The 57,671-nt window shown below is 70.8% G+C and carries 42 protein-coding genes (1 of these 42 running past the window's edge); 15 read left to right on the top strand and 27 right to left on the bottom strand.

Annotation, left to right across the window (positions count from 1 at the left end; translation table 11 throughout):
* The 16 genes from VMS22_16550 to VMS22_16475 all read right to left on the bottom strand — a co-directional run.
* Positions 1–348, bottom strand: the start of a protein-coding gene (locus tag VMS22_16550; protein HXJ35644.1) for a glycosyltransferase family 2 protein. It extends 747 nt beyond the left edge of the window; the window shows 348 of its 1,095 coding nt (coding positions 1–348); the start codon lies at positions 346–348; its stop codon lies off the left edge, out of view.
* 1 nt (position 349) lies between these two features.
* Positions 350–2,326, bottom strand: a complete 1,977-nt coding sequence (locus VMS22_16545) for a sulfatase (protein ID HXJ35643.1) — start codon at positions 2,324–2,326, stop codon at positions 350–352.
* Between the two features lie 10 nt (positions 2,327–2,336).
* Complete coding sequence (locus VMS22_16540; GenBank protein ID HXJ35642.1) at positions 2,337–4,223, bottom strand: sugar transferase; 1,887 nt, start codon at positions 4,221–4,223, stop codon at positions 2,337–2,339.
* Between the two features lie 21 nt (positions 4,224–4,244).
* Positions 4,245–6,176: an asparagine synthase (glutamine-hydrolyzing) gene (asnB, locus tag VMS22_16535; GenBank protein HXJ35641.1), complete on the bottom strand. Its 1,932-nt coding sequence runs from the start codon at positions 6,174–6,176 to the stop codon at positions 4,245–4,247.
* Between the two features lie 4 nt (positions 6,177–6,180).
* Positions 6,181–7,200 carry a polysaccharide deacetylase family protein gene (locus tag VMS22_16530; protein ID HXJ35640.1) on the bottom strand — a complete coding sequence of 340 codons (1,020 nt, stop codon included), beginning with the start codon at positions 7,198–7,200 and terminating at the stop codon, positions 6,181–6,183.
* Complete coding sequence (locus VMS22_16525; protein ID HXJ35639.1) at positions 7,182–8,321, bottom strand: glycosyltransferase family 2 protein; 1,140 nt, start codon at positions 8,319–8,321, stop codon at positions 7,182–7,184. The genes VMS22_16530 and VMS22_16525 overlap by 19 nt, the downstream gene beginning before the upstream one ends.
* Entirely contained in the window at positions 8,321–9,109 is a 789-nt protein-coding gene (locus VMS22_16520; protein HXJ35638.1) for a polysaccharide deacetylase family protein, read from the bottom strand. Before VMS22_16520 ends, VMS22_16525 begins: the two co-directional genes overlap by 1 nt.
* A complete protein-coding gene (locus tag VMS22_16515; GenBank protein HXJ35637.1) occupies positions 9,106–10,791 on the bottom strand; it encodes an alkaline phosphatase family protein in 1,686 nt (561 codons plus the stop codon). The genes VMS22_16520 and VMS22_16515 overlap by 4 nt, the downstream gene beginning before the upstream one ends.
* Before the next feature lie 100 nt (positions 10,792–10,891).
* The gene (locus tag VMS22_16510) at positions 10,892–12,019 is read right to left on the bottom strand and encodes a glycosyltransferase (GenBank protein HXJ35636.1); all 1,128 of its coding nucleotides are present in this window, start codon (positions 12,017–12,019) and stop codon (positions 10,892–10,894) included.
* Complete coding sequence (locus tag VMS22_16505) at positions 12,016–13,488, bottom strand: O-antigen ligase family protein (GenBank protein HXJ35635.1); 1,473 nt, start codon at positions 13,486–13,488, stop codon at positions 12,016–12,018. Before VMS22_16505 ends, VMS22_16510 begins: the two co-directional genes overlap by 4 nt.
* Positions 13,489–13,530: 42 nt before the next feature.
* Positions 13,531–14,379, bottom strand: coding sequence for a CpsD/CapB family tyrosine-protein kinase (locus VMS22_16500; protein ID HXJ35634.1), 849 nt, complete (start codon positions 14,377–14,379; stop codon positions 13,531–13,533).
* Positions 14,380–14,398: 19 nt separating this feature from the next.
* Complete coding sequence (locus VMS22_16495; protein ID HXJ35633.1) at positions 14,399–15,892, bottom strand: hypothetical protein; 1,494 nt, start codon at positions 15,890–15,892, stop codon at positions 14,399–14,401.
* Positions 15,893–15,902: 10 nt separating this feature from the next.
* Positions 15,903–16,682: a polysaccharide biosynthesis/export family protein gene (locus VMS22_16490; GenBank protein ID HXJ35632.1), complete on the bottom strand. Its 780-nt coding sequence runs from the start codon at positions 16,680–16,682 to the stop codon at positions 15,903–15,905.
* A gap of 530 nt (positions 16,683–17,212) precedes the next feature.
* Entirely contained in the window at positions 17,213–18,637 is a 1,425-nt protein-coding gene (locus VMS22_16485) for a sigma-54 dependent transcriptional regulator (GenBank protein ID HXJ35631.1), read from the bottom strand.
* A 15-nt stretch (positions 18,638–18,652) separates the two neighbouring features.
* The gene (locus VMS22_16480; protein HXJ35630.1) at positions 18,653–19,402 is read right to left on the bottom strand and encodes a hypothetical protein; all 750 of its coding nucleotides are present in this window, start codon (positions 19,400–19,402) and stop codon (positions 18,653–18,655) included.
* Positions 19,403–19,542: 140 nt separating this feature from the next.
* Positions 19,543–19,842 (bottom strand): hypothetical protein, encoded by a 300-nt coding sequence (locus VMS22_16475; protein HXJ35629.1) that lies wholly within the window; start codon positions 19,840–19,842, stop codon positions 19,543–19,545.
* Positions 19,843–20,100: 258 nt separating this feature from the next.
* Between VMS22_16475 and VMS22_16470 the strand changes: the two genes are divergently transcribed.
* The gene (locus tag VMS22_16470) at positions 20,101–20,382 is read left to right on the top strand and encodes an HU family DNA-binding protein (GenBank protein HXJ35628.1); all 282 of its coding nucleotides are present in this window, start codon (positions 20,101–20,103) and stop codon (positions 20,380–20,382) included.
* Between the two features lie 85 nt (positions 20,383–20,467).
* Positions 20,468–21,040 carry a hypothetical protein gene (locus VMS22_16465; protein ID HXJ35627.1) on the top strand — a complete coding sequence of 191 codons (573 nt, stop codon included), beginning with the start codon at positions 20,468–20,470 and terminating at the stop codon, positions 21,038–21,040.
* Between the two features lie 71 nt (positions 21,041–21,111).
* Here the strand turns inward: VMS22_16465 and VMS22_16460 are convergent, their stop codons facing one another.
* Positions 21,112–22,542, bottom strand: coding sequence for a right-handed parallel beta-helix repeat-containing protein (locus VMS22_16460; GenBank protein ID HXJ35626.1), 1,431 nt, complete (start codon positions 22,540–22,542; stop codon positions 21,112–21,114).
* A gap of 32 nt (positions 22,543–22,574) precedes the next feature.
* Positions 22,575–27,092: a hypothetical protein gene (locus VMS22_16455; protein ID HXJ35625.1), complete on the bottom strand. Its 4,518-nt coding sequence runs from the start codon at positions 27,090–27,092 to the stop codon at positions 22,575–22,577.
* Positions 27,093–27,592: 500 nt separating this feature from the next.
* Here VMS22_16455 and VMS22_16450 point away from each other — a divergent pair, with 500 nt between their 5' ends.
* From VMS22_16450 to VMS22_16440, 3 genes are read left to right on the top strand one after another with little or no spacing between them, the layout of a single operon-like run.
* Positions 27,593–29,401 carry a hypothetical protein gene (locus tag VMS22_16450; GenBank protein ID HXJ35624.1) on the top strand — a complete coding sequence of 603 codons (1,809 nt, stop codon included), beginning with the start codon at positions 27,593–27,595 and terminating at the stop codon, positions 29,399–29,401.
* A gap of 26 nt (positions 29,402–29,427) precedes the next feature.
* Positions 29,428–30,642 (top strand): thiolase family protein, encoded by a 1,215-nt coding sequence (locus VMS22_16445; GenBank protein ID HXJ35623.1) that lies wholly within the window; start codon positions 29,428–29,430, stop codon positions 30,640–30,642.
* Positions 30,643–30,651: 9 nt separating this feature from the next.
* Entirely contained in the window at positions 30,652–31,308 is a 657-nt protein-coding gene (locus tag VMS22_16440; GenBank protein HXJ35622.1) for a nitroreductase family protein, read from the top strand.
* Between the two features lie 165 nt (positions 31,309–31,473).
* Here the strand turns inward: VMS22_16440 and VMS22_16435 are convergent, their stop codons facing one another.
* Positions 31,474–34,383, bottom strand: coding sequence for a DUF4215 domain-containing protein (locus VMS22_16435; GenBank protein ID HXJ35621.1), 2,910 nt, complete (start codon positions 34,381–34,383; stop codon positions 31,474–31,476).
* 112 nt (positions 34,384–34,495) lie between these two features.
* On the opposite strand from VMS22_16435, the gene VMS22_16430 reads away from it, so the two are divergent.
* On the top strand, positions 34,496–34,906 hold the full coding sequence (locus VMS22_16430; GenBank protein HXJ35620.1) for an OB-fold domain-containing protein: 411 nt from the start codon (positions 34,496–34,498) through the stop codon (positions 34,904–34,906).
* Positions 34,903–36,039, top strand: a complete 1,137-nt coding sequence (locus tag VMS22_16425) for a thiolase family protein (GenBank protein HXJ35619.1) — start codon at positions 34,903–34,905, stop codon at positions 36,037–36,039. The genes VMS22_16430 and VMS22_16425 overlap by 4 nt, the downstream gene beginning before the upstream one ends.
* On the opposite strand, the gene VMS22_16420 is transcribed toward VMS22_16425, so the two are convergent.
* Positions 36,036–37,001 (bottom strand): phosphotriesterase-related protein, encoded by a 966-nt coding sequence (locus tag VMS22_16420; protein ID HXJ35618.1) that lies wholly within the window; start codon positions 36,999–37,001, stop codon positions 36,036–36,038. The two genes, VMS22_16425 and VMS22_16420, sit on opposite strands and share 4 nt — an antisense overlap.
* 79 nt (positions 37,002–37,080) lie before the next feature.
* Between VMS22_16420 and VMS22_16415 the strand changes: the two genes are divergently transcribed.
* Positions 37,081–37,737, top strand: coding sequence for a YdcF family protein (locus tag VMS22_16415; protein HXJ35617.1), 657 nt, complete (start codon positions 37,081–37,083; stop codon positions 37,735–37,737).
* Here the strand turns inward: VMS22_16415 and grxD are convergent.
* The 3 genes from grxD to VMS22_16400 form a co-directional block, all read right to left on the bottom strand.
* Positions 37,734–38,063: a Grx4 family monothiol glutaredoxin gene (gene grxD / locus VMS22_16410; protein HXJ35616.1), complete on the bottom strand. Its 330-nt coding sequence runs from the start codon at positions 38,061–38,063 to the stop codon at positions 37,734–37,736. The genes VMS22_16415 and grxD overlap by 4 nt on opposite strands.
* A 30-nt stretch (positions 38,064–38,093) precedes the next feature.
* Positions 38,094–38,318 (bottom strand): BolA family protein, encoded by a 225-nt coding sequence (locus VMS22_16405; GenBank protein HXJ35615.1) that lies wholly within the window; start codon positions 38,316–38,318, stop codon positions 38,094–38,096.
* A gap of 61 nt (positions 38,319–38,379) precedes the next feature.
* Positions 38,380–38,736 (bottom strand): prepilin-type N-terminal cleavage/methylation domain-containing protein, encoded by a 357-nt coding sequence (locus tag VMS22_16400; GenBank protein HXJ35614.1) that lies wholly within the window; start codon positions 38,734–38,736, stop codon positions 38,380–38,382.
* A gap of 191 nt (positions 38,737–38,927) precedes the next feature.
* Here VMS22_16400 and VMS22_16395 point away from each other — a divergent pair, with 191 nt between their 5' ends.
* The 3 genes from VMS22_16395 to VMS22_16385 all read left to right on the top strand — a co-directional run bounded on the left by VMS22_16395 (position 38,928) and on the right by VMS22_16385 (position 46,732).
* Complete coding sequence (locus VMS22_16395) at positions 38,928–42,788, top strand: hypothetical protein (protein HXJ35613.1); 3,861 nt, start codon at positions 38,928–38,930, stop codon at positions 42,786–42,788.
* 181 nt (positions 42,789–42,969) lie between these two features.
* Positions 42,970–45,552, top strand: coding sequence for a DUF4215 domain-containing protein (locus VMS22_16390; protein ID HXJ35612.1), 2,583 nt, complete (start codon positions 42,970–42,972; stop codon positions 45,550–45,552).
* A 67-nt stretch (positions 45,553–45,619) separates the two neighbouring features.
* A complete protein-coding gene (locus VMS22_16385) occupies positions 45,620–46,732 on the top strand; it encodes an amidohydrolase family protein (protein HXJ35611.1) in 1,113 nt (370 codons plus the stop codon).
* Here VMS22_16385 and VMS22_16380 read toward each other — a convergent pair whose 3' ends face one another.
* Positions 46,733–49,099, bottom strand: coding sequence for a CoA transferase (locus tag VMS22_16380; GenBank protein ID HXJ35610.1), 2,367 nt, complete (start codon positions 49,097–49,099; stop codon positions 46,733–46,735).
* A 122-nt stretch (positions 49,100–49,221) separates the two neighbouring features.
* Here VMS22_16380 and VMS22_16375 point away from each other — a divergent pair, with 122 nt between their 5' ends.
* The 3 genes from VMS22_16375 to VMS22_16365 are packed head-to-tail and all read left to right on the top strand — an operon-like array spanning position 49,222 to position 52,592.
* Positions 49,222–50,376 carry a sensor histidine kinase gene (locus tag VMS22_16375; protein ID HXJ35609.1) on the top strand — a complete coding sequence of 385 codons (1,155 nt, stop codon included), beginning with the start codon at positions 49,222–49,224 and terminating at the stop codon, positions 50,374–50,376.
* Between the two features lie 42 nt (positions 50,377–50,418).
* A complete protein-coding gene (locus VMS22_16370; GenBank protein ID HXJ35608.1) occupies positions 50,419–51,624 on the top strand; it encodes a CoA transferase in 1,206 nt (401 codons plus the stop codon).
* Between the two features lie 2 nt (positions 51,625–51,626).
* On the top strand, positions 51,627–52,592 hold the full coding sequence (locus VMS22_16365; protein ID HXJ35607.1) for a patatin-like phospholipase family protein: 966 nt from the start codon (positions 51,627–51,629) through the stop codon (positions 52,590–52,592).
* A 19-nt stretch (positions 52,593–52,611) separates the two neighbouring features.
* On the opposite strand, the gene VMS22_16360 is transcribed toward VMS22_16365, so the two are convergent.
* The 3 genes from VMS22_16360 to VMS22_16350 form a co-directional block, all read right to left on the bottom strand.
* Positions 52,612–52,839 (bottom strand): hypothetical protein, encoded by a 228-nt coding sequence (locus VMS22_16360; protein ID HXJ35606.1) that lies wholly within the window; start codon positions 52,837–52,839, stop codon positions 52,612–52,614.
* Positions 52,840–52,919: 80 nt separating this feature from the next.
* Positions 52,920–54,269, bottom strand: coding sequence for a histidine--tRNA ligase (gene hisS / locus VMS22_16355; GenBank protein HXJ35605.1), 1,350 nt, complete (start codon positions 54,267–54,269; stop codon positions 52,920–52,922).
* A gap of 27 nt (positions 54,270–54,296) precedes the next feature.
* Positions 54,297–56,576 (bottom strand): heavy metal translocating P-type ATPase, encoded by a 2,280-nt coding sequence (locus tag VMS22_16350; protein ID HXJ35604.1) that lies wholly within the window; start codon positions 56,574–56,576, stop codon positions 54,297–54,299.
* A gap of 49 nt (positions 56,577–56,625) precedes the next feature.
* Between VMS22_16350 and VMS22_16345 the strand changes: the two genes are divergently transcribed.
* Entirely contained in the window at positions 56,626–57,246 is a 621-nt protein-coding gene (locus VMS22_16345; GenBank protein ID HXJ35603.1) for an inorganic pyrophosphatase, read from the top strand.
* The last annotated feature ends 425 nt before the right edge of the window (positions 57,247–57,671 follow it).

Here is a 57,671-nt window from a genome sequence, read left to right as displayed (position 1 = left end):
CACCTCGCCCGTCGCCATGCGTGCGCCCAGGTTGCGCGCCGCGGCGGGGCCGACCCGGCCGGCCGTGGGCACGATCCGAACCGGGAAGGTTCCTGCAATCGTCGACGACTGGTCGGTGGAGCCGTCATCTACCACGATCGCCTCGAAGTCCTGGAAGCGCGACTCGTAGAGCCGCGTCAGGCACTCGGTCAGGGTCGTTTCGGCGTTGTACACCGGGATCACGACGGAGACCTTGGGGGCGGTCGCCGCCGCGCTGCCGCGTTTGCGCGAGAGCCAGCGCGCCATCGAGGTCACGCGGTTCGGGCGTCCCTGGGTCGATGCCTTGGTCTGGTCGGGGTTCGGACGCATCTCAGTTCACCTGCTTGTCCGTCGTGGCGGCCGCCACGGTCGTGCCGAAGGCGGCCTCCATGCGACGCGAGAGCTCGGCCGTGCGCTCGGGTTCTCGTGCCGCCAGATTGTCTGCTTCTTCCGGATCGCGCGCCAGATCAAACAACATGCGGTCGCCGCGCGAGGTCGTGATGAGCTTGTCCGTGCCGTCGTACAGGACGCGGACGGCGCGATCGTACGTCGGGCCGTACGACGAGACGAGGAAGGGGTTGATCCCCTCCTCGGCGAGGATGGCGTGCGTCACGTGGGGCAGTGCCTGGCCCTGGACGCCCGCGATGGTACGCGCCCCGGCCACCTGGACGGCGGTCGGAACGATGTCGACCAGCTGCACCGCCGTGTCGTCCCGGCCGCGCGCGCGTCCCGCACCCGGGAACTTCACGACCAGCGGGACGTGCACCAGGGGCTCGTAGAGCATGCGCCCCATGTGCCCGACGCTGCCGTGCTCGCCCAGGAGCTCGCCATGGTCCGCGGTCACGATGACGAGCGCGTCCTCGTATCGCCCGCGGGACTTGAGCGCCGCCATCAGCTCGCCCAGAGCGGCGTCCATGGCCGCGAGCTGCCCGTCGTACGAGGCGACGATGAAGCCGAGCTCGTCCGGCGCGAACCGGCGCACCTCGTGGGTGTAGAGGTCGCGCTGCGCGAGCGCGGACGCACCCGGCTGCTCCCACGCCCAGCGGTCGTACGGCGCGTCGGCCATCCACGGCTGGTGCGGCTCCATGTAGTTGAGGAACATGAAGACCGGCCGGCCGGCCGGCGCCTGGTCCAGCCACGCGAGGGCGGCCGCGTTGATGTCGCGCGCGTGGCGATACGGCTTGAGACAGAAGCTCGGCGAGAACGCGCGGGCGAGCCGGATGACCGGCGGGTGCACGCGGAGGAGGAGACCCGGCGCGTCCTCGTAGTGTCCAAATCCCTGCGCGATGCCGTAGTCGCGGTAGAGGTACGAGAAGTTCGCGACGAAACCCGCCGTCCGATAGCCGTGATCGCGCAGCGCCTCGGCCAGCGTCGTGCGATCCGCGGCGAGCGGGTAGGCGACGTTGCGCCGCCCGTCGATCGACTCGCCCTCCTGCCAGGTGCCGGCGAGCTGGGCGCCGTGCCGGCTCGGATAGAGCCCCGTCAGCATGGAGGCGTGTCCGGGCAGCGTCCATCCCGCCGGGCTCCGCGCCTGGGTGAACAGGAGCGCGTCGCCCGCGAACGCGGTCAGGTTGGGGGACGTCTCGCGCCCGTAGCCGTACGTCGACAGGTGATCGGCGCGCGTCGTATCGAGCGACACGAGGATCACGTCGGGCGTGCCCGCGGCGGGCGGCACGGCCGTCACGACGTCCTCGACGAACGGCGCGGTCGACAGCGGATGCGCCGTCGCCACCAGCGCCGCGAGCCCGCACGCGAGCTCGAGCCCGGCCCGCACGCCGCGCCGACCGATCGCCATGGCGACGAGCCCGTCGACTGCGATCGGGAGCCACGCGAGCCCGGCGACGACGAGCGGCAGCCACGCGCCCCGGAGCGCCGCGGCATGATGCTCGCTGGCCCACGCGTCGCCGTAGAGGACGCCGAGCGCGCCGAGCGCCGTCACCTGGAGGAAACCGATGGCCCCGACGTCGTCGCGCACCAGGCGCAGCGCGAGCGCGGCCACGGCGGCGAAGAGCGCGACGTATCCGGCCTCGGCGCCGAAGCCGGGCGGCGCGTAGACCCGCAGGAGCCCGTAGATCCCGACCAGGACGAGCGCGACCGCGAGGCGTCGCGCCGCAGGCGCGACGGCGCCGCACACCAGACCGGCGACGGCCGCGACGAGCACGTCGAGCGCCAGGAGCCGGATCGCCACGTCGCCGGCGACGAAGCTGCCGCTCGACCAGGCGAGCGCCGCCTCGACCACCGCCCACACGAGCCCCGCGACCATGCCGAGCGCGACGCCACGCACCGCCCCTGTGAGTCGCGACGTCATGGGATCGCGATCACTCGCCCTGTCCGAAGCGGTAGATGACGTTGAAGCTCGGGCGCCGCCCGCCGGCATGGGTCGCGATCGCGGTCCCGAGCCCGAGCAGACCCCAGAACACGATCTGGATCGTCGGGTTGTAGAACGCGTTGAAGTTGCTCATCGACACCAGGAACCCGACCGCCGACGAGAACGCCGCCCACAGCGTGAGGGCGAGGCGCCGGTCGGTCACGGCCGACATGCCGCGGTACATGCCCGCGAGCGCCGCGCCGACGATCCACATCATGAGCCCCCAGCCGACGAGGCCCGTCCGGAGCATCAGGGTCAGGTGCATGTTCTCGTTGCGCATGCGATGCGTCTCGCCGCCGGGTCCCTCGGGCACGGCGACGACGCTGGCAGCGCCCTTGCCGGGCTCCGTGCCGATGAGGCCGCGCGACGACCAGAGATCGGTCTCGATGGCCGTCGTCGTCACGCCGACGCGGCGCGACCAGTCGGCGCGCAGATCGGACGGCGAGAGCTCGAGCGCGCCCACCAGCACCAGCATGCTGAGGAAGGCCAGCGCCGATCCCACCACGAGCCGGAACGTCCGCCCCGAGAGCCGCCACGTGAAGACGGCTGCCGCGAGCCACAATGCGATCAGCGACGTGCGCGTCTGCGTCAGCACGACGCCGATCACGACCAGGGTCGTGCACACGACCCAGAAGTCGCGCTCCTCGCGCTGCTCGGCGCATACGAGCTCCACCAGCACGAGCGGCAGCCCCAGGACGAGATACGCGGCCAGCACGACCGGGCTTCCGAGCGTCGAGGCGATGCGCGGGATGCGATCGCCGCCCGCCTGCGTCTCGAGCATGAGCTCGAGAATGCCGACGCACGCGACCGCGACGGCGGCGAGCGCCACGACGCGCGTCGCGCGGCGCGCGAAGCCCGCGTCCATGTCGCCGCTGACGACCAGGAAGAAGAGGAGGAAGCCGGACGCGGTGAAGTACGCGAGGTCGCGGAGACGCGGCACGACCTCGCCGGTCGCGAACGCCGTCGCGACGGCGAAGACGACGAACGCCAGCATCGGCCAGTTGGTCGGCGTGCGGTAGAGGTAGAGTCGGTGCGCCGGCATCTGCCGGGCGAGCGCGGCGCCGACCAGCAGCACGCCGATGGCCTCGAACGGTGAGACGTGGAAGCCGCCGAGGTCGACCTGGAACGGCCCGCGGAACAGGGCGGGCAGGAACGACGCGGACAGGAAGACGAGCGCCAGCAGCAGCCCGAGCGTCAGCCAGCGGTTCAGCAGTTTCACGAACGTGCCGAGGACCAGCTTCACGTCGAGTCGCATGCTGCGGTTGCGGATGTAGAGGACGTCGTAGCGGAGCTTGTCGCGCGGGTGCGTGAAGTAGCCGCCCCGTAGCTGGGCCAGACCCGTCATGCCGGGACGGACGATGAAGCGCGCGGCGTAGTTCTCGATCTCGCGCATCGAGGTGGCGAGGAACACGGGCCGGATCGGACGCGGGCCGACGAGATTCATGTCGCCCTTGACGACGTTGATGAGCTGGGGGATCTCGTCGAGCTTCGTGCGCTTCAAGAACCGTCCGACCGGCGTGTAGAGCGGGTCGCCCGGCGTCAGCAGCCGCGCCCCGATCCGCTGCTCGGCGTCGACCAGCAGGGTGCGGAACTTGAGGATGCCGAAGGGCTCCATGTTCCGGCCGATCCGCGTGCCGCGATAGAGGACGGGGCCGCGGCTCGTGAGCTTGGTGGCGAGCGCGACGGCGAGCGAGATGGGGAGCGTGACGAGCAGGCCCACGGCGGCGATCAGCACCTGCCACCAGCGGCTCCAGTTGCCGTCCGGCTCGAGCCCGATCAGATCGGGCCGCCGGATCGGGGGCGCGACTTTGACGTCGACGGCGTCGAGCGCGATCACGGGTGTCTCCGTTTCTTCACGTCATCTCCACGCGCCGGCCGCACGCGCCGCGGCCGGCCCGGTGGCACCGAGCACGTCGTCCATCCACACCGACAGCACGAGCAGCGTCCAGAGTGCCCGGCTGTGGTCGGCGGCGAGCCGCACGTGCTCGTCGATGAGCCGGGTGACGGCCTGCGGCTCGAAGAGGCCCTGCGCACGCACTCGCGCCGGCGAGAGCGTGTCGCGGGTGAAGTCGCGCAGCTCGCCGGCGAGCCAGCCGGGCATCGGCACGTTGAAACCCCGCTTCTTACCGCCCACCACCGACGCCGGCAGCCGCGACGCCATCGCCTTCTTCAAGAGGTACTTGGTCGTGAGGCCGTGCAAGCGCAGGCGTGGCGGAATGCGGCGCGCCAGCTCGACCATGCTGCGATCGAGGAACGGCACGCGCGTCTCGAGCGAGTGCGCCATGCTCATGCGGTCGACCTTCACCAGGATGTCGGCGGCGAGGTAGAGCGCCGTGTCGACGTACTGCAGGCGATCGAGCTCCCCGCCATCGCTCTCGGCATAGAGCGACTCGAACAGGCGCGCCGTCGGCACCAGGCCCTCCGCGCCGCCCGCGTAGAGCCCGCGCTTCATGTCCTCGGTGAGAATCGACTTCCACCACAGGTGGCCCGCCGCGGGAGGCAGGTAGGCGCCGGTCACGAACCGCTTCGCCTTGTAGTCGAAGCTCACCTTGCCGTGCGACACCGGCAGCCGTCGCACGACCGCGGGCACGAGCCCCTGCCCCACGATCCGCGGCAGCCGCGCGTAGGCGGCCGCGATCTTGCGGGCACGGTACGTCTCGTACCCCGCCAGCATCTCGTCGCCGCCCTCGCCGGAGAGGACGACGGTCACGTGACGGCGCGCGAGCTCGGAGACGTGGTAGACGGGGATGGCGGAGGAATCGGCGAACGGCTCGTCGAAGTGGCGCACGAGCGTCGGCAGCAGGTTGATCGCGTCGGGCCGCACGATGAGCTCGTGGTGCTCGGTCCCGTAGCGGGTCGCGACCTCGCGCGCGCCGTCGGTCTCGCTGAAACCCTTCTCCTCGAACCCGATCGTGAAGGTGCGGATCGGGTGGACGCCCAGCTCGTGCATGAGCGCGACGATCGACCCGGAGTCGACGCCGCCCGACAGGAAGACGCCGAGCGGGACGTCGGCCATGAGGTGGCTCTCGACGGCGCCCTTGAGCGTCCGCAGGAGCTCCGCCTCCCATTCGGCTTCGGTCTCGGGCAGCCCGCGCCGGTCGGTCGGAACGTGCCCGTCCAGGCGCCAGTAGCGTTCGATGCGCGGCGCGCCGCGACCCGGCTCGGCGACCAGGATCGCGCCGGGCGGGAGCTGCGCCACGCCCGCGAAGATCGACGCGGGGCCGGGGACGTACCCGAGCGTCAGGTAGTCGTGCAGGGCCTGCGGATCGAGCTCGGGCTCGACGCCCGCCGCGAGCAGGCACTTGGGCTCCGAGCCCCAGAACAGCCTGTCGCCCCGCTGCGCGACGTAGAGCGGCTTGATGCCCATGCGGTCGCGGCCGAGGATCAGGCGGTGTGCGCGCGTGTCCCAGAGGGCGAACGCGAACATGCCGTCCATGTGGCGCGCGAGGTCGGTGCCGTGCTCCTCGTAGAGGTGGGCGATCACCTCGACGTCGGAGCGCGTGCGCAGGTGGTGGCCGCGCGACTCGAGCTCGCGCATGAGCGCCGGCGCGTTGTAGATCTCTCCATTGCAGACGACCTGCACGCTGCCGTCCTCGTTGCCGAGGGGCTGCTTGCCGCCGGCGACGTCGACGATCGCGAGCCGGCGCATCCCGAGCGCGGCCTCGGCGTGCGCGAACTCGCCGAAGGAGTCCGGGCCGCGGTGCACCATGACGTCGCACATGGCGCGCACCCGCTCGGCGCTGGCGCGCTCGCCGGATACGAGTCTCAGCTCACCTGCGATGCCGCACATAGCCCTACGCCGCCAGTCGCTGGCGCTCCATGGCCGCGGCCAGCTCCATGACCGGAGCCAGGCGGGGGCTCACCCCGAGCCGCGGCAGCAAGAATGGATCCGCTCCCGGACGCAGCGCGCCCGGGCGCGACGTCGTCGCCGATGCGAAGCCGAGGTCGCGCAGCACGCTCACCGTCTCCGGGCCGAAGTAGGTGTGCCGTCCACCGCTGTTGGGATAGCAGAAGTGACACACGCGTGTGCCGGTGGCGGCCTCGATGGCATCGCGGGATCCCGCGATCTCGTCACGTGCTACCGCTGCGCCGATGAGCGCGACGTTGCTGTGCGTCACCGTGTGCGCGCCGATCGTCCATCCCGCGGCGGCGAGCTCCCGCACCTGCGCCCAGGTGAGCATCGTTCCGGCGAGCGCGCGCTCGAGATCGACACCGGTCGCGCGCGCCAGCTCGGCGAGGCGCTCCTGGCGCGCCGACGCGTCGAGCGGTACCAGCGCCCGCGTGAGCGCCTTGGCCGCCGCCTCGCGCTCGGCCGAGCTCCCGATCCGCAGCGGCTCCCGCCCCGGCGCGGCGAGCGTCTCACCGCGCGCACCGAGCGCGATCGCGCGCGCGGCAGATACCCAGAACGGCGCCGAGCCGTCGATGGGGGCCGTCGTCAGATACACCGTCGCCGGCAGGCCGAGCGCGCGCAGGATCGGGAGCCCCAGCCGATGGTTGTCGGCGTAGCCGTCGTCGAACGTGATCGCGAGCGCGCGTGGCGGCAGCTTGTCGCCGCGGACCACCGCTTCGACCAGGACGTCGAGGGGCACGACCGTGTAGGCGCGCTTCACGAACGCCATCTGCGCGCGGAACGCGTCCGCCGGCATGCAGATGTCGGGCGCGGCGTAGACGACCGGATCGGCGCCGTCGGTGAGGGCGTGGTAGCGCAGCACGATGCCGCGCACCCGCGCGCGCGCGAGGCGCGCGAGCCGCAGGAGTCCCGAGTGGTAGATCGCCTGCTTCACGACCTGCGCCATCACCGCCCCGTCTCCCACGCGACCTTCTTCTCGCCGCGGACAAGCCACGCGAGCGCGAGCAGCGGTGCCAGGTTCAGCACGCAGAAGTAGAGCGGAATGAAGAGCCCGGGCGGCCGCACGCGCAGCCGCTCCAGCGTGTAGGCGACCAGGCCCGAGCCGTACATGGCGAGCTGGGCCGCGAGCACGAGCTGGAAGAAGGGCCCGCGCGGCGCGAGCGCGACGCTCGCCGCCAGCAGGACCAGGAGGAAGACCGGCACGAGCCAGCGCAGCACGCGATGCGACCACAGCAGGGTCGCGAACCACGGGTGGCGGAGCGGATTCAGCAGGGCCGGCATCGTGAACGCGCCGCGCAGCCCGCGCGTGATGACGCGCGCCCGGCGGTGCAGCTCCTCGCCGAGCGACCGGCTCTCGGCCGCTTCGAACGCGAGCGCTCTCGGCTCGAGCACCGTGCGGTGGCCGCGCTCCGTCACGCGACCCGGCTGGACGAAGTCGCTGATGGCGGCCGCGTCGAGTGGGACGTAGAGCGCACGGCGCATCGCGTACACGCAGCCGGCGACGCCGACGATCGAGTGCACCTGGCTCTCCCACACGCGGAGCTGCCGCTCGAACCCCCAGAAGAGCGCCCGACCCTCGGCCGACGTGTTGCGGGGCTCCTTCTCGTAGTGGAGATCGCCGCCGACGCAGCCGACGGCCGGGTCGGCGAAGTTCGCCACCATTTCCCGGATGGTGGTGGGGGTGTACACCGTCGTGACGTCGGAGAAGACGAGGATGTCGCCCCGGGCCTCGGCGACGGCGGCGTTCTGCGCAACCGTCTTGCCGCCGCGCCCCTCGACCCGCAGGAGCCGGACCCGCGGCGCGAACTCGCGCACGATGTCGTCGGTCCGATCGGTCGAGCCATCCGACGCCACGACGATCTCCAGGCGGTCGGGCGGGTAGTCGGCGGCGACGCACTCCTGGAGCTTGCGGCGGATGTCGCGCTCCTCGTTGTAGGCGCAGATGACGAGCGACACGGTGGGTGCGACCGGCGCGCGGCGGACGGGTTTCCGCCGCAGGAGCGCCATCGCCCACAGGAGGAGCGGATAGCCGACATACACCCACACGATGATGGCGAGCGCGGCGACGAAGAGCGCGAGCGCCATCAGGCCCGCTCCCGGAGCGCCAGCAGCGGCTCACGCAGGCGTTGCCAGCCCTGCAAGCCGAGGCACGCCTTCGCGGCGTTCTTCGCCGCCTCGATCGCCTGCATGCGCCAGAGGGCGCGCGGCGTGGCGTTCACGATCGCCCCGAAGTCGTCGACCAGCATGCCGCGGCGCACCGCCACGCGCGGGATCGCGAGCGCATCGCCGCCCACGTACCACCAGGCGACGCGACTCGTGCAGAAGGCCTTGTACCCGAGCTCCGCGAGGACCCCGCGCAGCGCGGGCGACTCCCACCCGCGCGGCAGGGAAGCGCTGCGGACCGCCACGCCGAGTCGCTCTTCCAGCAAGCGCTTCGACTCGCCGAACTCCCGCTCGACGCCGGCGCGATCGAGCTCGTGCACGAAGGGGTGCGTCAGCGAGTGACTGCCGACCTCCATCCCCGCGGCAACCATCTCGCGGAGCTGCGCCCACGTGGCGTACCCGGGCGTGTCGACGAGCGTCGGTACGACGAAGAACGTCGCGCGCAGCCCGAGCTCGCGCAGGGTGGGAAACGCGATCTCGTAGTCGCTCGCCGCACCGTCGTCGAAGGTGAGGCTGTAGAAGGCGCCGCCGAGCTCCGAGGGGACCTGCCCCACCGGGATCGCGCGGCGTGCCGACGCGCGCGCTTCCACCATGAGGGCGCGAAACTCATCGGGCGTCAGCACGTACGGGCGGTGCGTCGTGGGCACGCGATCGACCCGGTCCGCGGGAACGATGTCGTGGAAGCAGAAGACTGCCGCGCGCGCCCTCATACGTAGCCGAGCCCCTCGAGCATGTCCTGGATGCGTTGCTCGTCATCGGCCGAATAGCGGAACGCGCCGTTCTCGGGAAGCGCATACGGCTCGGCGTTGACGGCGATCGGCTGCGCGCCGACGCGTTCCGGAGCGAGCGCCTCGGTGAGAACGCGCCCGTCCATGTCGGCGTCGATGGGCAGGCCGAGGAGATAGAGGACGGTCGGCGCGACGTCCTCGATCGCCGCGAGCGGGAGGGTTTCGCCCCGGCGCACGTCGGGACCGTACGCGAGCAGGATGCCGTCGCGCGCGTGGTTGCCGGTGCGCTCCTCCGGCCCCTTCCCCGCCGGCATGAGCGCCGTGCGGCCGAGCCCCTCGACCATGCAGACCGTGCGCGCCGTCTCGACCAGCAGGTCGGGACCACCGTCGGCGTGGGGACCCGAGTAGATCTCCTCCCGGCGGTGCACGGCCGTGACGATCGGCTCGCCCGTCTTCGGGTGGCGGTAGGCGAGCAGGCGCTCGCGCAGCTCGGCGATCACACGCTCGTACTCCGCGCCCGGGCTGACGATCCCCTCGGGCTCGCGTCCCTTGAGGTTGACCCAGAGGCCGCTCCCGGGTGCCGATGGGCAGTAGGCGCGCGTCCGGTTCCAGTCGATCCGGCTCGCGATCTTGCTGAAGGACGACAGCGATTGCGGTACCGCGCCCTTGAGCGCCCGCGGCACGAGCTTCGTCACCCAGCTGAGCCCCATGCGCTTCAGGCGTCGTGTGAGGTCCTTCGCGTCGACACCCACCGCGGCGAGCCCCCGTCGCGCCGCACCCTCGCCCTGCATCGCCAGGAAGCCTTCGGAGGCGAGCCAGTTCATGACGCAGAAGTAGGTGTGCAGCGGCGCCGATCCGTGGTCGGAGAGCAGGACGACGTTCGTGCCCGGCGGCAGCGCGTCGAGATAGCGACCGAGCGCGCGGTCGAAGGCGACGTGGAAGTCGCGGATGGTGTGCTCGTACGGTCCCGGTCCCGGATACGCGGGATGGGCGCGGTCCATGTAGCGCCAGAAGAAATGCTGCAGCTTGTCGAGGGTGTGCGACATGACCCAGAAGAGGTCCCAGTCCTCGTGCGCGAGGAGGTAGAGCGCTTCCTCGGTCTGCACGCGCTGCAGGTCGAAGGCGTCGGCGCGGAAGGTGTCGAGGTCGCCCTGGCGCAGGTTCTCCGCGTCGACCTCCATCCGGTAGCGCGGGATCTGCGCCTCGAGCCGCGCCTTCAAGGCCGCCGGCGCGACGAAATCCTCGGTGCCCTTCGGCGTCATGATGCCCGACACCATCACGCCCACCGACTCCTGCGGCGGATACGTGAGCGGCATGCGGAGCACGACGCTGCGACGCCCGTGCTGCGCGACGATGTCCCAGACCCGCGGGCTGCGCAGGTCGCCCGGCGTCACGGGCGCCGGCGAGAGTCCCCCCGCACGGCCACGATAGAAGTTGAAGATGTTGTGCTTGCCCGGATTGCGACCGGTGGCGGCCGAGGTCCATCCCGGGGGCGTCAGCGCGGGCAGCGTCGAGCGCAGCGGCGCGTGCACCCCGGCGTCGATGAGACGTCGCAGCGTCGGCAGCACGCCGGCCTCGACCCAGGGCATCACCAGATCCCACGTCGCCGCGTCGAGCCCGACGACGAACACGCGCTGGCGGCTCACGCCGTTTGCGGAGCTCACGCCGCCCTCCGATTGAGAGCAGGTGCCCGCAGGGCACCTGCGCAGGAGCCCCCGTCCGCGCGGCGCGCGCCGCGCCGCGCTCCGATGGGCGTCGGGCGGCTCACGCCGCCCTCCGGTTCGCCGCCAGGCGTTCGTCGTAGAAGGCCTCGAGGCGCGACACCATGGCGCGGGCGCCCCAGCGGGCGACGACGACCGCCTGCGCGGCCTCGGCGAAGCGTGCGGCGCGCTCGGGCTCGTCCAGCATCGAGGCGATGGCGGCCGCGAGGCCGGCGGGATCGTCGGGCGGCACGAGCGCACCGAGGCGTCCCTGATCGAGCACCTCGCCGTTGCCTCCGACGTCGGTCGCTACGATGGGGCGGCCGGCGGCCATCGCTTCCATGAGCGCGTTCGACATCCCCTCCTCGCGCGACGGGAGGGCGAACACGTCCATCGCCGCGAGCGCCGGGCGCACATCGTCGAGGGTGCCCGTGAACGTGACGTCGCCCGCGACCCCGAGCTCGGATGCCCGTTGGCGCAGCTCCTGCGCCGACGGACCGTCGCCAACGACGAGGAGCTGGGCGCGATCCCCGCGCCGGAGGCGGAGCCGCTTCACCGCCGCGAGCAGGACGTCCTGGCCCTTGCGCGGCTCGAGGCGACCGACCGTGCCGACCACGGGCCGGTCCGATGCGAGGCCGAGCGCGCGCTTGGCCGCCGGCGTCGCCACGGCGACACGGAACGCATCCGCGTCGATGCCGTTCTGGAGAAGCGTCCAGCGGCACCGCATGCCGTGGGCCTCGCCCTCCGTGCGGAGGGCTTCGGCGTTCACGAGCACCGTGTCGACCTGCCGCGCGATACGGCGCCAGGCCCGACGCGCCCCGTCGTCGGCGCCCGTGAGGCTGCGCTTGCTCGCGAGCAGAAGCGGGACTCGCGCGAGCCGTCCGATGAGGGCTCCGACGAGCGCCGGCCGCCATTGGTAGCCGTGGATGATCTCGCACCCCTCGGCCTTGAGCCGGCGGGCCGTGCGCACGACCGCGCTGAGCGCGCGCGGCGTCGTGAGGCTGCCGGGGACGTCCAACGTCGTGACTTCGATCCCCGCGTGACGCAGCTCGCTCTCGACCTCGCCTCCGGGTCGAAGCGTGAACACCTCCGGTGTGAAGCGGCTCCGGTCGAGGAGCCCCAACACCTGCTGCAGGTGTCGTTGCGTCCCGCCGGTCGCGAGGAGCGGCGCGAAATACGCGACCCGCGTCACGCGGCGAGCCTTCCCATGCCGGGCCGGCCGACGATGCGCACCGGTACGGGCTCCGGCAGCGATTCCACGTAGCGCCGCATGACGATGATCATGCCGATCATCGCGTAGGTTATCGGGTTCAGCCACAGGTCGGCGAACGCCGAGAAGAAGGCGTACAAGATGAAGATCACGCGGATGGCGCCGGCCGCGGCCCCGATCTCCGGATCGCGGTGGGCAAGCCGCGTGATCACCTGCAGGTCTCGCCACGTGACCCAGAACAGCACCACGTAGCCGATCACCACGAGGATGCCGCCCTCCGAGGCCGCCCACAGATAGGAGTTGTGCGGCGGACGGAAGAACGTGTCCTGGTAGATCTGGCGCGACACCTCGCGGAAATTCCCGAGCCCGATGCCGAACAACGGATAGTCCCAGAAGATCTGCCAGGCCCGCTCGATCGTCTCCTCGCGCATCACGTTCGACGTCGCGCCGACCTCGCCGCGCTGCGGGAGGAAGTTGATCATCCGCTCCCAGCTCTCCGCCGGCACCATCGTGAGGACGGCGAACAGACCGGCGGCCGCCAGCAGGCCGATCTGCGGCGCCGTGATGCGGAATCCCCTTGGGCTGCGCTGCAGGAGCACCGCCAGCACGCCGACGCCGAGGAGCCCGCTGCGCGACCCCGTCCCGAACAGCACCATCGTCGACGCGGCCATCGCACCGAGCGCGAGCGCCTGGCGCACGAGCGTCGGCCGCGCGCGCGACCAGAACCACCAGCACGCGATCTCGATGAGGCAGATCATCGCGAGGCGGTTCGGGTTGGCGCCCGAGGTGAAGCTCGCGGCGATGCGGAACCCGCGGTTCAACGTTCCGGTCGCCATGTTGTAGAGCGCCGACGGCACCGCCACGAACAAGGCCAGCATGAACGTCAGGAACATCGTCCGGATGTCGCGCCGATCGCGGACGAAGACGATGAAGAAGACGAGGTAGACCAGCCGCGCGATGAAGTTGTGCGACATGTCCTCGGTCTTGTCGAGGACCTTCGCGCGGCCGACCGTCTTGCGCAGGGTCGGAAAGATCCAGTCGGCGTACATCGAGCCGGCGAGCAGCAGGAGGCCGATCACGATGAAGATCTGCACCTGGCGGTTGCGCAGGAACGAGAAGTCGCGCTTCTCGAGGACGTGCATGGCGAGCAGCACGACGAAGCAGAGGCCCAGCAGGTTGTTGATGGTGAGCATGCCGAGCGACTGGAGCAGCGTCGGATAGGCCGCGAGCAGGAACGCCGCCGTCATCATCGCGATCCCGACGACCGGCCGCACGAACAGGAAGCCCACGACCGAGAGCGCGATCCACCCGGCGCAGATGAGGATCTCCTTGCCGAAGTAGGTGCCCGCGACGGTCATCGCGCCGACCATGGGCAGGCCGAGCGCGATCGCGAGGCGCACCACGAGCGGCGCACCTTCGGGACGATCGTAGGTCGTCGCGGTCACGGGCATGCGGAACGCTCGCAGCGAGGGGCTCGGGCGCGCGGGCGTGCCCTAGAGTAGCTCCTCGAGGAAAGCCGGGATGTAGGTGCGACGGCGATTGAGCACCGAGCCCACGAGCTTCACGCCCACGCGCTCGAGCGCCCGACGACTGCGCTCCACCTCGGGGATGCGCGTGCGATCGGCCTCGATGACGATCAGCGCAGCGTCGAGCCGGGGGCCGATGATGGAGGCCTCACCGTAGAGGTTCACGGGCGGGAGGTCGAAGATCACGAAGTCGAACGCGCCCCGGAGCTGCTCGAGGGCCGCGGCGAGCCCGGCCGAGTCGAAGAGCGCCGAGGCCCCGAGCGGCGCCTGGCCGCACGGGATCGCGAACATGTTCGGCACCTGCGTCGACTGCGTCACCTCGGCGAGGGTGCGCTCGCCGCGGATCAGCTCGGCGAACCCGCCCTCCGGGTGGGCGCCGAACACGCGCTCGAAGCTGGGCGATCGGAGGTTCGCCTCGACGACGCACACGCGTCCGCCGCGCCGTCGCGTGAGGATCGACGCGAAGACGGCCGCCGTGGTGGTCGCGCCTTCGCCGTGGCGCGAGGCCGCGACGCCGAGGAGCTTCGGCCCCTGCGCGACCGTCGCGCCGGGCGAGACGAGCAGGTTCGTCCCGAGCCGCTGGTAGGCCTCTTCGAGATCGGGGCCGAGCTGGAAGTTGAGGCTGAGCGCGCCGTTCGTCTTGGTGCGTCCGTTGCCGAACAGCCATTGCCACAAGCGGCGCCGCGCGCCGCCGTTGCCGCCGTGCCCATTGCCGTTGCCGTGACCGTTGCCCTCCCCGCCGCCATGACCGTTGCCCCCACCCCCTCCGGTGCGCTCGGCTTCGAGCTTCTTCAGCGCGTCGTAGATGCGACTCATCTCAGCGGGTCTCCGGATCTCAGGGCTGTGCCAGGTCGGGCGTCGACTCGAGGTCGGGAATGACCGCGAGGACGGGGAGCTCGAGGTAGCGTTCGACTTCTTCCTCGAAGCGCAGCCGCCGCGACAGGAACTCCACGGCCACGGCCATCGCGGTCGCGAGGGCGAGTCCGCCGATGATGCCGAGCAGGAGGGGCAGGAGGACCCCGTTCTGCGGCTCGATCGGCGGCACGGCGCGATCGAAGACGCTGACGTTGACGAGGCTCTGGTCGGTCATCGCCTCGGTGATGCGCGCCTCTTCCTGCTTCTTGAAGTACGTGTCGTACGCGTACTTCTTCTGGTCGGCCTCCTGCTGGAGGTTCGCGATCGTGAACTGCTTGTCGGCGAGGTCGGCCAGGCGCTGCTTGCCCGCCTCGAGCCGGCTCGCGAGCGAGGGCTCGCGCGCCTGCGCGTCGGCGAGGAGGGCCTGGAGCGAGAGGCGGTTGCGCTCGAGCTCGGAGTAGAGCTCGTTGTGGCGGATCGTTTCCTTGTTGAGGATGTGCTCCTGCTCGGCGTCGGTGCGCCCCTTGAGGTTCGCGATCTTCTCGCTGACGTCCTGCACCGAGCGATCGGCCGGGAGATAGCGCTGCAGGAGCTGGATGCGTTCCACCTCGAGCTCGGCGAGCTTGCTCTTGAATGCCAGCTTCGTCGGGTTCGTGAGGTACTCCTGCGCGAACGGAATCTGCTGCGGCGTCGCGTTGATCTGCTCTTCGACCTGCGCGAGCTTGCGCTGGGTCGCGGCGATCTTCGCGCGGTGCGCCTTGAGGCCCTTGTCCTGCTCCATCACGTCGGAGTTGAGGAGCCGGATCTCCTGCTCCACGTCCACGATCTTGTTGTCGCGCAGGTAGGTCCGCAGGTGATCCTGCGCCTCCTTCATCTGGCTCTCGAGCAGGCGGAGCTGCTCGCCGTAGAACGCGTCGAGGCCCTCCCGCCGGTACACCTTGTTGTGGTGATCGACGTAGACGTCCGTGATCGTGTTGACGAAGCGGGCGACTTTCTCCGGGTTCTTGCCGATGAAGCTGATCTGGAGCGTGTTCGTGCCGGGCGTGGGCGCCACGGAGAGGCCCGCCTGCAGGCCGCTGATCAGCTCGGCCTCGGTACCCGACTCCGGCTTCATGTCGAGCCGCTTCACCGCCTCGGCGACGACCTGGTAGCTGCGGACGATGTCGGCCTCGGTCTTCACGACCTCCTGGCTGAGCGGCATGTTGACGCTGCGGGACGGGGCTTCGGCGGGCGCGAGCTGTACCGTCTCGCCGAGCTTCACCAGCACCTTGGACGACGCGAGCCACTGGTTCGGGCGCAGGAGCGCGGCCACGACCGACCCGAGGAAGATCACGAGGAAGACGCCGAGCACGAGGCGTTGATGCTTGAACACGGCGTACAGGAAGCTCCGGACCGCCAGCGTCGACGCGCTGCCGCGCTCGATCGCCGTCGCCGGCACGATGGTGGTCTCGGGAACCGTCTGGATGGTCGCCATCGATACCCCGTTACTGTGAGAGCGAGTAGCCGACGCCGACGCGCGGCAGGGCCGGGATCAAGCCGCGCACGTACTGGTCGACGACGATGTTCGCATCGGCGATCCAGGTGCGGGGCACGTAGACGACGTCGCCGGGATGCAAGCGCACGCGCTCCGGCACGCCGTCGTTCACGACCTGATCCATGTTCATGCGAGCGGCGGTGAACCTCCCGTCGGGTCCCGGGGTCATCAGGACGACGCTGTCGAGCTTGGCCGTGGGACGGAAGCCGCCCGACTGGAGCACCGCCTGGAGCGGCGTCATATCGCGCTGCAGGACGACGTAGCCGGGCCGCAGCACCTCGCCGCCGATGTACGCGCGTTGCTCGGCGACCTTGGTGACGACGACGACGACCTCCGGCTTCCGCAGCCGGTGCGACGATCGCCGTTCGACGAGCCGCTCGAGCTCGGTGGGCGTGAGGCCGATGACCGCGATCTCGCCCGTGGTCGCGAGCGAGATGCGCCCGTCGGGACGCACCGGGATCTGCTCGTTCAGCTCCGGCTGGTACGTGAACCGCACGTGCAGCTCGTCGTACGCCTGGATGCGGTAGTCCTCGGTCGTGCTCTGCGGCGCCGCCGGCAGCAGGGCGGCGGGCTCCGGGGCGACTGCTTCCGGCGCAGCGTCCGCGGCGGGCTCGGTCGCGACGTCGTTGGAGTCGACGGGCTGCGGGTGGTGCGTGGCACACGCGGCGGCGCACACCGCGAACATCAAGACCATCGCCCAGGGCGCGCGTTGTCTCTCCTGGCTGCGCATCGCTGCCTCCGTCGAGCCGGCAGACACTACTCCGGCCCCAGGCGGCTGCCCAGCCTGATCGCGCACTGCGTACCGCACGGCAGGCGAGCGACAGACGGAGAGCCCCCTCATGATGAGGGACCAGGCTGCAATTTCAGTGCCACGGACGGTACGCTCGACGGCGCTATCGAATGAACTTTCCAGGCGTTTTGCGCCAACTAGAGGCCCGCGTCCGGCCGCTGTTTCTCGCGCTCCTGCGAGCCGGGAAGCGAAGCGCGCAGCCGGTCCAGAGGTCCCTGCGACCCTCGCACTCGCGCCAGAGCATCTCGCGCCCGCGCACGGTCCTGCAGCCCTACGACATGACCCCGCCCTTCGGGCGCGCCCTCAGACAGACCGCCGGCGCATCCACACCCGCCCCCCGACGTAAGGGCGCCCTGTGCGTGCCCGTATGCCGCCGGCTTCGCCGGGCTTCGCCGGCCGCGGCACCTCGGTCGCGCGTACCACCGCCGCCCCACCCTCGCCCCGACCCAAGACGAAGTCTTGGGTCGGAACTAATTCGCGAGGCTCTCGGGATCGGCCTTGCCGCGGTGGCGATAGTCCTCGCGACGCAGGCCGTGGAGCTTCATCTTGCGATGCAAGGTCGCGGCGTCGACCAGCGCGTGCTTCGCCGACAAGTTGATGCCGCCACGGTACTTCCGCAGGACGCGCGCGAGGTAGTCCTTCTCGGCGCGCCGTAGATACTCCTTCAGCGGCACCTCGAAGTCGTAGCCCGCCTGGCGGCCGTTGCCGTTGGCGGCTTCGCGGCCGAGGCTCGCGTGGCCCGGCAGGTCGACCTCGCGGATCACGGCACCGCTCGTGCGCAGGATGGCGCGTTCGATGACGTTGCCGAGCTCGCGCACGTTGCCCGGCCACTGGTAGCTCATGAGCTGCGAGAGCGCGCGGTTCGAGAGCCGGTTGATCCCCTTGTCCTTCGCCATCTCGCTGTTGCGCAGGAACTCGCCCACCAGCAGCGGGATGTCCTCGATGCGCTCGCGCAGCGGCGGGATCCGCATCGGCACGACGTTGATGCGGTAGTAGAAGTCCTCGCGCATGCGGCCCTCGGCGACGAGCGACGCCAGATCGACGTTGGTCGCGCAGATGATGCGCATGTTCACCTTGATGAGACGGTTCGAGCCCAGCTTCTCGATCTGGCGCTCCTCGAGGATGCGCAGCAGCTTCAGCTGCATGTTGAGCGAGATCGACTCGATCTCGTCCAGGAAGAGCGTACCGCCGTTCGACAGCTCGATCTTCCCCACCCGGTCGTGAATCGCGCCCGTGAACGCGCCGCGCTCGTAGCCGAAGAGCTCGCTCTCGAGCAACGTGTCGGGAAAGGCGGCGCAGTTGATGGCGACGAAGCGGCCGTTCTTCCGCTTGCCCTGGAAGTGGATCGCGCGGGCGGCGAGCTCCTTGCCGGTGCCCGATTCGCCGTAGATGAGCACGGTGGCGTCGTTCTGCGCGAGCACGCTGATCGTCTCGAAGATCTCGTGCATGACGCGGTTGCGGCTCACCATGTTCGCGAACGAGTAGCGGTCCGAGAGCTGGCTGCGCAGGTAGTTGATCTCGTCGAGCAGGCGGCGCTTCTCGAGGATCTTCTCGGTGGCGAGGAGGATCTCCTCCTTCTGGAAGGGCTTCGTGATGTAGTCGCTCGCGCCCTGCTTGATCGCCTCGACGGCGCCCTTGATGCTCGCGTAGCCCGTGATCATGATCACGTCGAGCTCGGGCCAACGATCCTTGATCTCGCGCGTGAGACCGATCCCGTCCGTCCCGGGGATCTTCAGGTCGACGACCGCGAGGGAGAAATCCTGCTCGCCGAGGAGCCGCAGGCCCTCCGTGGAATTTCCCGCGCACGCCACCGCGTAGCGCTGCGAGCTGTAGAGCTCCTCGAGCTGCCGGCAGATGAACGGATCGTCATCCACAATGAGAATGCGTGTCTCCATCGATACTCCCTGCGATCAGGCGCGAATCGGCAGCACGAGAGCCAGGCTCGTACCGCCGTCCGGACCGTCCTGCACGACGAGCTCGCCGCCAAACGTGCGCACCACGTTCTCGGCCGTCGCCCACTCGACCTCCGCCATCGTCGAGCTCACGGGGGACACGACTGCAGCCGCTCCGATGATCCGAACCACGAGCACTTCGCCGCCGGCGCGCGCGTCGATGCCGACCGTGGCGTGCAGGCGGGCCCCCTCCGCCGTACACGTCTCGAGGCGACGCGCCACCAGGCCGAGCACCTGCGACAGCCGTCCGGGATCGACCTGGACGCTGCGTTCGCCGAGGTCGGCGCGCGCGTCGACGACGATCGTGCGCCCGGCCGTGGCGCTCGCGAGCTGCCGGACGATGCCGTCCGCCACCTCGCGCGCCGCCATCCGGATCGCGGTGACCGCGATCGGGCGCACGTACTCGAGCGTCGCGCGCAGCAGGTCCTCCAGGCCGCGGATCGTTCCTTCGAGCATCTGCGTCGCGGTCACGTCCCCGCCGCGGCCGGCTCGGCTCTCGGTCAGGAAATCGGCCCAATAGTAGAGCTTGTGGAAGTAGTTTCCGATCTCGTGCCGCACGTCCGCAACGACCCGCTCGCCGATGGTCGGCGCCGTCGCCGGCGACTCGGGCTGGGTTTCGGGCGCGGGCGCACGCTGTTCACCGGCCGCGGTCGGGCTGGGCAAGACGCCCTTGCGGACGCGCCGGGTGGCCGCGAGTTCGTGCGCCATTGCGATTATCGCTCCGGACGACGCCACGGCGTCGCCTGTGTCGCCGGACGGCGACGACCCTCACCCGAGATCGTGGTCACCGTCGCTCCGAAACGGCCTGTCCGGTGTAGGCGTACTCGACGCGTTCGCGCTCCCGCGCCTCATCCCGCACTCCCCGGCCCCACCGTCCCGGCGTCGAAGGCGACCTTGAGGTTGTTCACCTTGCGCAGCTCGTAGTCCATCTTGAGCAACGCGTCGATGACGCTCTTGATCTCGCGCGTCATGCGATCGAGCTCGTCGTACGATACGCGCGCGAGCTCGTGGCGGATCTGCTCGTAGAGACCCAGCACCGTGCCGAGTCCGCCGGCAGCGGTGAAGCGACGATCGATCTCCGTGTACGCGGAGACGATCCGCTCGAGTTGTGCGCGCACGTCCACGCTGCCGGTCTCGACGTTTTGCACGAATGCCTCGCGAAACTTGGCACAATTGCAATCGAGGTGCCACTGGGACGCCTCAGTCTACGTCAGCCGCAATGCGGGCTGCGGCAAACCCTCGTCGGAAGCGTCGCAAATGCAGACGACCGTCGCGCGACGATGCCAGTGTTTGCGGACACCGCGATCGCCCTAGAGCCATGCGGGTTTCCTTGACACTCGCCATGTACGTGCCGTAAGGTGCGCCGCGCTTTTCCTCCACTGTGGGCACGTATCGGAGGTGCTGGGATGACGAAGGGGCAACTGGTCGCGAAGCTTGCGGACGGCGCGGGGTTCAGCCGCAAGCAGGTCGACGAGCTGTTGAACGACCTCGTCGATACGATCACCAAGAGCGTGAAGAAGGGTGAGAGCGTGAAGATTCCGGGTCTGGGGATCTTCCGCCTGCGCAAGATGAAGGCGCGCATGGGGCGCAACCCGCAGACCGGCGAGGCAATCAAGATCCCCGCGCGGAAGAAGGTCGGATTCTCGGTCGCGAAGACCTTCAAGGAGTCGGTGCTCGGAAAGAAATGAGCTGCGGCCGACGATACGTCGGTGTTTTGGTTCCCGTGACAGCCGAGATCGCGTTCGCGCGTCCCGGCACGAGAGGGGGATGGTCATGAAGCGAGAGCCACTCGTCCTTGCGGTCGCACTGGCACTGCTCGGCGGCTGCGCCACCTTGGTGCACGGTCCCTACCAGGACGTGCGCATCGACTCGAATCCGCCGGGCGCCACGGCCACGATCTCGGCGCAGAGCTCGGAGCGCGGTCCGAGCTTCCTGGATGAAGAGAAGGAGCGCAAGGTCACCACGCCGGCGACCGTGCGTCTGCTGCGCGACAACAGCTACCGCGTCGAGGTGGAAAAGCCGGGCTACAAGCTCGCTTCCAAGCAGATCACCAGCGAGTACGACTGGTTCTGGGGACAGATCACCTGCGGCCCATGCGAGGCGGTGGGCGCGATGCCGTCGCCGGACATGACGAACAGCAGCACCGGCGCGCGCGTCCTCGAAACGATCTTCTACGAGTGGCCGAAGGGGTTCATCGGCGGATGGGGCAAGGGACTCCGGCTGTTCAGCCCCGATGCGCTGCTGGGCAGCAGCTTCAAGCTGAAGGAGAAGGACAGCGGGTACTGGAACGAGTGGCACGGCCTCGGGACGCCGACGATCACGGCGACCCTCGAGCCGGGCAGCTGAGCTCCGGCGCGCGCGTCCGGGTGTGAGCACAGGCGGGCGACTCCCCTTCCCGGGGGTCGCCCGCAGCTATCTCAGGTGCACACGCCGCCGGTGCAGACGTTCGCCGTACCGGTCGTGCACGGGGTGCCGTCGGGAACCGGCGTGAACACGCAGCCTGCGACCGGATCGCAGACGTCGGTCGTGCACTCGATCGCGTCGTCGCACACGGTCACTCCGTGGCTGCACGTGCCCGTCATCAGGTTGCACAGGTCGGTGCTGCACGGGTCCCCGTCGTCGCAGGTGAGGCTCGTCGCGCTGCAGCTCGTGAGCAGCGGGGCCGCGTTCTGCTCCGTCAGCGGCCGCACGCCGCCGTAGACGCCGCGGCTCTCCAGCGGGACGTCGCCGAAGTTCGTGCCGAAGAACAGGTTCCCGATGCCGTTGATGATCCAGATGCCGATCGGCGAATGCGTGATGAAGCTGCCGCGCAGGAGATTGCGGTCGCCGTTGACGAAACATCCCGAGACGCTCGTCCCGTCGATCTCGGTCGCCGACACGAGGTTCGAGTCGCCGAGCAGCACGATGCCGTCCGACGTCTGATCGTGGAGGATCGAGCGCTTCACGCGCGCGTCGTTGCCGGCGACGAAGATACCCACCTGGTTCGCCGAGACCGTATCGCGCCGGAACGTGAACTTGCCCGAATCCCACGCGAGGATGCCCGCACCGAGCTTGCCGGCCGTCGTCGTGGTGTGTCCGGTCGACATCGCGTCGACGAGCTTGCCGCGCGCGCCGAGCCCGACCTGGTAGCCGTTCGGTACCGCGGCCCCGTCGACCGGCGCGCCCGCCGTCGCGTGACCGCCGCGCACCTTCAACACCGTCCGCGGACCGTGCGCGACCAGGCCGGCCTTCTGATAGTTGTCGAACGCGGCGTCGATGACGACGACGCGCGCACGCCCGAAGATCGGATGGCCGAGCACGTAGTCCGTCACGCCGCTCTCGACGAAGATGCCGATGCCGCTGTCGCAATCGGGCCGTCCGGGGACCCACGCGTTCAGGATCTGCGTCCGCATCGCGGAGCCGCTCGCGTTGCGGAAGTACACGCCGGCGAGCATCGGCGAGCACGCCGTCATGGTGTTGTCGGTGAGGTCGATGTCGATGTCGGTGATGCGGACGAGCGACCCGTCGATGAGGATGGCTGCCGCGATCGGGTTGCCGCCTTCGAGGCTCGGCAGCGTCGCGGGCAGCGCCGTGGGCCGAATGACGGCGCGCCGGCTGCCGAACGCCTCGCCGGTCAGACGGATGTCCTGGTTGAGCACGAGCTGCTCCGGATATACGCCCGGGCAGACGCGGATCTCGTCGCCGTTCGCGGAGATCGCGAGCGCATCGTTGATCGTCCGGAATGGCGCTCCCGCGCAGTTGAACCCGTCCATGCCATCGTCGTCGACGTAGTGGACGTTGCCCCCCCGCGCCGGGGCGGCCAGCAGCAGCGTGCCGAGCGCCACGACAGCCAGTGATCGATGGAGCATCATGCGGCCCGTCCCCCTGCGAGATGTGATCGTCATGGCAGCGCGTTCGCCAGGTCGAGGGCCGCCTGCGTCGCGAGATCGAGGATGTGATCCCCCGTGGGTGTGTCGATGGTCCCGCGAATCAGACCGGTCTGGACGATGTGGACGAAGCTACTGAGTCGCCGCTCCGCTCGCCGCTGATTGTTGCGCGCGAGGCGCGGGTTGCCGGTGTAGAAGTGCTGGGTCGCCCGCAGGGCGCCGTTCGCGCGCCGCAGCAGGCGCCGCTTCGCCGAGGCGCCGCCGAGCAGATCGCCGTCGGTCGCGTTCAGGAAATCGATCAGCGCGATCATGCGGCACACGGCGACGTTCGGGAAGGGCGCGTTCACGCACCCGACGTCCGGATCGCACGAGTCCACCGTGCACTCGTCGTCGTCGTTGCAGACGAGCGTCGTGCCGATCTGGCAGCCGAGCGCCGGATCGCACGTCTCGACGCCGTTGCACGCGTTGTTGTCGTCGCACGGCACGGGCGTGCCGACACAGGCGCTCGCGGCGCAGGTGTCGCCGGTCGTGCAGGCCGAGCCGTCGTCGCATGGGTTCGAGTTCGGAGCGTTCACGCATCCGGTGCCCGGATCGCAACTGTCGTCAGTGCACGCGTTGTTGTCGTCGCAGGTGAGCGGCGTCCCCGGATCGCAGAGGCCCGTCGTCGCGTTGCACGTCTCGACGCCGTCGCAGGCGTCGTTGTTGCTGCAGACGACCGGCGAGCCGACGCACGCGCCGCCGACGCACGCGTCGGCGGAGGTGCACAGGTCGTTGTCGGTGCACCCGTTCGTATCGTCGTTCGTGAACACGCAGCCGCCCGGCGACACGCACGTGTCGTCGGTGCAGCTGTTGTTGTCGTCGCACGCCGGCGGCGTACCGGGCTGGCAGCCGAGGAAGGCGTCGCACGTCTCCGCGCCGTTGCAGGCGTCGCCGTCGTCGCAGACGAGCGGCACGCCGAGGCAGAGCCCGCCCGTGCACACGTCGCCCACGGTGCACTCGGTGCCGTCCGTGCAGGGGTTCGTGTTGTTGACGTGCTGGCAGCCGAGGATCGGGTCGCACGAGTCGTCGGTGCACGGGTTGAGGTCGTCGCAGTCGGGGGGCGTCCCCGCCTGGCAACCGAGCACGGCGTCGCAGGTCTCGAGACCGTCGCAGACCGTGCCGTTGTCGCAGATGACGGGCACGCCGACGCAGGCCCCGGCCGTGCAGGTGTCACCCGTCGTGCAGGCGGTTCCGTCGTCGCAGGTCCCGGTGTTGTTCACGTGCTGGCATCCGAGGACGGGATCGCAGGAATCGTCGGTGCAGACGTTGTTGTCGTCGCAGGCGAGCGGCACGCCCGGATCGCAGGCGCCCGTCGCCGGATTGCACATCTCGAGGCCGTCGCACACGGTTCCGTTGCCCGCGTTGCAGGCGACCGCGGCCGCGGTGAGCGTTCCGGCACACACCCCGCCGGCGCAGGTGTCGGTGTCGGTGCACAGGTTGTTGTCGTCACACGGGTCGGTGTTGTTCGTATGGACGCAGCCGAGCGTCGGATCGCAGGTGTCGGTCGTACAAACGTTGTTGTCGTCGCAGACGAGCGGCACCCCCGGATCGCACGCCCCAGTGGCGAGGTTGCACGTCTCGAGTCCGTTGCACGCATCGTTGTCGGTGCACACGGTCGGCGTCCCGACGCACGCACCGGCCGCGCACGTGTCGCCGGTCGTACAGAGGTCGAAGTCGTCGCACGTCCCGGCCACGGCCACGTGCTGGCATCCGAGGGCCGGATCGCAGCTGTCGGTCGTGCACACGTTGTTGTCGTCGCAGTCGGGCGGCGTGGCGGGTTGGCAGCCGGCCACCGGGTCGCAGGTCTCGACGCCGTTGCACGCGTCGTTGTCGGAGCACACCGTCGGCGTCCCCCCGGCGCAATGGCCGTTGGTGCACGTCTCGGTGCCGTTGCAGATGTTGTTGTCGTCGCAGTCGCCCGCGACGTTGCAGGTGGGGCTGCACGAGCTCAGCACGCCCGGACGGGCGTTGAGGCGCAGGCTCACCAGCATGTCCCGAACGCCCGGCAGCACGTTGGCGTCGAGGAGCGTCAGGGTCGCGACGAAGCGCGCGCCCGTGAGGTCCCCCGTGCGCGCGAGCGCGCAGTCGATGATCCCGCCCGCCTCGGTCGCGGTGAGGTTCGTCCCGAGCGTGTTGTCCGCGTCGGCGAGGGTGCTGGTCGCCGCCCCCGTCGTGAGGCGCAGCACGCCCTCGAGATCGTGCAGGTTCGAGAACTGCTCTCCGGGGTCACCCGTGCAGTAGATGTCGTCGGGTCCGGGATCGAGCGAGACGGTGACGCGGACCGGGATCGTCACGCGCGTGCCGCCGGTCGCGTAGACGCCGAGCTGCGTGCTGACCGGACGCCCGTTGCACGTCGGCTCCTTGTCCTGGTGGCAGACGAGACCGGTCTGGCAGACGAGATCCGGATCGGTGCACGACTCACCACCCGTGCACGCACCCGAGGTGCAGACGATGGGGCACGTCCCGTCGTTGCAGATACCGTTGCTGGGGCACTCGCTGTCCGGGTCGCACACCTGGCCGTCCAGGGCACCGCCCGTGCAGGCGCCGGCGGCGCTGCAGCGCGGGCAGTCGCTCAGGTGCGGGCCGCCGAGCAGGCCCGGACAAGGTGCGTTCTCGCGGCAGCCGTTCTGACAGTAGAAGTCGGCGTCGTCGGTGTTGTGGTCCTGGGAGACGTCGACGTCGCCGCCGGTCTTGCCGCCGTTGCAGTCGATGGTGCCCTGGCCCGGCGCCGACGCCTCGATGCAGAGCGCGCCGATCCCCGGGACGACCGTCGGCGGGAACTTGAAGCGGTTCGCATCGACGGTGATGTTCGCTTCGCCCGTGAACTCGTCGGGGGCTCCGATGTTGAGACCGATGCGGCCCGGCTGCGTCGGGGTCGGCACGATTCCGGCGGTGACGACACCGTCGGTGGTCGCGACGGCGACCTGGCTCCCCGTGCTGGTGGCGGTGGCGTCGCCCGGCAGGAACTCGAAGGTGCGAAGACCGATCACCGAGTTGAGCCCCTGACCCAGGACGTCGGGCGGTAGCTGGCCGATGGCGGTCGCCGCCGCCCATTTACCGGCCGTGTAATCGATGACGTAGATCTGATAGCCGCACACCCCGTTCCCGGTGAGGTCGCTCGTCGTCGAGATGGCGGCGAACCACTGCCCGAGGTTTTGGCTGAACGGCGGCTGCACGTCGCCCGCGCCGGTGAGCTGGTAGAGCGTCGTCGAGGGGCGATCGAGGATGAACATCCGGTTCCCGGTCGTGGTGTTCAGCAGCGGATCGCCGGTGCAGATGAAGCCCAACCGGTTGCCGGTCGGATCGAGCCGCGGCGCCTGGCAGTCGCCGAAGATCGCCTGCGACGTGATCTGCGAGATGTTGGGACTCGGCTCACCCGTCGCGCTGTCCAGCGTCACCTCGTAGATCTGCCTGCCGGGCGAGAGCGCGGTGCCCGGCAGATCCGTGGCGACCGAGTCGAAGACGATCACCTTCTGCGCGATGTTGCCCGGCGAGTCGCCGTGGAACGGGTTGCGGCTGTCGCCGTTGCCGTGGGTCGCCTGGAAGAGATCGGTGATCAAGTGCAGCCGCTTGTCGAAGCGCGCGAGGAAGATCTGCGAGATCCCGGTGTCGTGCCCGTCGCCCAGCAGGTCCGCCGTCGACTCGAACACGACCCCGGAGCCGTCGAGCGTCGCGGTCGCGTTCGTGCTGGGCCCGAGGCCCACGGCGTTCACCGGCGGGCGTCCGATGCTCACGCGCCGCAGGACGCCCGTGTCGCGCTGGAAGAGGTACACTTGCGACACGCCGGCGGGATTCGCGAATCCGTCGAGGGCCGCGGTCGACTGGAACGAGATGATGCCACCGCGCTCGTTCACGCTCGGGAGCGTGCTGTCGCCGCCGGTCGAGGCGGTCACCTGGCGGATCTCGCCGGTGCCGAGGTTCTTCAGGAAGACCTGGCGGTGGGTCGCCGCGGCGCCGGTGTTGCCGTTGAACACGCCGAGCGCATCGAACGCGAACCACTGCTTGTGGTGCAGCAGCCACGGCTTGTTGCGCGAGCACTCACCGAGCGGACACTGCGAGTCCTGCGTGCACAGAGCGTCGGCGTTCGGTCCGCCGACGCAGATGTCGACGTCGGGCGCGAGCCCCAACGCCGGATTGTCGGGGTCGCCGGGGCCGTTGGTCACCTGCCGCAGGAACGGGGTCCCGGCCGGGGGACAGGGCGTGGTCTGGCAGTTCTGGCTCTGGCCCGGCGGACAGACCTTGGTCGTCCCGTTGTAGCAGTCGAAGTAGCCCATGTTGAACGCGAACAGCTGGCGCCCGGGGACGCGGGCGGTCCCGATCTGTGCGAGGTCCTGGGTCGAGGAGAACATCAGCCAGTTGCCCCACGACCGGCCCTGCGGAATGGCGTGGTTGTCGGCGCTCGTGAGGCGCGTCGCAGGCGGCGACTCCTCGTGCAGCGCGAGGGCTTGGCTAGCCCACAGGACGCTCGAGAGGACCAGGATCGATCTCAGCACAGTCTTCCGCGTACGAGCGCGCATCGCGCGGCATTGGGCAGCACGAAATATGCCACGGCCGGCTCGCAGCTTTTGATATCCAACTCGCGAACAACCCGCGGCTTTTGCCCCGTTCGGGTACTACGACGAGGGGGCGTTCGCGTAAGACCAAAGGGTGGAATCTTACAGCAGCGCAGCACGAGTGCGGCTCTGCAAGAGCACTCGGTCGCGCGACGACGCGGTGTCCGGCTGCGCGATTGCACGTCCGAGCGGGCGACTTGCTTGCATGGCCGCACGTCGCCGCGACCGCACGAGTAGCCCGCGTCGCGATCGCCGTCCGGTGGGCTCGACGGCCCGTTCGAAGGGACCAGAAGTCAGAGCGGATCGTGCGAACGCGCGCGACCATGCGACAGCGCGCCACGCGCCGGGCCACCGACCGCGAAAAAACATTCAGAACTCGGGGGGACAGCAGCGATTCCCGACCCTCGGCATGGCACGTGTCTTGCCCCTGTCGGGCCGCGATGAAGGGGCTCCTGTCGTTCCTCGTGCTGGTGACGTGTGTCGGCGGCGCGGCGGTACAATCGGCCAGCGCTGCGTGCGGCGACGGCGTGCTCCAGGCCGGCGAGGCGTGCGACGAAAGCGCCCCCAACGGCGACGCGACGTGCCCCGGTCGCTGCATCGATCCGCCGAGCCTCGAGGCGTGTCAGTGCGCGACGCTGTCGAACGACTACCGCGACTTCGCGATCATCGCCGACCTGCAGGCGCGCGTCGGCGCCAACGCGAACGTGACCGGCGGCGGCGTCGCGGTCACGACCGCGGGCGGATTCCTGTACGTCGGGGCCTCCGCCACGCTCCCCGGAGAGAGCCAAGCGATCGGCGATCGCTGCCGTCTGCTGCCGGGCAGCAACGTGGGCCGCCTGTTCTGCAACGAGGCGCTCGTCCTCCCGGGCGCGTTCGCGAACGGCGGCGGACCCTTTCCGTTCACGCCGCCGCTCTCGTTCCCGACCCTGCCCGCATTCCCGACCGGCTCGAGCGGCGGCGCGAACGTCGACGTCACGTTCGGCGACACGCAGTATCTCGCGCCGGGCGCCTACGGAACGATCATCGTCGAGCCGAAGGGCACGCTCGTGCTGCATGGCCTCAACTTCGCGTCCGGCGTCGGGCGTTACGACGTGACGGCGCTGAAGGTGACCGGCGGCGGCCGCCTGTACGCCGACAACCCGGTCGTGATCAACGTCGACGAGGCGTTCCGCCTGACGGGCGATTCCATCCTCGGCCCGACGCCGTTGAGCTCGGTGCAACCGGGTGACATCCGCATCAGCGTCGCCGGCCGCGCAGCGAAGCTCGGCAAGGGTGCGTTCGTGCAGGCGCACGTTCGCTCCGCGAAGGGCAAGATCGTCGTCGGCAAGGGCACCATCGCGGTCGGCCAGCTCATCGGGCCCAAGGTCACGCTCCAGAAGGGTAGCCTCGTCCAGCTCGCCGGCGGCTGCGGCGACGGCATCAAGCAGAACACCGAGGTGTGCGACACGACGGCGCCGGGCGGCGACGCGGCGTGCCCCGGCGAGTGCATCCCGCTCGGCCAGGCCGGCCAGTGCACGTGCTCGTGCTCGACCAACACCGACTGCAACGACGGCAATGCGTGCAACGGCGTCGAGACCTGCGACAGCGGGCACTGCGTGCTCGGCACCCCGCCCACCTGCAGCGACAACAACCCCTGCACGATCGACTGCAATCCGGCGACGGGCTGCGTCCACGTCGCCGTGACGGACGGCTCCACCTGCGACGACGGTGACGAGTGCACGCGCGCCGACACCTGCCTCGGCGGCGTCTGCCAGCCGGGCGAGCTCCGGACGTGCAACGACGGCAACGACTGTACGGCCGACTCCTGCGATCCGGCGACCGGCTGCATCCACACCGACCTCACGACCGGCACCACGTGCTCCGACAACAGCCTCTGCACCGAGGGCGACGTGTGCATCCGCGGTCATTGCATCGGCGGCGCGCCCGCCGGGTGCGACGACCTCGACCCGTGCACCGTCGACAGCTGCGATCCGCTGATCGGTTGCCAGCACCTGCCGGTCACGAACGGCATCTCCTGCGCGGGCACGAGCCCGTGCACGGCACTCGACGTGTGCAGCAACGGCACCTGCGTGCCGCGCGGGGCCCAGCTCTGCAACGACTCCAACCCGTGCACGACGGACACCTGCACGCCGGTGGGTCCGCTCGGATCGCAGACGGCGGATTGCACGCACACCCAGGTGCCGAACCTGACGCCTTGCAGCCCGCCGACTCCGGTCCAGCTCGTCTGCTTCAACGGCGTTTGCCAGTAGGCGCGCGGCTACGATAGGCGTCGCGGATGCCAGCGCTCCGCGACGCCGTCCTGGTCGGCTACGCGCGGACGCCGTTCGGACGCGCCGATCCGCGGCGCGGCGTGCTGCGGCAGGTGCGCTCGGACGATCTCGCGGTCGTCGTCCTGCGCGAGATCCTGCGCCGCACGGGCGTCGCGGCCGGCGACGTCGACGGGATCGTGCTCGGTGCGGTCGAGATGCTCGGGGAGCAGGCACACCCTGGAACGGCCATCCCCTACCTCGCCGGGTTTCCCGAGCACGTGGTGGGGCTCAGCGTGGAGCGCGCCTGCACGACAGCGATGATGTCGGTCCACATCGCCACCATGCAGATCCAGTGCGGTCTCGGTGACGTCTACATCGCCGGCGGGCTCGACAGCATGACCCACTTCCGCATCCCGACCATCCGCGACGGCATGGACATGGACGCGGTCATCAAGGAGGGCGGGCACATGCTCGCCACCATGAACCCGAACCCGAAGCTCTTCGACCTGGTGAACCCGATCGAGCTGAACGGCGGCCAGGGGGCCGAGCGGCTGGCCGACCGCTTCGGCATCTCGCGCGAGGACATGGATCGCTGGGCGCTACGCAGCCACCAGCGCGCGATCGCCGCGCGCGAGCGGTTGCGCGAGGAGATCGTCCCCGTGGACGGTCTCGATCCGGCGGGTACGCGGATCACCGTCCGGGACGACCAGGGACCGCGCGCCGACACCAGCTACGAGAAGATCGCGGCGCTCGCGCCGGTCTACAAGGACGACGGCAAGATCACCGCCGCCACCTCGTCCGGCCAGGCCGACGGCGCCGCCGTCTGCCTGCTCATGTCGGCCGAAGCCGCCGCGCGGCGCGGGCTGCGCCCCCTCGCCCGCATCCACACGATCGCGACCGGCGCCTGCGCGCCGACCGACCTCATCTACTCCGCAATCCCCGCGACGCAGCGCGCTCTCGATCGCTCTGGCCTCCGCATCGCCGACATGAGCGTCATCGAGGTGAACGAGGCGTTCGCCTGCGCGCCGCTCGCCCTGATGCGCGCCTTCGACGTCGCCGACGCGGAGCGGGTGAACCCCAATGGCGGTGCGTGCGCGCTCGGACATCCCGTCGGCGCGTCGGGCGCGCGGCTCGTCGGTACGACCGCGCTCGAGCTCCGGCGCCGCGGCGGCCGCTGGGGCCTCGCGACCATCTGCGGAGGCATGGGCCAGGGCGCCACGACGATCCTCGAACGCCCGTAGGGAGCCACGGTGGACTTCTTCGACGTCGTCGACACGCAGCGCGCCATCCGGCGCCTGCGACCCGACCCGGTCTCCGACGATCTCGTCGAGCGCGTCCTCGCCGCCGCCACGCGCGCCCCGTCGGCGCGCGGAGCCGAGCCATGGGCCTTCGTCGTGGTCCGGAAGCCGGAGCTACGCGCCGCGATCGGGCGGCACTATCGCCAGGCGTGGGAGGCCGCCGAGCGGTTCACCGCGCAGGCGGACGCCGACCGCGACCTCAAGCACACACCGCACTACGCCCGCATGATGCGCGGCGCCGCCGAGCTCTCGCGCACGATCGGCGTCGCACCGGTGCTGATCGTCTGCTGTCTCGATCATACCCGCCTCGGCCCCATCGCCGACGGCGCCGGTGGCCTCAGATCGCCGGCCGCAGCCTACGCGTCGATCTTCCCGGCCGTGCAGAACCTCCTCCTCGCGGCACGCGCCCTCGGCCTCGGCACGACGCTCACGACGCTGCATCGAGCCTTCGAGAGCGATCTCCGGGCACTGCTCGCCCTGCCCGACACGCTCGAGCCCGTCGCTCTGGTCCCGCTCGGCCACCCCCAAGACCGCTTCGGCCCCACCCGCCGCCGCCCCCTCGAAGACGTCGCGTTCCTCGACCAATACGGCACCCCGCTGAAGCGCTAGGACCGCCAACGACCACGTCGTCGCGTCGCGAGGTCGGGGGCGCGGTGGAGGCGCCTCCGAAGCGGCGCGACGAGATGTGGGACCGTGACGCGCGGCGTGTGTTGTCGCGCGGGCGGAGCCGAAGCCGAAACCGCGCCCCCGACCTCGCGGCCCCGACGCGCGCCGTTACGTCGGCGGCGCGAGGCAGCGGACCTTCAGCGTGTCGCGATCGGATTTGCCGAGGAGGTCGCGGCCTTTGACCGAAAGAGTCAGGGGGCGGCGACCCGCGGGCATGCTGATGTCGATGCGTTGCGTGCAGACCTCGCCGCCGGCGGCGGGGAGTGCGATCGCGGAAAGCCGCTGCTGCGCCGCCGTGCGCAGCGCCGCCAGCGGGCCCACGTCGCGGAGGCTCGGCTTCATCAGCTCGAGCGAGGCGACGGTCTGGGCGGGGCACGCGATGCGCGGATCGGCGCCGCCGACGCAGACCCAGCCCTTGAACCGGCAGCTGCCGACGGTCGGATCGAGGTCGCAGGCGGGATCGTTGTCGACGCAGTCCTGCTTCTTCGACGGCCGGCCGGCGCGATCGAGGGTCGGCGCCGTCGTGTTGAGGGCGTACTCGACCAGGCAGTCGAGCGCCGGCGATCCGCCTCCGGCGATGCGAAGCGGCGGCACCTTCTCGGTGCACGTCGCCGTGCACTGGCTCTCCGGCGTCCCGTTCGAGGGGCCTTCGTCACACTGCTCGCCGCACTCGACGATGCCGTCGCCGCAGACCTCGCGCCGGCAGGTGGGCGTGCAGCCGTCGCAGGACACGTTGTTCCCGTCGTCACACTGCTCCGCGATCTCGACGATGCCGTTGCCGCACACCGACGGATTCGGCGCGCAGATGAGGTCGACCGTGTTGCGGCGCATGCGGCTGCCCGCGAGGTCGCGCGACGCCGCTTCGATGCGGCGACTTCCCACGACGCCCGCGCCGTGCGGGACGGCGATGGCCAGCGGCGCCGTGCAGAGATCGCGCCCGGCGATCGGCGCGCCCGGCACGATGACGTTGGAGCCGACGCGCACCTGGACGCCGAGCGCGGCGACGGCGTCGCGAATCCGCGTCCCGCTCGCGACGTCGATCGGATCGGTCGCCGTCAGCAGGTTCGGCTTCTGCAGGGTGAAGTACTGGAGCCCGGTCGGCTGGCAGCCCCCGATCCGCGTGTCGTTCGCCGCCAGGCAGACGGCGACGTCGAACGTGCACGTGCCGTCGTCGGCCTCGTCGCGATCGCAACCCGGATCGCCGTCGATGCACCGCTGCTCGGTCGACGGGAACCCGTCGATCACCTCGCCGCCCGGGTTCGTGACCTCCCATTCCACCTGACATGCCGTCGTGCCGTGTCCGCCGGGGATCGACTGCACGCCGCCAGCCGTCGGAATGATGGTGCAGTCGGCCGCGCACGCGTTGCCCGGCGTGCCGTTGGCCGGCCCGTTGTCGCACTGCTCGCCGCACTCGAGGTGGGCGTTCCCGCACCCTTCACTGCGACAGGCGGAGGAGCAGCCGTCGCACGCGACGTTGTTGCCGTCGTCGCATTGCTCGCCCGCGTCCACCGTGCCGTCGCCGCAGACCGCCCCCGCCGCCGGACAGGGCGGCAGCATCGCGTCGACCGCCTGCAGCGCGGGCGGGGAGATCGTCGCCCCCGCGACGATGGGTGGTAGCGCGATGTTGCGATAGGCGATGCGATTCGTGCCGGGGACGGATCCCACCGACGATAGCAGATCTCCGTTGATCGTCGCCTGCCCGCTGGCGTGGATCGCGTTGCTCCCGCCGATGCCGATCGTCCGCAGCTCGGCCGCCCCGCCGATACCGACGTTGCACCCCTCGACGAGGATGCTCCCGCCGTCGGCGTCGCTCGACGCCGCGCGGACCGTGCTCGAGACCTGCACGTTGCGCCCGTCGAGAACGATCGTGCCTCCGGGGCCGAAGCTCGCGCCGTCCGCGTTGATGATCTGCGGCACGGCGAGATCGCCGAGCGCCTGCACGGTCACGTCGCCACCGCCGCACGACCCGCCGTTGGCAGTGATGCGGTCGAGCGTCACCGCTGCGCCCGCGTTCACCATGATCGAGCCACCGCACCCGTCGATCCCCTGCCCTTCGACCAGGAGCGCTGCACCGACCGTGATGGTGGTCCCGGCCTCGAGCGACACGCTGCCGCCCTCGCCGTCCGGCGGCGCGGCCGTGAGCGAGAGCGTGCCCGAGATCGTGATCGACTGCTGCGCGCGGATGTCGACGTCGCCGCCCGATCCCGAACCGTCCTCGCTATCGCCCGCCGCGTGGCCGTCGATCGCCGCGAGCACCTGGACCGATCCGCCGGCGTCGATCGTCACCTCGCCGCCGTCGCCCGAGAATCCGCCGCCCGGAACGTTCAGCTGCTGCCGGACGATCACGTCGCCGCCGTCCGCCGAGAGATCGACGGTGCCGCCGCCGAAGTCGCCGCCCGAGGCATCGATGATGTTCTGCAGATCGATCCCGCCCCCGGCGTCGAGCAGGATGTCGCCGCCCTCGGCCTGGCTTCCCCCCGCGACGCTGACGTCCCCGGACGGCGTGACGAGGATCGAGCCGCCGGCGAGAATGGTGACGCCGCCTCCGCTCGCGAACTGGTCGGCTCCGACGGCGAGGAGCTGGCCCGCTACCGTGACGTCGCCCGCCGCCTGCAGCGTGATGACGCCGTCGTCGCCTTCGCTCGTGACGTCGATCCGCCCCTTGCTGGGACCACTCGCCTGGATGTCGATCGAGCCGCTCGCGACGATCGTGATGGAGCCGCCGGCCGTCGTATTGCGACCGAGGATCTTGGAGCCCGGGAGGAGACGAACCGTGCCCGCCTGGATGAGGACCGTGCCCGATCCGACGTCGAGCGTACCTTGCGCGCCGATTTCGAGCGCGCGCGTGCCGAGGTCGATCGTCGAGCCGGTCGTGACCGGAATCGTCGTGTTCACCACGCACGGATCCGCCGTGGGGGTGCAGAGATCGGTGGCAACCGTCGCGCGTGCAGTCGCCGCCTTCATGAGCAGCACGAGCACGATCGCTCCGATCGCGCGGAGATCCGTCCTGGATCGCATCCGGGTTTCTCTACCATCCGATCCAGAGCCGGGCGAGAAAAAAATTCGACACGCGCTGCGACTTTGGTCGTAGCTTGACGCCTTGATGGGCGGTCCCGTAGGGTCCGCGCCCGTGCCGGAGCCGCGTCCCATCGCCGACGGCCTGTTTCGCGTCACGCCGGAAGGCCCGCGTCTGCTCGCCGGGCGCTGCGACGGATGTGGGAAGCTCCACTTCCCCGCCAGCGATTCATGTCCCTACTGCGGTGGGGCGTCCTGCCACGAGACGGCGCTCGCGGGAACGGGGCAGCTCTTCCTCTATACGGTGGTGAAGAGCGCACCGCCCGGCTACCGCGGACCGCTGCCGTACGGGTTCGGGGTCGTCGAGCTGCGCGAGGGGCTGCGCGTCGTCACGCGTCTAACCGAGCCCGACGCCGCGCGGCTGTGGCGGGGCCAGGCGATGCGGCTCGTCATCGAGCCGCTGTTCACCGACGACGACGGGACGCCCGTCTTGTCGTATGCGTTCGCGCCCGGGGCGCCGGCGTGAGACCCGTCTACGTCGCCGGCACGGGCCTGCATCCGTTCGGGCGATTCCCCGACGAGAGCCTCACCGCGATCGGCGCCGGCGCCGTACGCGCCGCGCTCGCCGAGGCGGGTGTGCAGCGCGGCGGCTTCCAGGCGGCGTTCTGCGGCTGCGTCTACGGCGGCGTCGCGTCGGGTCACAAGGTGCTGACCGCCCTCGGGCTCTCGGGCGTCCCCATGGTCAATCTCGAGGCCGGCTGCGCGAGCGGCGGCGCGGCGCTGTCGCTCGGCGCCACCCAAATCGCGGCGGGCGTGTACGATACCGTGCTCGTGTTCGGCCTCGAGAAGATGCCGCGCGGCATGATCCGGTCGTCGTTCTTCGAACCGTGGCGGGAGGAGGCGGGCCTGGCCGCGACGCCCGGCTACTTCGCGCTCCGCGCGCAGCGCCTGATGTTCGAGAGCGATGTGACGCCGCAGGATCTCGCGCAGGTGTCGGTGAAGAACCACCTCCAGGGCGTCCACAATCCGAACGCGATGTATCGCAAGGCGATCACCGCCGAGGAGGTCCTGGCATCGCCGCTCGTGTGCGAGCCGCTGCGCCTGCTCATGCTGTGCTCGCCGAACGAAGGTGCCGCCGCCGTGGTCCTCTCCGCCACGCCACCCGCGGCGGGTCCCGCGATCCGTGTGGCGGCGGTGCAGCTCCGCTCGCACCTCGCGGGAAACGTCCTCGGCGAGCACACGCCGCTCTGCGGGATCGCGGACGACGACGTCACGCCGCCCACGACCATGGCCGCGCAGGCAGCATACGCGGAAGCCGGCATCGGCCCCGACGGGATCGACGTAGTCGAGCTGCAGGACACGGACGCCGCGCGGGAGATCCTCTCCGCCGAGGAGCTCGGCCTCTGCCCGCGCGGCGGCGGCGGCAAGTGGGTCCGCGACGGCGGCGGCGAGATGCGCTCGCGCCGTCCCGTGAACCCGAGCGGCGGCCTCCTCTCCAAGGGGGAGCCGCTCGGCGCGTCCGCGCTCGGCCAGGTGGTGGAGCTCGTCTGGCAGCTCCGCGGCGCGTGCGGCCCGCGTCAGGTGCCGAGCGCGCGCGTCGGCCTCGCGCACACGGTTGGACGTGGCGCCAACGCCTGCGTCGCGATCCTCGCCCGCTAGGCGGCGCCCGCGAAGTAGCGGCGGGGGTTGTCGACCAGCATCGTCTTGATCTTGCCGTCGGCCACGCCGGCAGCGCGCAGGCGGGGAACGATGGTCTCGAAGACGTAGGTCGGCTTCCAGTGGGTCAGCGTGTCCGGAGGCAGCTTCGGTGCGCGACCGCGCCAGCACCACACGGTGTCGTGCGACAGCACGAGCTGGCGCTCGAAGCCGAGGCCGAGGAGACCAATCAGGACGGCGAGCCGCTCGCGATCCGGATGCAGGATGTCGAGCCCGAAGCGGTCGAAGCCGAGGGTCGCACCACGATCGAGCATCTGGAGGTGGTAGTGGACGTCGCTCTGTCCGCACGAGTGCCCGACGACGATCGCCTGCGGCGGTACGCCCTCGCCGAGCAGGATGTCGAGCTGCTCGGGACCCATCGTGCCCTGGTCGGTGTGGGTCGTGATCGGCGCCCCCGTCTCCTCGTGCGCCCGCGCGGCCGCACGCAGCACCATCTCCTCGTACGCCGTGATGCGCCCGACGCCGGTCGCGACCTTGATGACGCCGGCGCGGATGCCGGTCTCGCCCACGCCCTGCGTCAGCTCGCGCACGAACAGCTCGGTCATCTCGGCGAGCGCGTCCCCCCAGTGGGTGCGGAACTTGAAGTACACGGGCGCCCCTTCGTCCTCCTTGTAGAGGCCGGTCGCGCAGACGATGTGCACGCCGCTCTTCTGGGCGACCTCCGCCATGAGCTCCACGTCGCGCCCGAGGTCTATCGGGCATGGGTCGACGAGCGTGCGCAGGCCGTGTCCCTTCAGCTCCTGCATGCGCTCCACGCACTGCGCCACGTATTCGCGCCGCGAGCCGCCGTCGGCCGCCGCGTCGGCCTCCCAGCCGGGCCAGCCGATCAGCAGGTGCTCGTGCATGAGCGTCGTGCCGAGTGTGTCCGCCGTGACGGAGCCCGTCACCGTCTGAACCGAGCGCATGCCGATAGAGAGCGCGCCGCCCCATCCCGCGTCAACCGTCGCTTGCAGGGCGCGGTGGCCCTCCGTAGCCTCGCCCCCGATGCGCGCGCGGCTCGTGGCGGGCGCCCTCGTGCTCGCGGGGGTCGGTTGGCTGTGGCTCGTGCCGGCGCTCGGAAGCTTCCTCGTGGTCGCAGATCCGCTGCCGCCCACGGCCGATGCCATCGTGGTGCTCGCAGGCTCGGTGCGCGACCGGACGCTCGAGGCCGCGACGCTCTACCGGCAGGGGCTCGCGCCACGCGTCGTGGTGACGCGTGAGGCGCTGCCGCCGGGCGACGTGGCGCTCCGCAAGGCGGGCGTCGCCCTCCCCGACTCCGATGCGCTCGCGCGGACGGCGCTCGAGGGTCTCGGCGTGCCGGCGAGCGCGATCGTGACGCTGCGGCGTCGCGCGCCCTCGACCGCCGGCGAGGCACGAACGATCGCGCGCTGGGCGTGCACGACCGGCGTGCATCAGCTCGTCGTCGTCACGTCGCCGTCCCACACGCGCCGCGCGCGGCTGATCCTGCGCCGCGCGCTCGGCCCCCGGGTGGCGGTCAGCGTCCAGCCGAGCACCACCGACACGTTCGCGGGACCGCGCTGGTACCGCGTGCGGCGCGACGCCAAGATCGTGGCGAGCGAGTGGCAGAAGCTCGCCAACCACTGGCTGCACGAGCGCTGGACCCTGCAATCCTGTGGCGGCCTCCGCCGCCGCGCAGGCTAGGATGCCTTGGCGGCGGTTGCGGCCTTCACGAGCGGCGCGAGCTCGCCCTTCGCGTGCATCTCGCGCACGATGTCGCAGCCGCCGACGAACTTCCCGCCGACGAACACCTGGGGAATCGTGGGCCACTTCGTGTACGCCTTGATGCCCTCGCGCTTCGCGCCTTCGGCCAGGATGTCGACGGCCTTGTACGGCACACCGAGCTCGTTCAGCACCTCGACCGTGGCAGCCGAGAACCCGCACATCGGGAAGCGGGGCGTCCCCTTCATGTAGACGACCACCGGATGGTCCTTCACCTCGCGGTCGATCTCGTCCAGTACGTCACTCATCGCACGGTCTCCCCTCTGATCGTCGATCCCTCACGGCACGCTCGTCCGCAGGGACAGGGCGTGGATGGTGCTCATGAGGTCGCCCAGGGCCTCGTAGACGAGGCGGTGCTGGTCGACGAGCCCGAGGTTGCGGAACGCGGGCGCCGTCACGCTCACCTCGAAATGGTCGCCCGCGCCGGTCGTATCCACGACCTCGGCACGAGCACCCGCGAGGGCCTGCTCTATGCGGCCGCGCACCATCTCGGTGCTCACCATCCGCCGCTGGGTACACGCGGGGGCGAGCTGGCGCAAGCGCTGGAGCTCTACGCGCCGTTGCTCAGATGCAGCTGAGGGGCGGGCTCGCGCTGCTGTCCCAGGTGCAGGTCTTGGTCCCGGACGTGTTCGTGGCGGTCATCACGAACCCGGTGGCCGTCCCGTTGCACACCGAGAACACGACGCCAGCCGACACGTTGAAGCCGGGGAGGGTCAGGCAGTTGCTCGAGTAGGTGAAGTTGTCGGCGAAGTAGGTCTCCTGACCGGTCGCCGCGTTCTTCAGGTCCGACACCGTCCGGGCGTCGAAGGCTCGCTGCTGGTAGTTGAACTGCGGGATGGCGATCGCCGCGAGAATCGCGACGATGGCGACCACCACCAGAAGCTCGATCAGCGTAAAGCCACGGTTTCGACTCGAGCGCATTCGCGGGATGGCAGGTGCAAGGGGGGTGCCACGCCCCGGCCGTGCAGATCCGAGCACCTTTCGACCGACATCGACGCAATCCTGTCAGGACGTCCGTACGATGACGCATTTTCCCGGCGTTTGCTATGCGAACCACGATTTACGGCTTCGATCACCCCCGATATACCTCGACGCTGGAACCGGAGGTCCGCGTGCTGCGAGTTCGTGACGTCACCCTCTTCCGCCGCATCCTTTCATCCACCGCCACCCTCCTTCTTCTCTCCGCGCTCGCGGCCCGCGCCGACGCGGCATGCAACGTGTCGGGCTGCGATGCGAGTGCGCTGATCTCGAACCCCTCCTGCTGTACGGTGGCGGGCTGCACGATCGACACGCTCACCGTCACCGGGCCCACCTGCACCTTCGACTTCGGCACCCGCAACCTGACCATCAGCGGCACCGTCGCCGCCCAGGGGCGCACCATCACCCTCATGGCGAAGAGCGTCACGCTGACGGGTCTCATCGACGTGCGCGGGCCGGGCGGCGCGGCCGCGGGCAACGTCACGATCGTGACGACGGGCCTCACCGGCCTCGCCTACAGCCAGCAGGGTGGGAACAGCGCGATCATCAACGCATCGAGCACGGCCGGTGCCGGCGGCCGCATAACCATCCGGGCCGACGGCCCCGTCGCATTCAGCAAGGGGAGCGTCACGGCGAGCGGGGGCCCCGCGGCGGCTGGCGGCGTCATCGACGTCTCCACGACCGCCGGCGACATCAACGTCCAGATCGCGCTCTCGGCCAACCAGGGCACGCTCCCGCCCGCCGGCACGCGCGGCGGCGAGATGTCGTTCCGCGGCCCAGGCAACTTCACGCTGGGCGGCAGCGGTCGCCTCACGGCCGACCTCGGATCGATCAGCGTGAACGTGCCCCTCCTCGCGTCGTTCGCCGACGGCTCCGTCGTGCAGTCGAACCTCGGCGGTGACATCACGATGATCACGGGCAGCCTGAGCGTCCTCGGCGAGCTCCGCGCCGGCGACGACTTCGGATCGATCGACCTCACTGCGAGCAACGGTCCCATGACGCTGCAGCGGCTCTCCGAGGGTCTCACGGTGGGCGTCGGCGGGAGCGTCAGCCTCACCACCGAATCCCGCATCCCGGACGGTACGCTCACGATGGACTCCCCCATCGACGCGAGCGGCTCCACCGTCGACATCGCGTCGGCGGGGGACCTCACCATCTCGAAGAAGATCTCGACGACGGGCATCCTCGACAGCGGCGCCGGCGAGGTCTCGATCGCCGCCGACGGCGACGTCCACGTCACCAAGGCGATCGTCGCGAGCGACGTCTACTCCGCCGAGGACATCGGCATCGACGCCGGCGGCGACGTCACGATCGAGGGCAACGTCGAGAGCAAGGGTGGTCTCGACGCCGACGGTGGCAGCATCACGGTCACGGCCGGTGGCGCCATCGCCATCCAGGGCGACGTCTCGTTCAACACCTCGGGCGCCGACGCTTCGAGCGCCGGTGGCATCGACGTCGAGGCGGGCCGCAATCTCACGATCGGGCCCAGCGCCGAGCTGATCGCGAACGGCAGCCCCGAGGGCGTCGGCGGCACGATCGTCCTGCGGGCCGGCATCGACGAGTTCGGGATCGCACGGGTCGCCGGCGACTTCACGCTCCAGGGCACGATCAACGCCAACGGCCACGGCCAGTTCGGGGGCGCCCAGGTGGCGATCGACGGCTGCACGGTCAACATCGCGAGCGGCTCGTCGATCGACGTCACCGGCGACACCGGCAGCACCAACGTCGTCACCGCCAGGACGGGCCTCGCTATCGCCGGCCAGCTCCGCGCCTCGGGCGCCAACGTGCTCACGTTCCCAGAAGGAAGCACCCCGTCGCTCGCCCAGGGCACGTTCGTGCCCGCACGCAGCGCCGGGGCCTGCACGGACGGCACCATCACTGCGAACGGCTGCGTCCGCGCGCCCTGCACGGGGGAGAACTCGCCGCCCGGATGCCTCGACCCGTGCCCGCAGTGCGGCGACAACCAGGTCCAGTTCCCCGAGACGTGCGACGTCGGCGCGGGCGGCCCGTTCTGCAGCGGCAGCGACTTCTGCGACGACCGCTGCCGGATCCATCACTGCACGGACACGAACCCGTGCTCCGACAACGCCTGCGACCCGGCCGTCGGGTGCACCATCGCCTACAAGCCGAACGGCTTCGCGTGCAACGACAACACGGTCTGCAACGGCCTCGAAGCGTGCCAGGCCGGCCTCTGCGTCCCGACGCCGGGCTCGATACCGAACTGCGGATCGGATGGAAACCCGTGCACGGTCGATGGCTGCAACGACGTGACGGGGTGTTTCCACAGCCCGGTGCCCGGCAATGGATTCGGAGTTCCCGGCTGCGATGACGGAAATCCCTGCACGGGTGCGGAGAGGTGCGTCGGCACTGCGTGCCAGGCGGGAACGCTCGTGACCTGCCAGCAGCCGCTGGTGTGCAACCCCGCCAACGGGCAGTGCGAGGGTGCCGGCGCCTGCCAGAGCGCCGCCGAATGTGACGACAACAACCCCTGCACAGACGACGTGTGCAACGTGGTGTGCAGCAACCCGCCGAAGACGAACGGTGCGAACTGCGACGACGGTGACCTCTGCAACGGCGTCCGCGCGTGCCAGGGTGGCGTGTGCCAGCCGGCGACGCCCGTCGTCTGCAACGACAACGACGTCTGCACCACCGACTCCTGCAATCCGTCGACCGGTCTCTGCGAGGCGTCGCCGGTTCCCGGCTGCTGCAACACGCCCGCCGCCTGCAACGACGGTGACGCCTGCACGACCGACGGCTGCAGCGCGCACGCGTGCACGCACGTGGCGATCGCGTGCGTCGACAACGACGTGTGCACGAACGACGTGTGCGATTCGCAGCTCGGGTGCCAGCACGTCGCGGATCCGACCTGCTGCACGGACGCCTCGACCTGCAACGACAACAATCCGTGCACGGACGACGCCTGCGTCGGCAACCGCTGCACGAACGTCGCCTCCGGCAACTGCTGCAGCGACAACAACGACTGCACCGACATCGATCACAACCCGTGCACGACGAACGGGCCGTGCGACCTGGCTACGCGCCGCTGCGGCGGGCCCACGCCGAGCCCCGGCGCCGCCTGTGGCACGACGTGCAATCCGGCCACCTGCCAGGGCTCGACGGGCTCGACGTGCGTGCCGGACGCGCCGACCGACTGCACCGACAACAACCCGTGCACGACCGACCTCTGCAGCGACGAGCAGGGTTGTACCCACACGCCGATCACCGACTGCTGCCTCTCGAGCAGCCAGTGCAACGACAACGACGTCTGCACCGCCGACGCCTGCGATCTCGATCGCAACGGCTGCGATCATCCGGTCCCCGACCCGACCTGCACGCCGTGCTCCGGCACGGATCCGTTCGAATGCGGTCCGCGCTGCTCGACGGCGTGCGTCGCCGGCCGCTGCCAGGACGTCGTTCCCAACTGTGACGACAACAACCCGTGCACGGACGATACGTGCGACCAGGCGTCGGGATGCACGCACACGCCGAAGAACGGGACGGGCGTGGCGGGCTGCGACGACGGCCAGGCCTGCAACGGCGCCGAGCAGTGCGTCGCCGGTACGTGTCAGGTGCAGCCCGTCCTCGACTGCGACGACGGCGACGTCTGCACCGACGACACCTGCGCCGACGCCGACGGCTGCAAGAACGACCAGAAGAGCGGCTTCCCGTCCATCCTCTGCCGCCTCGAGGACATGCACGCGAAGGTCCTGGCCGACACCACGGGTGGCACGAATCCGCGCGCCCGCACGCGCATGCAGAAGAAGCTCGAGAAGCTCTCCGCCAAGGTCGGCCTCGCGCAATCGGCGGCGGGCTCGAAGTGCGCCAAGGCGAAGCGCCTCCTCACCGCGGCCGCAAAGCAGCTGCGCAGCCTCCAGCGAACGGCGAACCGACTGGCCGGCCGCCAGCTGAGTCCGGCGCTCGCGACTGCGCTCGCGCAGCGGGCCGGCGAAGCCGCTTCCAAGTGCGACGAGACGAAGCTCGGCCTTGGCTGCTGACGTGAGCCTCGACGTGCGTTTGTCTCGCGACCTTCGTCGGAGCCCCGTGCGCCGGTGCGCGAAGGACGCGGCCGCGCAGGGACGGCGGGCGGGGTCGGGGCACGTATCTCCGCGGCATGGCAACGGTTTTGGCTGCCCGGGAGTGGTTGGCACGGCATAGCCGTTGCTGCCGAGAAGACCGATGTCTCTCCGCCTCGCGGGCTTCGCCGCCGGCCTCGCGCTCGCGCTCTGCGCGCAGCGCGCCCTCGCTGCCTGCGCCCCGGTGACGAGCCCGAACGACCTCTGCGGTGCGGCGGCCGACCCGTGCGTGATCGACGGCAAGGATTGCCCCGTGGTCGCCGGCACGACGCTCGACTTCGGGACGCGCGCGGTCGTCCTCAGCCACAGCACGCTCGACGTCGGCACGGGCACGATGACGATCCTCGCGGGCAGCGTCGAGCTCCGCCCCGGGTCGGGTCTTCTCGGACCCGGGGGCGCCGTGGTCGTCCACACCCAGGGGACGATCGCCGTGCTGCGCCAGGGCAACACGCGCGCACGCATCGACGTCGCCGATCCCGCATCGGCGGATCGCATCGAGCTCGACGCCGGCAGCGGCGCGATCCAGATCGACGGCGTGGTCGACGCACGCGGCACGAATGCCGACGGCATCGGCGGCAGCATCGACCTCAAGGGCAGCAACATCCTCGTCGCGGGCGACGTGCTCGGGAGCGGCGGCAACCTCGGCGGCGGCGGCCCCGTCTCCCTCGACGCGACCGCCGGCATCGTCATGTCGGGCACGATCGACGCCTCGGGCGGCAGCGGCGGCACCCTCGATCTCGAGGCCGACGGTCCCATCACGACCACCGGCCGGATCGACATCCGCGCCACGGCGGCCGGCGGCGACGGCGGGCTCTTCACGGTGTTCACGCTCGACGGCTCGGTCACGCTCGGCGGCAAGATCTTCATGCAGGGTGACGAGGGCACCGATCTCGAGGGCGGCGGCAGCGGCGGGGATCTCAACGTCTTCTCGGGTGCGAACCTGACGCTCGCGGGCGACTTCGAGATCAGCGGCGCGCCGCCCGACGGGCTCGGCGGCGACGTCTTCTTCATGTCGATGCTCGACACCGTCCAGACCGGCACGATCCAGGGCCAGGGCCGCGGCGCCGAAAGCGACGGCGGCAACGTCGAGTTCGAGGCGCACCGCACGCTCACCGTCGGCGCGATCGACGTCCACGGCGGCGCCGACCCCGGCGTCGAAGGGGGCGGCGTGCAGGCGGCCGCGTGGTGCGACGTCACCGTGCCGTCGGGGATCGGGATCAACGCCGAAGGCGCCAAGGGTGAGATCATCCTGCAGTCGGGACGGCAGCTCACGGCCGTGGGCACGCTCAGCGCGGGCGAGCGGAACCTGCTCCAGTACCTCGAGCTGCCGCCGGTGACGTCGGGCGGCACGTTCCTTCCCGAGCTGGTGGTGGAGCAGAACGCGGCCCTCACGCCGTGCGGCGGCCGCCCGTCGGCATCGTGCGGCGACGGCAACCTCGATCCGGACGAGGAGTGCGACGACCACAACACGACGTCGTGCGACGGCTGCTCATCCGTCTGCCAGATCGAGACCTGCGGCAACAACCGCATCGACTGCAACGAGCAGTGCGACGACGGCAACACCGTGAGCGGCGACACCTGCCACGGCGACTGCTCGCGGCTCGACAACGTGTGCGGCGACGGGATCACCGACGCGCTCGAGCAGTGCGACGATTCCAACGTCACGCGGTGCGATGCCACGCACTGCTCGTCGACCTGCCAGCTCGAGGCGTGCGGCAACGGGCGGGTCGAGTGCGACGAGGAGTGCGATCCGCCGAGCGCGGCGACGGGCTGCACCACGGAGTGCATCCTGAAGCCGCCGGGATGCGGCAACCACACGCTCGATCCCGGCGAGGAGTGCGACGACGGCAACACCAACGACGGCGACGGGTGCTCGCACCAGTGCCGGAACGAGGGCTGCGGCAACGGCAAGGTCGATCCGGGCGAGGACTGCGACGACCTCAACACCGTGGGCTGCGACGGCTGCTCGCCCACCTGCCACTTCGAGGCGTGCGGCAACGGCGTCGTCGACTGCGGCGAGGAATGCGACGACGGCGCACGGAACGGCGCCCCCGGCGGCCACTGCCTGCCGGACGTGTGTCGTCCCGGCCCCTTCTGCTCGTCGGGCTCGACCGATCCCTGCATTCCCTGCGCGGCGACCACCGACTGCGATCCGCTCGGCGCCTGTGGTCCGGCGGCGTGCGACGCCGGCGTGTGCACGCCGATCGACCCGCCCGTGTGCGACGACAACGACGCCTGCACGGGCTTCGAGGTGTGCGACCCGGCGGTCGGCTGCAAGAGCGGCCCGGCCCTCGACTGCGACGACGGCGACGCCTGCACCGACGACTCGTGCGACCCGGCGACCGGCTGCTCGAACGTCCCCAAGCCCACGGTCCCGCTCCTCATGTGCCGGATCGCCGGGATCCGCAGCACGGTCGCCGGCGCGGCGGTGACCGACATTGCCCCGCCGCTGCGCACCAAGATCCTGAAGGCGCTCGGCGTCGTCGAGTCGAAGATCCAGCTCGGCTCGGGTTCCACGCGTCGCGCCAAGAAGGCGCTCAAGGCGGCGCAGAAGCAGATCGGCAAGCTCATCTCACTGGTCGCCAAGCAGCGGGGGAAGAAGATCACCTCGATCGCGGCGGATGCGATCGCCCAAGGCCTGCAGGGCCTGCTGCCCCCGATCCTCACGCTGCAGCGCGGCGGCTGACGCAATCGAACGAACGCTTGATTATTGGCGTGATCCTCGGCTAGACGAACGTCCAGGAGGACGATCGATGGCAACCGACCGCATCGTCTCGGCCGACTCGCACGTGAACCCGCCGCGAGACCTGTGGCTGCGCGACTGCCCCGCCCAGTTCAAGGATCGCGCGCCGCGCGTCGAGTCCGGGCCGATGGGCGACTTCTGGGTGACCGATCAGCAGATCACGGGCGCGATCGGCCTCGATTCGTCCGCCGGCCGCAAGCCAGAGGACTTCAAGCCGACGGGACTCACGTATAAGGAGATGCGGCCGGGCGCGTACGACCCCAAGGCGCGCCTCGAGGACATGGACGTCGACGGCGTCGACGCCGAGGTGCTGTACTTCGGCGGTCCCGTCACGCAGCAGGCCGCCGACCCTGCGCTGCGCACGTACGTCGTCCAGCGCTACAATGACTGGATGGTCGAGCTGTCGAAGGCGGCGCCGACGCGGCTCGTGGGGCTCGCCCACATCCCGCTGCTCGACCTCGACGAGGCGCAGCGCGAGCTCCGGCGCGTCGCCAAGATGGGCCTGCGCGGCTTCCACCTCGATCCGTTCCCGGACGAGCGCGGGGGCAAGCCGCTGTGGGACAGCGCCTACGAGCCGTTCTGGTCGCTCGTCGAGGAGACGGGCCTGCCGATGAGCTTCCACATCGTCGGGCCGCGCAAGGCGAACGTCACCGAGACGTTTGCGAACCCGACGCCCGGCATCAAGGAGACCTTCATCGCGATCGCGCCGATCTCCATCTGCGAGACCGTCTCGACGCTCATCTTCACCGGCATCCTGGCCCGCCACCCGAAGCTGCGCTTCGTGCTGGTCGAGTGCGGGATCGGCTGGATCCCCTACTTCCTCGAGCGCATGGACCAGACGTTCAACAAGCACCGCTTCTGGACGAAGTCGGTCATCACCGAGAAGCCGAGCACGTACTGGTACCGGCAGGGCTACGCGACGTTCATCCAGGATCTGGCCGGCGTCGCCGAGCGTCATCGCGCCGGGCTGCGCAACATCATGTGGTCGACGGACTACCCGCACTCGGACAGCACCTGGCCGAAGTCGCGCGAGGCGTTGGCCAACCACTTCAAGGACGTCCCGGCCGACGAGCGGGCCCTCATCACGGGCGGGAACGCCGCCGCCCTCTACGGCCTGTCCTGATCAGCGGCAGACGGCCTCGGCGACGAGCGCGCGCGCTTCGTCCGGCGAAAGCGCGAGCCAGCGGACGAGCACGTCCTCGGTGTGCTCGCCGAGGAGCGGCGCGCGCCCTGCGGGCGTGAGCGGCGTGAGCGACGGCCGGATCGGGTTGCCGCTGTGGCGCTCCGATCCGATCTCCGGATGCTCGACGGTCACGATCGCGCCGCGCGCGGCGAGGTGCACGTCGGCGCGGTGATCGTCGCCGTTCTGCACGGGCATCGCCGAGACGCCCGCCGCCTGCAGATGCGCGGCGGCGTCCTCGGCGGACCGCTCGCGCGTCCACGCGGCCAGGCGCTCGTCGAGCGTCGCACGCGCCGCCGAGCGCCCCTCGAGCGTGCGCAGCACCGGCTCGTCGCTCCAGCCGAGTGCCGCCCGGAGGCGCCGCCATTCGTCGTCCGACACGATCGCGATCGCCACCCAGCGATCCGTCCCCGCGCACGGGTAGACACCGTGCGGCGCCGCGTACGGCGCGGCGTTTCCCACCTGCTCCATCCGCCGTCCGGTGCACGCCTCCTGGAGGTAGACCTCGCCCATCAAGTAGGCCGCCGATTCCGCCTGCGACATCTCGATGCGCTGGCCCTCGCCGGTGCGGCGCCGGTGCTCGAGCGCCGCCAGGATGACGCCGGTCGCGAGCTTCGCTGCCGTGTGATCGGGATGATTCAAGGCGCAGCCGGCGGGATACGGCGCGTTCGGGTGGTTCCAGAGCCAGGTGACGCCGGAGAACGCCGAGTTGAGCGGGCCGAAGGCCGACGCCTCGCCGAGCGGTCCGCCGCGTCCGAACGCCTGTGACGCGTAGTAGATGACGTCCGGCCGGCGCGCGCGCACGTCCTCGTAGTCGAGCCCCCAGCGCGCGGCGACGCCGCCGCGATTGTTCTCGATGACCACGTCGGCCCGCGCGCAGATTTCGAGCGCCAGGGCACGGCCGCGCGGGGTCCGCAGATCGAGGCAGACGCTGCGCTGGCCGCGCGACGCATCGTTGAACGTCCACGAGCGATCCGGCGCGTCCGCCTCGACCGTCACGCGGCGAAGGAAGTCGACGTTGGCGCGCGACTCGATCTTCACGACCTCCGCGCCGAGCTCGGCGAGGAGATAGCCGACCTCGGGCCCCGCGACCCCGACGCCGAGGTCGACGACGCGCAGACCGGCGAGCGCGGGCCCCGTGCCGCCGGCGGATGGCTCCGCCGTGCGGGGCGCGAAGCCGCCCTCCGCCGCGCCGGCGACCGGCGCGGGCCGCCGCACCGAGGCCGGCGTGGCGGAGAGGTTGAAGGGCGGCGACGCGAACGGCGCGTCGCCCAGATGGGGAAACCCGGAGGGGCGAAAGTACCGGCGATGGCGCGTCTGCTGCTCGAGGACGAACTCTTCGGGGCGGTTGAGCGGCACCAGCGGGACGTCGAGCTCCCGCGCGCGTGCGTGGACCTGGGCGCGGGTCTCGCCGCGGAGCGCGTCCTCGGTGAGGAGCCGGATCACGTCCGCGTTCGCGAGCCGATAGACGGACCGCTCCCATTCGGGTCCTGCCAGCGCATCGACGCCGACCAGCTCGACGAACGCGCGCCACTGCCGCGGGCTCGCGGGCAGCGCCCGGATGTAGCCGTCGGCGGCCGGCAGCACCGTGTAGGCGCCGGCGCCGTTGCGCACGCTGAGGCGCGGCAGGCTCGGATAGACGCGCGCGTAGTCCGCGGTCGGGATCGACCACGGATGGAGCGCGTTGATCCCGGCCTCCTGCACCGACACCTCGACCGTCTGCCCGCGCCCGTGGCGCGCGCGGTCGAGCACGGCTGCGAGCGCCCCCACGACCGCGAACAACGAGGCGCTGTCGTGGGCGAGGTAGCCCGGCAGCCAGCACGGCGGCAGCTCGGGGAATCCCGACGCGAAGAGCGCGCCCGACGCCGCGAACGCGGGCAGCGCCTCGAGGCGCCACGACGCGCGCGGACCGGAGAGCCCGCAGTCGGCGATCGCGACATGCACGAGATGCGGATGCTCCGCGTGCACGCGATCGGGCGTGAGGCCGAGCCGCGCCTCGCCGTCGGCACCCAGGTTCTCGATCAGCACGTCCGCGTTCGTGCACAGGGCTCCGAGCTCGCGGCGTCCCGCCGGCGTCGCGAGATCGAGCCGCAGGCCGCGCTTGTTCGCGTTGCGATACAGGAATGCGAGCGCGCGGTCCGGATCGGGCACGTCGCCCGCGAACGGGCCGCGCCCCCGTCCCGGATCGCCCTCGGGCGGCTCCACCTTCACCACGTCGGCGCCGAGGTCGCCGAGCAGGCGCGCCGCCATCGCCCCCCGGATGTCGGTCAGGTCGACGACACGCAGGTGGGCCAGGGGACCGCTCGCCATCGGCCGCTCCTAACCCGCACGCGACGGCACCTGCAAGGGTTGTCGGCCACCCGGCGCGGCGTTAGCCTCCGGGCGCGGTGGCGAGCGATCGGCCGAGCGCCCAATCCCGTATGAGCCCGCGGATGCTCCGCCTGGGCTCGCTTCTGGCGCTCGTGGTGGCGACCCTCTTCCTGCCGTTCCAGTACCTCTACTATGACAACGACCCGCACTTCGCGCACCGGATCGTGGCCCACACGACGCACGCCGCGATCGCGCTGGTCGGCCTGCTCGTCAGCTACCTGCCATCGGCGCGGCGCTGGGCGGACACCTGCGCGCTGCTGATGGTGATCGCCATGGGCGGGAACCTCCTCGCCTACTTCGCCGCCACGTCCGGCTATCCCCCGCTCGTCTCGAACGTCCTCTCGTTGCTCCTCTTCGGCGCCGCAGTGATCTGCTCGTGGAGCCCACGCCGCACCGCCGCCGTCGGCAGTCTGTTCGCGCTCGGGTTCCTGCTGGTGGGACTTCTCACGCACCGGCAAGATCTCGGCGAGGAGCGGTTCGTGTTCTCGAACGGCGTCCTGCTCTTCGCCACCATCATCGCGGCGCTGTGCGCCAACATCATGGAAGCGGCGCGCTCGGGCATCGAGCGGCGCGAGCGGGAGCTCGAAGGCCTTTCGAACCGTCTCATGTCCGTGCAGGAGGAGGAGCGGCGCCGGCTCTCGCGCGAGCTGCACGACGGCGTGGGCCAGGAGCTGACGGCCGTCGTGGCGTATCTGCGGGCGATCGAGCGCCATCTGCCCGAGGAAGACGGCGCCGTGCGGACCGAGGTCGCGGAGGCGCGCGGGCTCGCGGCCAAGACGCTGGCCGAGATCCGCGAGCTGTCACAGCTCCTGCGTCCTTCGCTGCTCGACGACTGGGGGCTCGTGCCGTCGCTCGAAGCGCAGGTGAAGTCGTTCAAGACCCATCGCGACCTCGACGTGCGGTTCGTCGCGAACGAGATGCCGCGGCTACCGACGGAGGTCGAGACCGCCGTGTATCGCATCGTGCAGGAGGCGTTGACGAACGTCGCCAAGCACGCGCGCGCGACCAGCGTCCGCGTGTCGCTCACGCACGAGACCGACGGCATCCACCTCGACGTCAGCGACAACGGCATCGGCTACCCGCGCAACGGCGCCCGCCCCGGCGGGCCCGGCCTCGGTCTCGTCAGCATCCGGGAGCGCGTGCGCGCCCTCGGCGGCCGCGTCACCCTCACCTCCGACCACGGCGCGCAGCTCTCGGTCGTCCTGCCCCTCCCCTAGCGCCGCTTGCGGGTTGCCGGTCGCGTCGCCTAGTGTCGCGCCGTGCGCGACGTGCTGTCGGGGGTGCGCGTCCTCGAGGTGGCCGACTGGGGCTTCGTGCCCTCGGCGGCGACCGTGCTCGGCGACTGGGGTGCGGAGATCATCAAGGTGGAGCACCCGCGCTTCGGCGATCCGATCCGCGGGCTCATCACCGCGGGGCTCGTGCCTGGCGCGTCGGGACGCAACTTCCTCGTCGAGCACCTGGGTCGCAACAAGCGCAGCGTCGGCATCGACCTCGCGCACGCCGACGGTCGGGCGCTGCTCGATCGCCTGCTCCCGACCGCCGACGTCTTCCTGACGAGCTTCCTCGACGACGCGCGCGAGCGGCTGCGCATCACCTACGACGACGTGCGCCGCGTGAATCCCCGCATCGTCTACGCGCGCGGCAACGGCCAGGGGCGCCGCGGTCCGGACGCGCGGCGTGGCGGCTACGACGGCGTCTCGTTCTGGGCACGCGGCGGGATCGCCGACCGCCTCTCCACGCCCGGGCGACCGCCGGTCCAGCAACGACCGGCGTTCGGCGACTTCATCGGCGGCATGTCGATCGCCGGCGGCATCGCCGCCGCGCTGTTCCAGCGCGAGCGCACCGGCGAGGGCATCGAGGTGGACGTCTCGCTGCTCGGGACGGCGATGTGGGTGCTCTCGCCCGACATCACCGCCACCTACATGTACGGCCGGATGCTGCCGACGGCCGGCGAGATGCCGGCGCCGCCGAATCCCCTCGTCGGTACCTACCCGTGTGCCGACGGCAAGGCCCTGGTCCTGATGATGCTCCAGGCCGAGCGCTTCTGGCCGCTGTTCGCCGCCACGATCGGCCGGCAGGACCTCCTCGAGCGCTATCCGACGGCCGCCGCCCGCGCCGAGCAGGCGACCGCCATCCGCGTCGAGCTGTCGGAGACGTTCGCCACCAGGCCCCGCGCCGAGTGGGAGACGATCCTGCGCGCGTCCGAATGCATCTGGGGACCGTTCCAGACGCCCGCCGATCTCGCCGACGACCCGCAGGTGCAGGCGAACGGCTATCTCCTCGAGGTCGAGACCTCCGAGGGGCCCGTGCGCCTGTGCGCGAATCCCGTCCAGTTCGGCGGCGAGCCGCCGCGGGTGCGCAGTGCCGCGCCCGATGCCGGCGCGCACACCGAGGAGGTGCTGCTCGAGCTCGGCTGCGACTGGGCGGAGATCGGGCGCCTCAAGGACGCCGGGGTGATCTCCTGACCATGGCGAAGCGCGTCTTCATCCTCGGCGGCGGCGCGGCGCTCGGCGCCCATCAGGTGGGTGCGATGAAGTACCTCGCCGAGCAGGGCATCACGCCGGACGCGTTCGTCGCGAGCTCGATCGGCGTCCTCAACGCCTGCGTCTACGCGTCGGGCGGCATCCCGCGTCTGGAAGACGCGTGGATGCACTTCCGGTCGATCCCGCGCATCGTCTCACCGAGCCTGTGGCACAACCCCATCTTCGGCCTGTCGCTCTTCTCGATGGATCGCCTCACGTCGGCCCTCGAGGAGTACATCGACTTCCCCGAGGTGTTCGCGAGCCCGCTCGACATGGAGTTCGTGGTGCTGAACCTGTCGCGCGGACGCGGCGAGATGCACGCCAAGAGCTCGTGCATCGACTGGCGGGAGCTGCGCTCGCTCACGCGCGCGGGCTACGCCATTCCCATGCTGTTCCCGCCCATCCAGTACCGCGGCGACTGGTACGTCGACGGCGGCTTCGCGTGGAACATCCCGCTCGAGCGCGCGATCCAGATGGGGGCGACGGAGATCTTCCTGCTGGCGCCGATCGCGAGCCAGCTTCCGTACAAGGCGCGCTTCAGCTCGTTCCTCGACTTCCTGCAGCGCGTCCTCGACGTCATGTGGCGGACGATCGGGAACATGGGCTACCTCTACGCGCTCATGGAGAACGGCAGGTTCCACGGCGTCCCGGTGACGGTCATCGAGCCGACCGAGCAGTGGAGCGGCTTCGGGCCGCTCGCCGTCTTCCAGGCGTACCCCCGCAAGAACCAGACGCTCATGGCGCACGGCTATCGTGACGCGAAGCGCGTGCTCGCCGACCAGCGCCGCCTCATGCCGGCCCAAGACTACGTCTTGGGCCGGGACCGAGAGTCGGGCGTCGGGGGCACGCGCGACCGGTATGCCGCGGCCGGCAAAGCCGGCGCGGCACACGAGCTACGCGCGAAGGGTTGAAGACCCGGGCCTTCGCAACCTAGTCGGCGCAGGCGCGGGCGAAGACGCGCGTCGAGCCGCCGACCGTCGCCACGGCGAAGGGCTCGGCGCCCTGGAAGTCGACCTTCCAGTCGGGCCCGTTCGCCCACGTGGAGATGACGCCCCACTTCTTGCAGACCTTGGGGCCGGCCTCCGGGTCGGCCGCCTGTCCTGCGATCGCGGCCCCGAGCAACAGTCCCGCGGCGCCCGCCACCAGTGTACGAAGCATCAGGATCCCTCCCTTGCGATGCGGCATGGTCGGCGTCATCGTGGCGGAGGGTCGCAGGTCGGGCAACCCGTGAACCGAGGCTACGCGTGCGTCGCGCGACGCGCCCGGATCCACCCGGCGAGCTCGGCGCGCGCGACGGGCGTGCTGGTGCGGGTTGCGAGGTCGCGCACCTCGAGCGTCCCGCTCCCGAGCTTCGCCGCGTCGGCCACCACGGCGAGTGGGATGCCCTTCTTCTCCGCCAGCTCGAACTGCGCGCCGAGCTTCGCCGCGTGCGGAAACACGTCGACGCGAAGCCCCGCCTGCCGGAGCTCGGCTCCCAGACGGATGGCCCCGGCGGTCGCCTCCGCCGCGGGCACGACGACGAGCACGTCGGCGCCACGGCTCCCGCCGCCGAACATCCCGCGCTCCTCCATGAGCATGAAGACGCGCTCGAAGCCGATCGAGAAGCCGCACGCCGGCACCTTCGCCCCCGCCAGGCGCTCGATCAGATCGTCGAAGCGGCCGCCGCCCGCGAGGCTGAAGGGAACGCCCTCGGCCGCGACCTCGAAGATGGGGCCGGTGTAGTAGTCCATGCCGCGCGCCAGGAATGGATCGAACGCGAGCCGACCGGCAGGGAGCGGCGGCGTCAGCGCGAGGATCTCGCGGAGCTGTGCCACGTGCGGCGCCGCCGCCTTGCCGGCGCGCGCCTCGACGTCTGCGAGCAAGGCCTCGTCCCTCCCGCCCCGCGAGCGCGCGTGCAGGTCGAGCAGGCTCGACGCGACCTTCTCGGAAATGCCCTTGCCGGTCAGCTCCTCCTTCACCGCCGCCGGGCTCTCCTTGTCGAGCTTGTCGATCCCGATGACGGCGGCGCCGAGATGCTCGTCCCCCACCCCGGCGCTGCGTACGAGGAGCGAGAGGAGCGGGCGCGAGTTGAGGCGCACCGTGAGACCCGAGAAGCCGAGCGCGGCGAGCGCGGTCGTGGTCGCGAGGACGACCTCGGCCTCGACCGCCATCGACGACGAGCCGAGCACGTCGACGTCGCACTGGACGAACTCGCGAAAGCGGCCGTGCTGGGCGCGCTCGGCGCGCCACACCGGCCCGCACTGGTAGCGCTTGAAGACCGCGGGCAGCTCGCCGCGGTGGGTCGCGTAGTAGCGGGCGAGCGGCACCGTGAGGTCGAAGCGGAGCGCCATGTCCGAGAGCTCCTCGCCACCCTTCGCGAGCGCGCGCTCCAGCTCCGCGCCGCGCTTCAAGACGTGGAACATGAGCTTCTCGTTCTCGCCGCCGGCCTTGCCGAGGAAGACGCGCAGGCTCTCCATCGCCGGCGTGTCCATGCCCTCGAACCCGAACGACTCGTAGGTTTCGCGGATGCGCCGGACGAGCTCCTGCCGCTTGCGGAACTGGTCCGGCAGGAAGTCGCGGAACCCGCTCGGGGCGGCGAGCTTGGCCATGGGACCGCCTAGTTCAGGTACTCCGGCTCAAAGGTCAACTCGCCGCAGCCGCAGCGCGTTCGCGATGACCGACACCGACGACAGGCTCATGGTGGCGCTCGCGATCATCGGGGAGAGGAGCCACCCGACCAGCGGATACAGCACACCCGCCGCGAGCGGAATCGCGAGCGCGTTGTAGCCGAACGCGAACGTGAGGTTCTGGCGGATGTTCCGCATGGTCGCTTGGGCCAGGCGCCGGGCGCGCACGATCCCGAGGAGATCGCCGTGCACGAGCGTCACCCCGGCGCTCTCGATCGCGACGTCGGTGCCGGTGCCCATGGCGATGCCGACGGCGGCGGCGGCGAGCGCCGGCGCGTCGTTGATTCCGTCGCCCGCCATGGCGACCGTCCGCCCGTCGGCCGCCAGGCGCCGGATCGCCTCGGCCTTCCCGTCGGGAAGAACACCCGCGATGACCTCCGTGATGCCGAGTCGCGCGGCGACGTTCCTCGCCGTCGCCTCGGCGTCGCCGGTCAGCATCACGATGCGGAGGCCGTCGGCGCGCAGGCGGGCCAGCGCGTCGGGCGTGGTCGGCTTCACGGGATCGGCGAGCGCCACGACGCCGGCCGCTGCGCCGTCGACGCCGACCAGCACGACGGTCTCGCCCCGCTCGCGCCGCACCCGCGCTTGCGCCTCGAGCGGCGCGGGATCGATGCCACGCTCGGCGAGGAATGCCGCCGTGCCGACGACGACGCGCGCCGCACCGACGCGGCCGCTCGCGCCCTTGCCCGGCACCGCCGCGAACTCGAGGGCGTGCGCGGGCGGAAGGCCGCGTGACTCGGCCGCCCGCACGATCGCGCCGGCGAGCGGATGCTCGCTCTGCTGCTCGATGCTGGCGGCGAGGCGCAGGACCGTGTCGGCGTCGTCGGGACGCCGCACCTCGACCCCGACCACCTCCGGCCGCCCGACCGTGAGGGTGCCGGTCTTGTCGAGCACGAGCGTGTCGACGGCGGCGAGGCGCTCGAGCGCCTCGGCGTTTCGGACAAGGACTCCCGCCTGCGCCCCGCGTCCGGTCGCGACCATGATCGACATCGGCGTCGCGAGGCCGAGCGCGCACGGACAGGCGATGATGAGCACCGCGACGGCGGCGACCAGGGCGTACGCCAGGCGGGGCGCGGGTCCGACCGCCGCCCATACGACGAACGTCGCGGCCGCGATCACGAGCACGGCGGGAACGAAGCGCGCCGCCACCCGGTCGGCCAGGTCCTGGACCGGCGCGCGGCTGCGCTGCGCCTCGCCGACGACGCGCACGATCTGCGCGAGCAGCGTCTCCTCGCCCACCCGCTCGGCCCGCATGACGAAGCTCCCGGTCCCGTTCACGGTCGCGCCGATCACGCGCGAGCCGGAGACCTTCGCGATCGGCATGGCCTCGCCCGTCACCATCGACTCGTCGACGGCGCTCGTCCCCTCGACCACGACCCCGTCGACGGGGACCTTCTCGCCCGGCCGCACGCGCAGCAGGTCGCCGACCGCGACCGCGTCGAGCGGAACCTCTCGCTCGCCGCCGTCGCCGAGGCGCCGCGCCGTCGGCGGCCGGAGATCCAGCAGCGCCCGGATGGCGCCGCCCGTCCGCCGCCGCGCACGCAGCTCGAGCACCTGGCCCAGGAGCACGAGCGTCGTGATGACGGCTGCCGCCTCGAAGTAGACCGGCACCACACCGCCGTGGCCGCGGAACGATTCCGGGAAGAGCTGCGGCGCCAGCGTCGCGAGCACGCTGTGGACGTAGGCCGTCCCCGTGCCGATCGCGATCAGCGTGAACATGTTCGTCTGGCGCCGCACGATCGACGCCCAGCCACGGGCGAAGAACGGGGCCGCGCCCCACGCGACGACCGGCGTCGCCAGCACGAGCTGCACGAGCGGACGCGGATGCAGGCCGAACATCTCGCCCATGCCGAGGAGCACGACCGGCACCGTGAGAGCGAGGCTCACCCAGAAGCGACGCGTGAGATCGCGTAGCTCGCCGTCGTCCTCGGCCGCCGTGGCGGAGAGCGGCTCCAGCGCCATGCCGCAGATGGGACAGCTCCCTGGTCCGCCCTGGCGGACCTCTGGATGCATCGGGCAGGTGTAGATCGCGTCCGCGCTGGCCGGCGGTGCCGGGGCGACCGCCCCTCCGAGATAGCGTGCCGGCTCGGCACGGAACCGCTCCGCGCAGTGCGGAGCGCAAAAATAGTATCGCGTCCCGCCGTGCGATACGGTCGCGGGCGCCCTCGCCGGGTCGACGCGCATCCCGCACACCGGATCGCGCGCCGACCACGCGGCTTCTTCCCGCATCTCGCCGTCACTACACCGCGTGCCGCGACCGTGCTAGCTCGGGCCGAGCATGACGCTACGGCTCCAGGCCCATCCGTGGCACGGCATCTCGCGTGGCGACGAGGCGCCGGCGATCATGAACGTGTTCATCGAGATCGTGCCCTCGGACACGGTCAAGTACGAGATCGACAAGGCGACGGGACACCTGAAGCTCGATCGCCCGCAGCAGTTCTCGAACGTCTGCCCGGCGCCGTACGGCTTCGTGCCGCGGACGTGGTGCAAGGAGCGCGTCGGCGCGCTCGCCTCGCGGCGTACCGGCCGCAGCGGCATCGTCGGCGACGGCGACCCGCTCGACATCTGCGTGCTGACCGAGCGCCCGATCACGCACGGCGCGATTCTGGTCCGCGCCCGCCCCATCGGCGGGTTCCTGCTGCTCGATCGCGGCGAGGCCGACGACAAGATCCTCGCCGTGCTCGCCGACGACGCTGCGTACGGCGGCTTCCGCGACCTGCCCGACGTGCCGTCGGCGCTCGTCGACCGGCTGCGGCACTACTTCCTCACCTACAAGGACATCCCCGACCCGAGCGCCCCGAGGCGCTGCGAGATCACCCACGTCTATGGGGTGGCAGCGGCGCACGAGGTCATCGGGGCTTCGATCGCTGACTACGAGGCGGGGTTCTCGAGCCGCTGAGTCTAGCTCGGTGCCGCGAGGTTGGGGGCAGGGCTTCGGCTTCGGCTCCGCCGCGCGGGAAAACATGCAGGGCGCCACGGCCCAGACATTCCGTCGCGCCGCTTCGCAGGCGCCTCCGCCCTGCCCCCAACCTCGCGACGCGACGCCGCCGCCTCGCCGTCACGATCGCACCCGCCAATAGCGTAGGTGATGAATGCGGCGGCGATGCGCGGGGCGGGTGGCGAGGGCGGAGCGCCCTTGAGCCGCGCGGCGTTCCGTCGTTGCGACGCTCGACGCGTCCCGGACGCCGCGCGGCGAACTAAGACCAAATGAACGGCCGGCTCACATCCGCACGTTCGCGGATTAGTCTCGGGAGTCTCGCCACCCGCGGCTAGAGCCGCATACGGAGGAGCCGGCCATGAAAAGCATGATCTGGTTGGGTTTGG

The organism is Candidatus Eisenbacteria bacterium, from assembly GCA_035577985.1.
Taxonomy (GTDB): Bacteria; Desulfobacterota; Binatia; order DP-6; family DP-6; genus DATJZY01.
The sequence above is the reverse complement of the archived record's forward strand: the minus strand, read 5'-3'. Positions and strand labels throughout refer to the sequence as shown.

Bases quoted from the DNA above. Each gene is read 5' to 3' on its own strand.
- VMS22_16485 (HXJ35631.1), bottom strand. From the start codon at position 18,637: ATGGAGACACGCATTCTCATTGTGGATGACGATCCGTTCATCTGCCGG.
- hisS (HXJ35605.1), bottom strand. From the start codon at position 54,269: ATGGCCAAGCTCGCCGCCCCGAGCGGGTTCCGCGACTTCCTGCCGGAC.
- VMS22_16445 (HXJ35623.1), top strand. From the start codon at position 29,428: ATGCCAGCGCTCCGCGACGCCGTCCTGGTCGGCTACGCGCGGACGCCG.
- VMS22_16435 (HXJ35621.1), bottom strand. From the start codon at position 34,383: ATGCGATCCAGGACGGATCTCCGCGCGATCGGAGCGATCGTGCTCGTG.
- grxD (HXJ35616.1), bottom strand. From the start codon at position 38,063: ATGAGTGACGTACTGGACGAGATCGACCGCGAGGTGAAGGACCATCCG.
- asnB (HXJ35641.1), bottom strand. From the start codon at position 6,176: ATGTGCGGCATCGCAGGTGAGCTGAGACTCGTATCCGGCGAGCGCGCC.
- VMS22_16380 (HXJ35610.1), bottom strand. From the start codon at position 49,099: ATGGCGAGCGGTCCCCTGGCCCACCTGCGTGTCGTCGACCTGACCGAC.
- VMS22_16545 (HXJ35643.1), bottom strand. From the start codon at position 2,326: ATGACGTCGCGACTCACAGGGGCGGTGCGTGGCGTCGCGCTCGGCATG.
- VMS22_16375 (HXJ35609.1), top strand. From the start codon at position 49,222: ATGCTCCGCCTGGGCTCGCTTCTGGCGCTCGTGGTGGCGACCCTCTTC.
- VMS22_16350 (HXJ35604.1), bottom strand. From the start codon at position 56,576: ATGCGGGAAGAAGCCGCGTGGTCGGCGCGCGATCCGGTGTGCGGGATG.
- VMS22_16405 (HXJ35615.1), bottom strand. From the start codon at position 38,318: ATGGTGAGCACCGAGATGGTGCGCGGCCGCATAGAGCAGGCCCTCGCG.
- VMS22_16415 (HXJ35617.1), top strand. From the start codon at position 37,081: ATGCGCGCGCGGCTCGTGGCGGGCGCCCTCGTGCTCGCGGGGGTCGGT.
- VMS22_16450 (HXJ35624.1), top strand. From the start codon at position 27,593: ATGAAGGGGCTCCTGTCGTTCCTCGTGCTGGTGACGTGTGTCGGCGGC.
- VMS22_16365 (HXJ35607.1), top strand. From the start codon at position 51,627: ATGGCGAAGCGCGTCTTCATCCTCGGCGGCGGCGCGGCGCTCGGCGCC.
- VMS22_16500 (HXJ35634.1), bottom strand. From the start codon at position 14,379: ATGAGTCGCATCTACGACGCGCTGAAGAAGCTCGAAGCCGAGCGCACC.
- VMS22_16505 (HXJ35635.1), bottom strand. From the start codon at position 13,488: ATGCCCGTGACCGCGACGACCTACGATCGTCCCGAAGGTGCGCCGCTC.
- VMS22_16420 (HXJ35618.1), bottom strand. From the start codon at position 37,001: ATGCGCTCGGTTCAGACGGTGACGGGCTCCGTCACGGCGGACACACTC.
- VMS22_16390 (HXJ35612.1), top strand. From the start codon at position 42,970: ATGTCTCTCCGCCTCGCGGGCTTCGCCGCCGGCCTCGCGCTCGCGCTC.
- VMS22_16520 (HXJ35638.1), bottom strand. From the start codon at position 9,109: ATGAGGGCGCGCGCGGCAGTCTTCTGCTTCCACGACATCGTTCCCGCG.
- VMS22_16460 (HXJ35626.1), bottom strand. From the start codon at position 22,542: ATGCTCCATCGATCACTGGCTGTCGTGGCGCTCGGCACGCTGCTGCTG.
- VMS22_16490 (HXJ35632.1), bottom strand. From the start codon at position 16,682: ATGCGCAGCCAGGAGAGACAACGCGCGCCCTGGGCGATGGTCTTGATG.
- VMS22_16400 (HXJ35614.1), bottom strand. From the start codon at position 38,736: ATGCGCTCGAGTCGAAACCGTGGCTTTACGCTGATCGAGCTTCTGGTG.
- VMS22_16480 (HXJ35630.1), bottom strand. From the start codon at position 19,402: ATGGCGCACGAACTCGCGGCCACCCGGCGCGTCCGCAAGGGCGTCTTG.
- VMS22_16495 (HXJ35633.1), bottom strand. From the start codon at position 15,892: ATGGCGACCATCCAGACGGTTCCCGAGACCACCATCGTGCCGGCGACG.
- VMS22_16385 (HXJ35611.1), top strand. From the start codon at position 45,620: ATGGCAACCGACCGCATCGTCTCGGCCGACTCGCACGTGAACCCGCCG.
- VMS22_16525 (HXJ35639.1), bottom strand. From the start codon at position 8,321: ATGGCGCTCGCGCTCTTCGTCGCCGCGCTCGCCATCATCGTGTGGGTG.
- VMS22_16360 (HXJ35606.1), bottom strand. From the start codon at position 52,839: ATGCTTCGTACACTGGTGGCGGGCGCCGCGGGACTGTTGCTCGGGGCC.
- VMS22_16465 (HXJ35627.1), top strand. From the start codon at position 20,468: ATGAAGCGAGAGCCACTCGTCCTTGCGGTCGCACTGGCACTGCTCGGC.
- VMS22_16345 (HXJ35603.1), top strand. From the start codon at position 56,626: ATGACGCTACGGCTCCAGGCCCATCCGTGGCACGGCATCTCGCGTGGC.
- VMS22_16470 (HXJ35628.1), top strand. From the start codon at position 20,101: ATGACGAAGGGGCAACTGGTCGCGAAGCTTGCGGACGGCGCGGGGTTC.